The 56,522-nt window shown below is 70.3% G+C and carries 54 protein-coding genes (2 of these 54 only partly in view); 31 read left to right on the top strand and 23 right to left on the bottom strand.

Annotated features, from left to right (window positions below; all coding sequences use genetic code 11):
* The 4 genes from BLW00_RS06645 to BLW00_RS06635 form a co-directional block, all read left to right on the top strand.
* Positions 1–732, top strand: partial view of a hypothetical protein gene (locus BLW00_RS06645; RefSeq protein ID WP_092550833.1) — the 3' portion only. 240 nt of this gene lie to the left of the window's left edge; only the last 732 of its 972 coding nucleotides appear in the window; its start codon lies beyond the left edge, outside the window; its stop codon occupies positions 730–732.
* A 155-nt stretch (positions 733–887) separates the two neighbouring features.
* Complete coding sequence (tatA, locus tag BLW00_RS24315) at positions 888–1,193, top strand: twin-arginine translocase TatA/TatE family subunit (protein ID WP_322788333.1); 306 nt, start codon at positions 888–890, stop codon at positions 1,191–1,193.
* Entirely contained in the window at positions 1,159–1,293 is a 135-nt protein-coding gene (locus BLW00_RS24215) for a hypothetical protein (protein ID WP_281242395.1), read from the top strand. Before tatA ends, BLW00_RS24215 begins: the two co-directional genes overlap by 35 nt.
* A 15-nt stretch (positions 1,294–1,308) precedes the next feature.
* Entirely contained in the window at positions 1,309–2,235 is a 927-nt protein-coding gene (locus BLW00_RS06635; protein ID WP_092550830.1) for a helix-turn-helix domain-containing protein, read from the top strand.
* A gap of 45 nt (positions 2,236–2,280) precedes the next feature.
* On the opposite strand, the gene BLW00_RS06630 is transcribed toward BLW00_RS06635, so the two are convergent.
* Both BLW00_RS06630 and BLW00_RS06625 read right to left on the bottom strand, forming a co-directional pair.
* Positions 2,281–2,574, bottom strand: a complete 294-nt coding sequence (locus tag BLW00_RS06630; RefSeq protein WP_092550827.1) for a hypothetical protein — start codon at positions 2,572–2,574, stop codon at positions 2,281–2,283.
* Between the two features lie 103 nt (positions 2,575–2,677).
* Complete coding sequence (locus BLW00_RS06625) at positions 2,678–3,241, bottom strand: hypothetical protein (protein WP_092550825.1); 564 nt, start codon at positions 3,239–3,241, stop codon at positions 2,678–2,680.
* A 168-nt stretch (positions 3,242–3,409) separates the two neighbouring features.
* Here BLW00_RS06625 and BLW00_RS06620 point away from each other — a divergent pair, with 168 nt between their 5' ends.
* Positions 3,410–4,360 carry an NADP-dependent oxidoreductase gene (locus tag BLW00_RS06620; protein WP_092550822.1) on the top strand — a complete coding sequence of 317 codons (951 nt, stop codon included), beginning with the start codon at positions 3,410–3,412 and terminating at the stop codon, positions 4,358–4,360.
* Positions 4,361–4,490: 130 nt separating this feature from the next.
* On the opposite strand, the gene BLW00_RS06615 is transcribed toward BLW00_RS06620, so the two are convergent.
* The 7 genes from BLW00_RS06615 to BLW00_RS06585 all read right to left on the bottom strand — a co-directional run bounded on the left by BLW00_RS06615 (position 4,491) and on the right by BLW00_RS06585 (position 12,821).
* Positions 4,491–4,934: a hypothetical protein gene (locus BLW00_RS06615; protein ID WP_092550819.1), complete on the bottom strand. Its 444-nt coding sequence runs from the start codon at positions 4,932–4,934 to the stop codon at positions 4,491–4,493.
* Positions 4,935–5,127: 193 nt separating this feature from the next.
* The gene (locus BLW00_RS06610; protein WP_139256650.1) at positions 5,128–6,021 is read right to left on the bottom strand and encodes a PDDEXK family nuclease; all 894 of its coding nucleotides are present in this window, start codon (positions 6,019–6,021) and stop codon (positions 5,128–5,130) included.
* Between the two features lie 138 nt (positions 6,022–6,159).
* Complete coding sequence (locus BLW00_RS06605; protein ID WP_092550813.1) at positions 6,160–7,965, bottom strand: glycoside hydrolase family 35 protein; 1,806 nt, start codon at positions 7,963–7,965, stop codon at positions 6,160–6,162.
* Complete coding sequence (locus tag BLW00_RS06600; RefSeq protein WP_217634301.1) at positions 7,958–9,535, bottom strand: alpha-N-arabinofuranosidase; 1,578 nt, start codon at positions 9,533–9,535, stop codon at positions 7,958–7,960. Before BLW00_RS06600 ends, BLW00_RS06605 begins: the two co-directional genes overlap by 8 nt.
* A 65-nt stretch (positions 9,536–9,600) precedes the next feature.
* Positions 9,601–10,935 carry an ABC transporter substrate-binding protein gene (locus BLW00_RS06595; RefSeq protein WP_092550810.1) on the bottom strand — a complete coding sequence of 445 codons (1,335 nt, stop codon included), beginning with the start codon at positions 10,933–10,935 and terminating at the stop codon, positions 9,601–9,603.
* Positions 10,936–10,987: 52 nt separating this feature from the next.
* A complete protein-coding gene (locus BLW00_RS06590) occupies positions 10,988–11,797 on the bottom strand; it encodes a carbohydrate ABC transporter permease (RefSeq protein ID WP_092552114.1) in 810 nt (269 codons plus the stop codon).
* Between the two features lie 115 nt (positions 11,798–11,912).
* Positions 11,913–12,821 carry a carbohydrate ABC transporter permease gene (locus BLW00_RS06585; protein WP_092550807.1) on the bottom strand — a complete coding sequence of 303 codons (909 nt, stop codon included), beginning with the start codon at positions 12,819–12,821 and terminating at the stop codon, positions 11,913–11,915.
* Between the two features lie 187 nt (positions 12,822–13,008).
* Between BLW00_RS06585 and BLW00_RS06580 the strand changes: the two genes are divergently transcribed.
* Positions 13,009–14,007, top strand: coding sequence for a LacI family DNA-binding transcriptional regulator (locus BLW00_RS06580; protein WP_092550804.1), 999 nt, complete (start codon positions 13,009–13,011; stop codon positions 14,005–14,007).
* A 58-nt stretch (positions 14,008–14,065) separates the two neighbouring features.
* On the top strand, positions 14,066–15,082 hold the full coding sequence (locus BLW00_RS06575; RefSeq protein WP_092550801.1) for an aldo/keto reductase: 1,017 nt from the start codon (positions 14,066–14,068) through the stop codon (positions 15,080–15,082).
* A 79-nt stretch (positions 15,083–15,161) separates the two neighbouring features.
* Here BLW00_RS06575 and BLW00_RS06570 read toward each other — a convergent pair whose 3' ends face one another.
* On the bottom strand, positions 15,162–15,494 hold the full coding sequence (locus tag BLW00_RS06570; protein WP_092550798.1) for a nuclear transport factor 2-like protein: 333 nt from the start codon (positions 15,492–15,494) through the stop codon (positions 15,162–15,164).
* A 47-nt stretch (positions 15,495–15,541) separates the two neighbouring features.
* Between BLW00_RS06570 and BLW00_RS06565 the strand changes: the two genes are divergently transcribed.
* Together BLW00_RS06565 and BLW00_RS06560 are read left to right on the top strand one after the other, a co-directional pair.
* Positions 15,542–16,501 (top strand): MerR family transcriptional regulator, encoded by a 960-nt coding sequence (locus BLW00_RS06565; RefSeq protein WP_092550795.1) that lies wholly within the window; start codon positions 15,542–15,544, stop codon positions 16,499–16,501.
* Positions 16,502–17,028: 527 nt separating this feature from the next.
* Positions 17,029–18,294, top strand: a complete 1,266-nt coding sequence (locus tag BLW00_RS06560; protein WP_092552111.1) for an MGH1-like glycoside hydrolase domain-containing protein — start codon at positions 17,029–17,031, stop codon at positions 18,292–18,294.
* Positions 18,295–18,395: 101 nt separating this feature from the next.
* Here BLW00_RS06560 and BLW00_RS06555 read toward each other — a convergent pair whose 3' ends face one another.
* The gene (locus BLW00_RS06555; RefSeq protein WP_092550792.1) at positions 18,396–19,133 is read right to left on the bottom strand and encodes a FadR/GntR family transcriptional regulator; all 738 of its coding nucleotides are present in this window, start codon (positions 19,131–19,133) and stop codon (positions 18,396–18,398) included.
* An 84-nt stretch (positions 19,134–19,217) separates the two neighbouring features.
* Here BLW00_RS06555 and BLW00_RS06550 point away from each other — a divergent pair, with 84 nt between their 5' ends.
* The 6 genes from BLW00_RS06550 to BLW00_RS06525 all read left to right on the top strand — a co-directional run bounded on the left by BLW00_RS06550 (position 19,218) and on the right by BLW00_RS06525 (position 25,915).
* Complete coding sequence (locus BLW00_RS06550) at positions 19,218–20,963, top strand: dihydroxyacetone kinase family protein (RefSeq protein WP_092550789.1); 1,746 nt, start codon at positions 19,218–19,220, stop codon at positions 20,961–20,963.
* A gap of 63 nt (positions 20,964–21,026) precedes the next feature.
* On the top strand, positions 21,027–21,503 hold the full coding sequence (locus BLW00_RS06545; protein WP_092550786.1) for a ribose-5-phosphate isomerase: 477 nt from the start codon (positions 21,027–21,029) through the stop codon (positions 21,501–21,503).
* Positions 21,503–22,327, top strand: coding sequence for a triose-phosphate isomerase family protein (locus BLW00_RS06540; RefSeq protein WP_092550783.1), 825 nt, complete (start codon positions 21,503–21,505; stop codon positions 22,325–22,327). The genes BLW00_RS06545 and BLW00_RS06540 overlap by 1 nt, the downstream gene beginning before the upstream one ends.
* Positions 22,324–23,118 carry a sugar phosphate isomerase/epimerase family protein gene (locus tag BLW00_RS06535; protein WP_092550780.1) on the top strand — a complete coding sequence of 265 codons (795 nt, stop codon included), beginning with the start codon at positions 22,324–22,326 and terminating at the stop codon, positions 23,116–23,118. Before BLW00_RS06540 ends, BLW00_RS06535 begins: the two co-directional genes overlap by 4 nt.
* Positions 23,115–23,978 carry a phosphogluconate dehydrogenase C-terminal domain-containing protein gene (locus BLW00_RS06530; protein ID WP_092550777.1) on the top strand — a complete coding sequence of 288 codons (864 nt, stop codon included), beginning with the start codon at positions 23,115–23,117 and terminating at the stop codon, positions 23,976–23,978. Before BLW00_RS06535 ends, BLW00_RS06530 begins: the two co-directional genes overlap by 4 nt.
* Positions 23,979–23,998: 20 nt before the next feature.
* The gene (locus BLW00_RS06525) at positions 23,999–25,915 is read left to right on the top strand and encodes a hypothetical protein (protein WP_092550774.1); all 1,917 of its coding nucleotides are present in this window, start codon (positions 23,999–24,001) and stop codon (positions 25,913–25,915) included.
* A gap of 566 nt (positions 25,916–26,481) precedes the next feature.
* On the opposite strand, the gene BLW00_RS06520 is transcribed toward BLW00_RS06525, so the two are convergent.
* Both BLW00_RS06520 and BLW00_RS23380 read right to left on the bottom strand, forming a co-directional pair.
* Positions 26,482–27,492 (bottom strand): LacI family DNA-binding transcriptional regulator, encoded by a 1,011-nt coding sequence (locus tag BLW00_RS06520; protein WP_175494163.1) that lies wholly within the window; start codon positions 27,490–27,492, stop codon positions 26,482–26,484.
* Complete coding sequence (locus BLW00_RS23380; RefSeq protein ID WP_175494162.1) at positions 27,485–27,760, bottom strand: hypothetical protein; 276 nt, start codon at positions 27,758–27,760, stop codon at positions 27,485–27,487. The genes BLW00_RS06520 and BLW00_RS23380 overlap by 8 nt, the downstream gene beginning before the upstream one ends.
* Positions 27,761–27,921: 161 nt before the next feature.
* Here BLW00_RS23380 and BLW00_RS06515 point away from each other — a divergent pair, with 161 nt between their 5' ends.
* From BLW00_RS06515 to BLW00_RS06505, 3 genes are all read left to right on the top strand, one after another.
* Complete coding sequence (locus tag BLW00_RS06515) at positions 27,922–29,229, top strand: ABC transporter substrate-binding protein (RefSeq protein ID WP_245741333.1); 1,308 nt, start codon at positions 27,922–27,924, stop codon at positions 29,227–29,229.
* 89 nt (positions 29,230–29,318) lie between these two features.
* A complete protein-coding gene (locus tag BLW00_RS06510; protein WP_092550768.1) occupies positions 29,319–30,200 on the top strand; it encodes a carbohydrate ABC transporter permease in 882 nt (293 codons plus the stop codon).
* A gap of 11 nt (positions 30,201–30,211) precedes the next feature.
* The gene (locus BLW00_RS06505; protein WP_092550765.1) at positions 30,212–31,051 is read left to right on the top strand and encodes a carbohydrate ABC transporter permease; all 840 of its coding nucleotides are present in this window, start codon (positions 30,212–30,214) and stop codon (positions 31,049–31,051) included.
* Between the two features lie 15 nt (positions 31,052–31,066).
* On the opposite strand, the gene BLW00_RS06500 is transcribed toward BLW00_RS06505, so the two are convergent.
* Positions 31,067–31,897, bottom strand: a complete 831-nt coding sequence (locus BLW00_RS06500) for an NAD-dependent epimerase/dehydratase family protein (protein ID WP_092550762.1) — start codon at positions 31,895–31,897, stop codon at positions 31,067–31,069.
* A gap of 185 nt (positions 31,898–32,082) precedes the next feature.
* On the opposite strand from BLW00_RS06500, the gene BLW00_RS06495 reads away from it, so the two are divergent.
* The 8 genes from BLW00_RS06495 (at position 32,083) to BLW00_RS06460 (ending at position 43,694) form a co-directional block, all read left to right on the top strand.
* Positions 32,083–34,692: an alpha-L-rhamnosidase gene (locus tag BLW00_RS06495; protein WP_092550759.1), complete on the top strand. Its 2,610-nt coding sequence runs from the start codon at positions 32,083–32,085 to the stop codon at positions 34,690–34,692.
* On the top strand, positions 34,689–35,411 hold the full coding sequence (locus tag BLW00_RS06490; protein ID WP_175494161.1) for an aspartate/glutamate racemase family protein: 723 nt from the start codon (positions 34,689–34,691) through the stop codon (positions 35,409–35,411). Before BLW00_RS06495 ends, BLW00_RS06490 begins: the two co-directional genes overlap by 4 nt.
* On the top strand, positions 35,408–37,384 hold the full coding sequence (locus BLW00_RS06485) for a glycoside hydrolase family 127 protein (protein WP_092550756.1): 1,977 nt from the start codon (positions 35,408–35,410) through the stop codon (positions 37,382–37,384). Before BLW00_RS06490 ends, BLW00_RS06485 begins: the two co-directional genes overlap by 4 nt.
* Positions 37,385–37,388: 4 nt before the next feature.
* Complete coding sequence (locus BLW00_RS06480) at positions 37,389–38,645, top strand: RuBisCO large subunit C-terminal-like domain-containing protein (protein ID WP_092550753.1); 1,257 nt, start codon at positions 37,389–37,391, stop codon at positions 38,643–38,645.
* Positions 38,638–39,999, top strand: a complete 1,362-nt coding sequence (locus BLW00_RS06475; protein WP_245741331.1) for a four-carbon acid sugar kinase family protein — start codon at positions 38,638–38,640, stop codon at positions 39,997–39,999. The genes BLW00_RS06480 and BLW00_RS06475 overlap by 8 nt, the downstream gene beginning before the upstream one ends.
* 163 nt (positions 40,000–40,162) lie before the next feature.
* Entirely contained in the window at positions 40,163–40,981 is an 819-nt protein-coding gene (locus tag BLW00_RS06470) for a TetR/AcrR family transcriptional regulator (protein ID WP_092550749.1), read from the top strand.
* A complete protein-coding gene (locus BLW00_RS22870) occupies positions 40,978–41,802 on the top strand; it encodes a hypothetical protein (RefSeq protein ID WP_139256649.1) in 825 nt (274 codons plus the stop codon). The genes BLW00_RS06470 and BLW00_RS22870 overlap by 4 nt, the downstream gene beginning before the upstream one ends.
* Entirely contained in the window at positions 41,799–43,694 is a 1,896-nt protein-coding gene (locus tag BLW00_RS06460) for a YhgE/Pip domain-containing protein (RefSeq protein WP_092550746.1), read from the top strand. The genes BLW00_RS22870 and BLW00_RS06460 overlap by 4 nt, the downstream gene beginning before the upstream one ends.
* 20 nt (positions 43,695–43,714) lie before the next feature.
* Here BLW00_RS06460 and BLW00_RS06455 read toward each other — a convergent pair whose 3' ends face one another.
* Genes BLW00_RS06455 through BLW00_RS06445 form a run of 3 tightly spaced genes read right to left on the bottom strand, consistent with a single transcriptional unit; the run spans position 43,715 to position 48,429 of the window.
* Positions 43,715–46,360: a LuxR C-terminal-related transcriptional regulator gene (locus tag BLW00_RS06455; RefSeq protein ID WP_139256648.1), complete on the bottom strand. Its 2,646-nt coding sequence runs from the start codon at positions 46,358–46,360 to the stop codon at positions 43,715–43,717.
* 54 nt (positions 46,361–46,414) lie between these two features.
* Positions 46,415–47,959 carry a molybdopterin-dependent oxidoreductase gene (locus BLW00_RS06450; RefSeq protein ID WP_092550740.1) on the bottom strand — a complete coding sequence of 515 codons (1,545 nt, stop codon included), beginning with the start codon at positions 47,957–47,959 and terminating at the stop codon, positions 46,415–46,417.
* Positions 47,960–48,009: 50 nt separating this feature from the next.
* Positions 48,010–48,429 (bottom strand): DUF3054 domain-containing protein, encoded by a 420-nt coding sequence (locus tag BLW00_RS06445; RefSeq protein ID WP_245741329.1) that lies wholly within the window; start codon positions 48,427–48,429, stop codon positions 48,010–48,012.
* 93 nt (positions 48,430–48,522) lie between these two features.
* On the opposite strand from BLW00_RS06445, the gene BLW00_RS06440 reads away from it, so the two are divergent.
* The 3 genes from BLW00_RS06440 (at position 48,523) to BLW00_RS24210 (ending at position 50,273) form a co-directional block, all read left to right on the top strand.
* Positions 48,523–48,786 carry a hypothetical protein gene (locus tag BLW00_RS06440; RefSeq protein ID WP_092550738.1) on the top strand — a complete coding sequence of 88 codons (264 nt, stop codon included), beginning with the start codon at positions 48,523–48,525 and terminating at the stop codon, positions 48,784–48,786.
* A 103-nt stretch (positions 48,787–48,889) separates the two neighbouring features.
* Complete coding sequence (locus BLW00_RS06435) at positions 48,890–49,816, top strand: EamA family transporter (protein WP_092550735.1); 927 nt, start codon at positions 48,890–48,892, stop codon at positions 49,814–49,816.
* Complete coding sequence (locus BLW00_RS24210; RefSeq protein ID WP_281242384.1) at positions 49,725–50,273, top strand: tyrosine-protein phosphatase; 549 nt, start codon at positions 49,725–49,727, stop codon at positions 50,271–50,273. The genes BLW00_RS06435 and BLW00_RS24210 overlap by 92 nt, the downstream gene beginning before the upstream one ends.
* Positions 50,274–50,311: 38 nt before the next feature.
* Here the strand turns inward: BLW00_RS24210 and BLW00_RS06425 are convergent, their stop codons facing one another.
* The 5 genes from BLW00_RS06425 to BLW00_RS06405 form a co-directional block, all read right to left on the bottom strand.
* Entirely contained in the window at positions 50,312–50,809 is a 498-nt protein-coding gene (locus BLW00_RS06425; RefSeq protein WP_092550729.1) for a hypothetical protein, read from the bottom strand.
* 70 nt (positions 50,810–50,879) lie between these two features.
* Positions 50,880–51,527: a TrmH family RNA methyltransferase gene (locus tag BLW00_RS06420; RefSeq protein WP_092550726.1), complete on the bottom strand. Its 648-nt coding sequence runs from the start codon at positions 51,525–51,527 to the stop codon at positions 50,880–50,882.
* Between the two features lie 105 nt (positions 51,528–51,632).
* Positions 51,633–52,691 (bottom strand): magnesium and cobalt transport protein CorA, encoded by a 1,059-nt coding sequence (locus BLW00_RS06415; RefSeq protein WP_092550723.1) that lies wholly within the window; start codon positions 52,689–52,691, stop codon positions 51,633–51,635.
* 234 nt (positions 52,692–52,925) lie between these two features.
* The gene (locus BLW00_RS06410) at positions 52,926–53,135 is read right to left on the bottom strand and encodes a hypothetical protein (RefSeq protein WP_092550720.1); all 210 of its coding nucleotides are present in this window, start codon (positions 53,133–53,135) and stop codon (positions 52,926–52,928) included.
* A gap of 72 nt (positions 53,136–53,207) precedes the next feature.
* Complete coding sequence (locus tag BLW00_RS06405) at positions 53,208–54,548, bottom strand: Nramp family divalent metal transporter (protein ID WP_092552099.1); 1,341 nt, start codon at positions 54,546–54,548, stop codon at positions 53,208–53,210.
* 160 nt (positions 54,549–54,708) lie between these two features.
* Between BLW00_RS06405 and BLW00_RS06400 the strand changes: the two genes are divergently transcribed.
* Positions 54,709–55,122: a PPOX class F420-dependent oxidoreductase gene (locus BLW00_RS06400; RefSeq protein ID WP_092550717.1), complete on the top strand. Its 414-nt coding sequence runs from the start codon at positions 54,709–54,711 to the stop codon at positions 55,120–55,122.
* A gap of 12 nt (positions 55,123–55,134) precedes the next feature.
* A complete protein-coding gene (locus BLW00_RS06395; RefSeq protein ID WP_092550714.1) occupies positions 55,135–55,941 on the top strand; it encodes a metal-dependent transcriptional regulator in 807 nt (268 codons plus the stop codon).
* Positions 55,942–56,223: 282 nt separating this feature from the next.
* Here BLW00_RS06395 and BLW00_RS06390 read toward each other — a convergent pair whose 3' ends face one another.
* Positions 56,224–56,522: the 3' portion of a hypothetical protein gene (locus BLW00_RS06390; protein ID WP_092550711.1), read on the bottom strand. 67 nt of this gene lie beyond the right edge of the window; only the last 299 of its 366 coding nucleotides appear in the window; its start codon lies beyond the right edge, outside the window; its stop codon occupies positions 56,224–56,226.

The following is a 56,522-nucleotide window of genomic DNA, read 5'->3' as shown; positions in this document are numbered from 1 at the left end:
CGCCTCGAATCACACCGGCCACGTGGCACGGCGCTGCTGCTCATCCAGATCGAAGGCACCACGCGGATTCGCTTCACTCGAACGAATGGAGCAGACGCCGCTCTGGAAGCGGGAGACCTGGCATACCTCCCGACCGGCAGCACTTTCACGCTGTCCAGCGACATACCGTCGGCGCAGATCGAGGTGGAGACGACCGGCATCGCTCTTCCTCCACTGGTGGCATCGTCGCTGAGTGAGGGCGCCGTGTTCCATGCGCCTCCGCCCAGCGCCCGAGCCGTGCTCGTCGAAGTGGTGAACACCGTCCTCAACTCGACCATGCACCCGAACGATCATGGGTTTCCCGCATTCCGTCTCGCGCTCCGCCACCACGTCGCGTCCCTGCTCCTCGATGCCACTCCCACCGCCGCCGATCCCGCCCGGTCGGGTCGCGAGGCGGTCTTGTACCGACTCGCCCGGGATGTGATCAGCCGCCGCGCCATCGACCCGGCGTTCTCCGTCACCGCGCTCGCGCTCGAGCTCCGGATCTCGGCGCCCTATCTGCGCCGCATCTTCGCTTCCCACGGCAGCACAGCGCGGGCCGAGATCCGTGCCGCTCGCGCCGCCATGGCGCGCAGTCACTTGCAATCCGCCAGTTCCCGTCACCCGCTCACGCTGACGGACGCAGCGCGCCTGGCGGGATTCCGGGACGTCACGACTATGCGTGCCGCGCTGCGAGACCACCCCGAGGCCTGACCGGAATGCCCAGTGCCGGGCAGGGCCCAGCAACACACCATCGCAGAGTCCCGTTCGGCGGCGAATCGCCGCAGATGCGATACAGAATCCACGGCTGGCCGCTCCAATGCTCACAGCGCTCGCCATCTCGCCTCCCGGCCTGTTTACGATGACGAGTGACGGTCGCGACCCCATCCCGCTCGTCACGCGCCCCGCGGACAGAGTCCCAACTCTGCACCCAGACCCGCGGGGCGCACCCCCTTCTCACCGCCCACCTCATCGATTGGACAACCGTGCTCGGCAACCTCAATGGGTGGCATCTCGTGATCATTCTCGCCGTGATCCTGCTCTTGTTCGGCGCCACCCGACTCCCCGCTTTGAGCAGGTCGCTAGGCCAATCGATGCGGATCTTCAAGGACGAGACACGAGCCGGAAGGGAGGCCGACGATGACCCGAACCGACAGCAGCCGAATGAGTCGTGAGCCGGTGAGCAAATGGTTCGTCGTCAAGTTCTCGACCATCGCCGTGACGGGGATCGCGGCCATCATGCTGACGATCATCGCCTTCGCACGCCAGCCCTGAACGACACCCGTGCGAGTGGAGCGTGGGGTCGCGAAACGGGACGGTGCTGCGGCCCAGTGGTTCGAAGGCCGGGGGCAATGGATCGCGCCGCAGCAGTCCGTCCAGGTCTTCGCGGATACTCTGAGTGCGTCTGGTTTCGAGGTCGCGCGCGTGTGGCACACGACGGCTCATCTCACGCACCGCGCAGATCGTCATGCTTCCGGCTTCGTGGCGATCATTCAACTCGACGGCGAGACGATGCTGACGACCGGTGCGCAGGCCGAACCGATCCGGCTCGAGCCGGGCACATGCACGCTGGTGGCTCTGTCCGACCATTTCGAATTGAGGTCCAGGGCACCCGCGGCCCGGATGGAGATCTCCTCTGATCGCATGCAGGCTTCGCCGGCCCTTTCGCGCAGTATTCGGGTCGTCGACGAATCCGGATACCGCGCCGCCCTCATCGCCACCGTGAACGCGGCGCTGTCCTCCGCCGTGAGCCCCCAGGATGCCGCGTTCGCCGACTTCCGTATCGCGATCGAGCATCTTCTGGCGGCGTCATTCCAAGAGCCGCCCCCTCCGGTGCGGCCGAGCCGTCAGGAGACTCTTGTCAACGAGGCTCTGGGGATGATCCGTCGCGAGGCTCGTGACCCGCGCTTGTCCGTCGGCGTTCTGGCGCGGCGCTTGAACGTGTCCGAGCGAACACTGCGACGCGCGCTTTCTCAGCGCGGGACCTCGGTGCGGGCAGAGATCGCGCGCGAGCGCGCCCGGTCAGCGCGAGACCTGCTCGCACGCGCCGCTCCCCAGTCGTCAGAGGATTTGAGATCGATCGCGAGCAGCACGGGATACACGAGTGTGCGCTGGATGCGGGAATCACTCCGCAGGCACGCCACCACCGGCACGGAACCCGGTCACGGATCGACCAACGTGGGTGCACGCATCGGCGAAGATCCGGCCGGCCGATAGCCCCGAGACTTCTCTCGTCGCCAGGATCGCGCCGCCTGTGCCACTTCACGTGACGCTCTCGGCGGTTCCGCCTCCAGCGCCGTGGTGACAACGAGACACGATGAACCGGGGGGCCGGGTAGACCGGCAGGTCAGTTCGCTCGATCTGTCGTCTCGCCATGTGAATCGAAATCGGTTCACTCACCAGGAGCGTGTAAAGCACGTCTCCCAGTACGAGGAAATCAAGGAAGCCGCCGCCGTTCTCCGCCACCGAGGCGATCTCTCGGGAGAGCGCATCACGATCCGCGACCGGGGACAGCACCCACTCCTCGTGGCACGCGACGAGGACGGTCATCTCCATCGTTCCCCTTTCGCCGGGTACCTGACCGTACCGACGAATGCGGCATCAGCCAACACCACTAACGGGGGTCTTGACCAATGCGCGCCGACCGGTGCCGCGCGGGTCAGCCCGCCGCGGTGCAGCGCGATTCGCTGTGGATCGTCGCCTTCACAGCCGTGTCGTCGGGCGCGAGCGTGAGCTCCACCGGCACGAGGTTCTTGCCGATCACGAGCGCTTCGCGACCGCCTTCGGTGCCGAAGGGCGAGGAGCTGACCTTCCATTCGCGCTGTTCGTATGCCGCGGTGATGGTGTCGATCGCGTCGCCGGGGCTCACGGAGGCGGGCAGCGTCTCGGTGCGGGTGACGACGTACTGCTGCCCGGCACCGCCGTCGGGACACGGGATGACGTCGGTCGCGTCATCCGCCGGCCCGACCGGGTCGCCCAGGAGGCCGGTGACGGTGTCGACCTCGGTCATGACCTCGGCGGTCACGCCCTCGAGCGTGGTGGGTGCGCTCGGCCGTGCGACGGCGACGCCGATCCAGACCGCGGCGACGACCGCCCCCACGACACCGACGGTGACCAGGGTCGCCGGCCGCAGCAGTCCGCCCCACCGCTCCCCCTTGGGAGGCAGGCGCGGCGGCTTCTTCGGGGCGAAGAGCCGCCAGGTGCGGCTGTCAGAAACGCTCATCTCCTCCAGGCTACCCGGGCTCCGCTGCGAGGCGGCGGCGCGTCCGCGCGCTTCGGCGGCCGATACGCGACGGTGGATGCCGTTGCGGCGTTCCGAACGTCTGACGCGGGCGATCGGCCTCCCGGCGGGGTGATTGGATGGGGTGGGGACGGCACGAAGAGGAGCAACATGAGCGCACAGGTGCAGTACAGCGAGTTCGGCGGACCGGAGGTGCTCTCGTACGTCGAGGTGCCGATGCCCTCGGCGCCTGCGGACGGCGTGGTGGTCGAGACGCGGGCCGTCGGAGTGAATCCGATCGACTCGAAGCTGCGGTCGGGAGCACGGGCGAGTTCGCCCCTCACCGCGCCGCGCGTGCCGGGGTCGGATGCGTCGGGCGTCGTGGTCGCCGTCGGCGCCGGCGTGACCGACTGGGTCACGGGCGACCAGGTGGTGCTGCGCGGGGCGCACGGCACCTACGCGACGCACGTCATCGCATCCGCGGCTCAGCTGGTGCGGAAGCCCGCCGGAGTCGGCTGGGACGAGGCGGCGGCCATCGGCGTGCCGGCCTCGACTGCCTACCAGGCTCTACGGACGCTCGGTGTGGAGGTGGGCTCGGTCGTGCTGATCCACGCGGGATCGGGCGCGGTCGGGCAGGCCGCCATCCAGTTCGCCCGCAACTGGGGCGCAACGGTCGTCGCCACCGGCGGCGAGCGCAACCAGGCACGGATGGGCGAGCTGGGTGCGATCCCAGTGGAGTACGGCCCCGGACTGCTGCAGAACATCCGCGCTGCCGCTCCCGGCCCGATCGACATCGTGCTCGACGCCGCGGGCACCGACGAGGCGCTCGAGGCCTCCTTCGCGCTGGTGGCCGACCGCTCGAAGATCGGCACCGTCGTGGTGGGCGCGCGCGCCGCGGAGCTGGGCATCCAGGCCTGGGCGGGCGGCAATCCGCTGCCGCTCACCGCCGAAGAGCAGGCCCTGCGCGCCGAAGCCTACGGAGTGACGCTCGAACTGATGGAGCTCGGCGACTTCGAGGTCGAGATCGGCGCCCGCTACCCGCTCTCGGCCGCCGCCGAGGCGCAGCGGGCGAGCATGTCGGGCGAGCACCGCGGCAAGATCATCCTCGACCCGAGCGCCTGACGCTGCATCTGTCGGCTCGGCGTTCCGCCCGACGGAGTCTCACGCCATCGACGGGCCGAGGCTTCATCGATTCCGTCTTTCGGCGGAATCTCCGTCGTTTCGGGCGGCGGTCAGGGCGCGACGCGCGTGCTCAGGGCTGCGAGACCACGAAGGAGGCGTCGGGATGCGGCCGTCGGCAGCGGATCAGCCAGGCGCCCGGCGCAAGGAGCGCGGGGTCGAGCGGCAACGACGCCTCAGTCGCAGGCCGCGCATCGACCACGCCGTGAGCGCTCTGCCACTGCGCGAGCAATTCGGGGCCCGTCGCCACCGTGACGTCGCGAGACGAGCGGTCGCCGAGCAGCTGCGCCGCAACGTCCCGCAGGGCGGGATCCGCCGCCGCGAGAGTGAGCTCCTGCACACCGATGGCCAGAAGCGCCCGCGCGACCACGACCGCATCGTCGTCATCACCCAGCAGCACCACGCGACCGCCGAGCACCAGCCTGCCCTGGGCCCGGAGCACCGAACGGAACGCCACGAGCTCCTTCGCCACCGTCTGCACGCGCGTGTCGTCGGCTGCCTCAGCGCTCGGTGTCATCGGTGTTCCCGTTCGTCGACGACCATGATGTTCACGGCCTCTCGCTGCATTTTTGGCGAATCCCGCCTCCCCTGTCAATCCGGACACCGCGGATTCCCAGACGGCCTCGTCGCGAGCACACTCGTCGAATCGCCAAATTCTGTCGGAATGACGGTCGACGTTGCGGCGTGTCTTGGCGATTCGGTGCGGCCGCTCACCCGAGGAGGGCACGCAGGTCTCGCAGGAGCGCGGCAGACGCGACGAGGTCGGCCTGCGTCACCCGGATCACGGTCCATCCGAGCGCGTGCAGGCGCTGCACCCGGGTGATGTCCTTCCGCCACTGAGCCTTGTCGGTGCGGTGGTGGTCGCCCTCGTACTCGATCGCGACGCGGCGTTCGGGGTAGGCGAGGTCGACCCGCGCGACGAACAACCCGTGGGAGTCGAATATCTCGAGCTGCGTCTGCGGGCGTGGGAGCCCGGCCTCGATGAGGAGCACGCGAAGGAGCGACTCCCGCGGCGATTCGGCGAGGTCGTCCAGCAGTCCGAGCGCGCTGCGCAGGGATCGGATTCCCCGTCGGGACGTTCGCGTGGCAAGGGCCCGAGCCAGTTCCTCCCGACTGGCGAGCGGCAGGTCACGATGGATGATGTGGTCGCCGGTCGCGACCAGTTCAGCAGTCGTCATCTGGTCGGCGAGGTCGAGCCACGTGCGCACCACCGTTGTGACGGGAATCCCGGCGAGACGGGTGACCTCGTCGGGACCGAGCGGGCGCTCGTGCCCCACGACGCCGCGCATCCGGATCGCTCGATGCGGGGGCGGGACGAGGGTGTGGATGGCTTCGCCGCGCAGCCGCGAGGGAAGCGGCAACCGGTGAAGTTCCGCCGCGCTGGCATGGCTGATCGCCGCGCCGGGGGGAAGGCGCGGCACCAGGGCGCGGCATCGGCCCACGAAGTCGAGCGGGGCATCGCCGGCGACGACGCGGATGCCGGGGAACGGCGCACTGAGGTCCCGCGCCCGAAGCCGCCGCTCCCGCACACCGTTGGCGCGCGCCTCGGCGACGGTGAACGCCCTCTCGGGAAACACCTGCGGGCGTGGCGATCGCGGACTCATCCGCACACGATGCCGCATCCCGCGCATCCGTGCGTCGCGTTCTCCACAGGTCGACGCCGAATCGCCAATTTCTGCCGGAATGGCGGGGAACGTTGCGGCGTGTTTTGGCGAATCGACGAGGCGCGCGGGCGCGCGCGGTCAGAAGTCGGTGTGACCGAGCTCCGGGGCCGGCACGAAGGAGGCCGCGGTGGCCGCGGAGTGCAGCTCGAGGATCACGATCTCGTTGCCCGACTCGCGGAGCACCGGCGCCGGAACGTAGAGGGTGTGCTGCGGACCCCGCGACCAGTAGCGGCCGAGGCAGAACCCGTTCACCCACACCACGCCCTTGCCCCACGAGCGGGTGTCGAGGAAGAGATCGGCCGACTGACCCGCCCGCACCGGCGGGAGATCGAAGCGACCCAGAGCGAAAGCCGGACCGGAGACGACGGATGCCTCGCCCGGCGCCACGGAGGACAGTGCCGTGATCACACCGGAGAAGCCCTGCGAGGCATCCGCCCCCTCGGTCGGGTCGAGTTCGAGCGGCAGAACGAGCCAGCGCAGCAGGGGTTCGCCGTTGATGCGCGCACTGCCGATGAGCCCCTTCGGCTCCCCGATGCGCGGGCCGTAGTCGACCCGCCCCTGGTCTTCGACCAGGATCTCGAGCACACCCCGCGCATCCATCGGCAGGGCGATCGACCGGTCGTGGTGGTCGCGGGCGAACACACCGATCGGCGTGCCGTCGAGAAAGACCTGGGCGCGGTCGCGCACCTCGTCGATCTCGAGCACGGCGGGACCGACGATGTCGATCTCGGCGCGGTAGAGCGCGAACCCGGTGTAACGGCCGAGCGAGTCCATCGAGGGGAGCTCCTCACGCGGCGTCCACGAACCGAGGCGGTCGACCACCGAGGACAGGGCCACCGAGCGGGCGAGCGGCACGTCGAGCGTGCGCGCCGGGCCGGCCGCCTCGGGAGCGGGACCGGAGACCGAACCGTACTTCGCCAGCACCTCGCGGAAGGCGTGGTATTTCTCGGTCGGGTTGCCCGCCTCGTCCAGCGGAGCGTCATAGTCGTAGGAGGTGACGATCGGCTGGTACACGCCCTTGTCGTTCGCCCCGTTGGTGAACCCGAAGTTGGTGCCGCCGTGGAACATGTAGATGTTCACCGACGCGCCGGCCGCGAGCAGGTCGTCGAGGTCCTCAGCCGACTGGGCGACCGACGTGGTGTGGTGATGGGCACCCCAGTGGTCGAACCAGCCGTCCCAGAATTCGGAGCACATCAGCGGTCCGGTCGGCTGGTGCTCGCGCAGCGTCGCGAGCCGCTCCACCGAACGCGAACCGAACGAGGCCGTCTTGTGCAGGCTAGGCAGGCTGCCGTCTTCGAGCATCTGCGCCGTGGGCTGGTCGACCGTCGTGAACGGCACCGTGAGCCCGATCCGCCGGTTCATCTCCACCAGCTTCTGCAGGTACACGGGGTCGGAGCCGTAGGCCCCGTACTCGTTCTCGATCTGCACCAGGATGATCGGGCCACCCTGGTCGATCTGCCGCGGCACGAGCACCGGGGCCAGCTGCTCGAGATACTGCGACACGGCCGCGAGGTACTGGGGCTCGTCGCGACGCACGCCCACCGTGCCCGACTCGAAGAGCCAGGCCGGCAGCCCGCCGTTGTCCCACTCGGCACAGATGTAGGGGCCGGGGCGCACGATCGCGTGCATGCCCTCGGCCGCCACGTCGTCGAGGAAGCGGCCCAGGTCGAGCCCACCGCTGAGGTCGAACTCGCCCTCGCGCGGCGCGTGCGCGTTCCAGGCCACGTAGGTCTCGATCGTGTTGAGGCCCATCTGGCGGGCCTTGCGGATGCGGTCGCGCCAGAGATCCGGATGCACCCGGAAGTAGTGCAGGGCACCCGAGAGGATGCGGAACGGTTCGCCGTCGAGCAGGAAGTGCTCGTCGCCGATGCGGAAGTCAGACATGGGCGTCCTCGGTTTCGGGGGCGGAAGTGAGTTCGACGGCCGACCAGGAGAGGGCCGGCACGGTGAGGTGGAGAACGGATGCGCCGTCGGCGTCGGCAGGCACGAGACGTGCCGCCTCACCCAGGTCGGTGAAGCCGACCGGCTGCGCCTCGGCGTCGTTGATGGTGTGGCGGTCGCCGCCGGGAGGGGTGGTGAGCGTCTCCGCGCGCACGAGGCGCACGCCCGTGGCCGCGATCGAGATCTCGATCGACGCGTCCTCGGTGAGGGAGCGGTTCGTCACGAAGAGCGCGATCGTGCCGTCGTCGCCCACCGTCGACACGGCGTCGACGAGCGGAACCGAGCCGTAGCGAGCGGTGTCGTACAGCGGCACCGCGGCATCCGGATGCGCGGCCGGGTCGATCACGCGCCCCGCCGCCAGCTGCGCGGTGCGCTGGAACGGGAAGAAGGTGCTCTGCCGCCAGGCCGGCCCGTTCGGCTCGCTGCGGATGGGGGCGATGACGTTCACGAGCTGTGCGAGGTTGGCCATGGAGACGCGGTCGGCGTGGCGCAGCAGCGAGACCAGCAGAGAGCCGACCACCACCGCATCCGTCACCGAGTAGGCGTCTTCGATCAGGCGCGGGGCCTCGGGCCACTCGCCCGTCATGACGCGCGGCTTGTCGATCTCGTTCCAGCGGCGCTGGTACCAGACGTTCCATTCGTCGACCGAGATGCCGACCGGATGCTCGGACCCCGGCCCCGCACCCGCCTCGTCGATGATCGCGGCGACGGTCTCGAGGTAGCGGTCGAGACCGGTTCCGGAGGCGAGGAAGCTCCCGGCGTCGCCGTCGGACTCCTCGTAGTAGGCGTGCACCGAGATGTGGTCGACGAGCCCGGCGGTGTGGCGCAGCACGGTGCGCTCCCACTCGCCGAAGGTCGGCATCTCGGCGTTCGACGAGCCCGCGGCCACGAGCTCGACCGTGGGGTCGATGAACTTCATCAGCCGCGCGCTCTCGGCGGCGAGGCGGCCGTACTCCTCGGCCGTCTTGTGGCCGATCTGCCACGGCCCGTCGACCTCGTTGCCGAGGCACCAGAGCCGGATGCCGAAGGGTTCGTCGGCGCCGTTGCGGCGGCGGCGCTCGGAGAGCTCGGTGCCGCCCGGGTGATTGGCGTACTCCAGCACGTCGGCCGCCTCGGCGATGCCGCGCGTGCCGAGGTTCACCGCGTACATCAGCTCGAGACCGGCCTGATCGGCCCACTCGGCGAACTCGTGCAGGCCCACCTGGTTGGTCTCGACACTGTGCCAGGCGGCGTCGAGCCGCACGGGTCGCTCGTCGCGGGGGCCGACGCCGTCTTCCCAGCGGTAGCCGGAGACGAAGTTGCCGCCCGGGTACCGCACCGTGGTGGCGCCGAGCTCCTGCACCAGCGCGAGCACGTCGCTCCGGAACCCGGAGTCGTCGGCGGAGGGGTGACCGGGCTCGTAGATGCCCTCGTGGACGCTCCGGCCCATGTGCTCGACGAAGGTGCCGAAGATCCGTCGCGGAACGCGGGCGAACGCGGAGCCGGGGTCGATCACGAGTCGGGCGGAGTACATCCTGAAGCCTTTCGGAGTGGATGAGGCGCGGCGGCCAGGGAACGACCGCCGCGCCTCGGGTGGTGCTACTTGACGGTGAAGCCCTGCTGGTTGCCGTACTCGACCAGCTGGTCCTGCCAGCTCTGCAGGCCCTCGTTCAGGTCACTGCTGTTCTTGTAGGCCTGACCGACGGTGTCGCCGAAGATGCTGTTGGCGTACACCTGGTAGGGCAGGTAGTGCCATCCGCTCGGCACGTTCTTCGACGCGTCGACGAGGGTCTCGTTGATCGCCTGTCCACCGAAGTACTCGGGGGTCTGGGCGAGGAAGTCGGGAGACTCGAGGTCGGCCGTGGTGGAGGGGAATCCGCCCGACGCGAGGAAGACCTTGATCGACTCGGGGTCGTTGTTCAGCCACTTGAGGAAGCCCGCCGCGAGGGCCTGGTTCTTCGACTGCTTCAGCACGACCTGACCGCCGCCGCCGTTCTCGGCGGTCACCGGGGTGCCGTCGTAGGTGGGCATGGGGGCCACACGCCAGTCACCGGATGCCTGGGGCACCGACGACTCGAGCACGCCCGGCATCCACGCACCGGTCAGCAGGGTGGCGATGGTGCCGTCGCCGAGCGCCTTGTACCACTCGTCGCTCCAGCCGGGAACGGTGGAGACGAGCTTGCCCTCGACCAGCTGGTTCCACTCGTCGGCCCACTTCTTGGAGCCGTCGTCCTGGAGGTTGATCGAGACATCCGTGCCCGACGCGCTGAACGGCTGGCCGCCGGCCTGCCAGATCATGCTCGTGGTGAAGCCGGCGTCGCCGGTGTCGTTGGTGATGTAGGCGTTCGGGTCGGCCGCGTGCAGCTTCTGGGCGGCGGCGATGTACTCGTCGTACGTCGTCGGCACCTCGATGCCGTACTTGTCGAAGACCGTCTTGTTGTAGAACATCGCCATGGGGCCCGAGTCCTGCGGCAGTCCGTAGATCTTGCCGTCGAAGGCCACCGAGCTCCAGGGGCCGGCGCTGTAGTCCTTCTCCAGGTCGCCGAAGCCGTAGGAGCTGAGGTCGACGAGCGAGTCGGAGAGCGCGAACTGCGGGATGGCGTAGTACTCGACCTGCGCGACATCCGGAGCGCCCGAACCCGCGGTGATGGCGTTCTGCAGCTTGGTGTACTCGTCGGTGTTGGTGCCGGCGTTGACGTACTTCACGTCGACGTTCGGGTAGGCCTTCTCGAACGCGGCGACCTGGGCCTCGGCGGAGGGGGTCCAGCTCCAGTAGGTGATGGTGCCGCCCTTTTCGAGCGCGGCCTCGATGTCGTCGGCGGAGCCGCCGCCTGACGAGGAGCCGCCGCCCGAGGCGCAGGCGGCGAGGCTGAGCCCCAGCGCCAGGGTCGATGCCGTGGCGAGTGCCACGCGGCGCAGAGTCGTTTTGCGCATCTGTGTTCCTTTCGTGCTGTCTACTTCGTTGTAAGGGGAATTGCGATTGCCGTCATTGCTTGACGCTTCCCGCGCTCAGGCCGGACTGCCAGAACCGCTGGAGGAAGAGGAAGGCGATCACGATCGGCACGATCGTGAGCAGGGCGCCGGTGATCACCAGGTTGTAGATCGGCTGCGCCGCGACGCCCGTGGATTGCGCGCTCCACTGGCTGAGCCCGACGGTGAGCGGGTACCAGGTGGGCTCGGAGAGCATGATCAGGGGGAGGAAGTAGTTGTTCCAGGTGGCCACGACGGCGAACAGCAGCACCGTCACGATGCCGGGGGCGAGCAGCCGCAGCGAGATCGTGAAGAAGGTGCGGAACTCACCGGCCCCGTCCATCCGGGCCGCTTCGAGGATCTCGGTGGGCACGGCGTCGGATGCGAAGGTCCAGACCAGGTAGAGGCCGAACGGGCTGATCAGGGAGGGCAGGATGACGGCCCACGGCGTGTTCGTGATGCCGAGCTGGCTGAACATGAGGAAGGTCGGCACCGCGAGGGCGGTTCCCGGGATGGCAACGGCGCCCAGCACCACGGCGAACACCGCGCGGCGGCCGGGGAAGTTGAACTTCGCCAGGCCGTAGCCCGCCAGCGTGGCGAGGAAGGTGGCGCCACCCGCGCCCACCACGACGTAGAGGAGGGTGTTGCCGAACCACTGCACGAAGATGCCGTTGCGGTAGGTGAGGGTGTCGGCGATGTTCTGGAACAGGTTGAAGTCGGGCCCGAACCAGAGGCCGAAGGTCGAGAACAGGTCGCCCTGGTCTTTGGTGGCGTTGACGATCAGCCAGACCAGCGGCACCACGGAGTAGATGACGAAGATCGCCATCACGATGGTGAGGGTGATCGACTTGCGCGTGCGGGTGTGCTTCGTGGGCTTGCGGTTCTGCACGAAGGCGGGCCGGCGGCCGGTGCTCTTTCGGGGCGTGGTGACGGCGCTCAACTCAGCGCACCTCCTGACGGGAACCGCGCAATTGCACGATGTAGGCGATGACCGCCGTGATGATGCCCATCACGATCGCGACGGTGGCGGAGTAGTTGAACTGCTGCCCGGCGAACGAGAGGTTGTAGGCGTACATGTTCGGCGTGAAGTAGCTCGAGATGACGTTGGGGGCCAGGGCTTTCAACAGGTTCGGCTCGTTGAAGAGCTGGAAGCTGCCGATGATGGAGAAGACCGTGGCGATGACGATCGCGCCGCGCAGCGCCGGCAGCTTGATGCCCGTGACGATGCGGAACTGGCCGGCGCCGTCGAGCTCGGCGGCCTCGTAGAGTTCCGTCGGCACGACCTTCAACGCCGCGTAGAAGATGAGCATGTTGTAGCCCATGAACTCCCAGGTGACGATGTTGCCGATCGACGCGAGGATCCAGTCGGAGGAGAAGGGCTGCAGCAGGTCGAAGCCGATCAGATCGTTGATCGAGCCCGCCAGGCCGAACTGGTTGCCGTAGATGAAGCCCCAGATGAGAGCGGCCACGACGCCGGGAACGGCGTAGGGCAGGAAGATCGCGATGCGGAAGAAGCTCGATCCGTGCAGCCGCGCGCTGTCGATGGCAAGGGCCACGAAGAGCGACAGGGCCAGCATGATCGGCACCTGGATGACGAGGAAGAGGGTGACGCGGAACAGCGACTCCCAGAACTTCGGGTCTTGGAAGAGCTGCCCGTAGTTGCCGAGACCCACGAAGCCGGTGCCGCCCACCAGCTGCTGACGGAACAGGCTCAGCACGATCGCGTAGACCACGGGGGCGACCAGAACGGCCAGGAAGACCACCATGAACGGGGCTACGAAGGCCCAACCGCGCCAGTCCCGACGCGCACGGCGGAAGGGGCGGGATCGTGTGACACTCACCGACGCCATTGTCCAAATCCTGTTCTGTGGAGAATTGTGTTGTGGCCATGTTTACGTCAACATGAACGGAGCGAGCATAACATGTTCACGTAACCATGCAAGTGGTTCCGGCGATTCATCCACAATCGACACATTCAGGGGTGCACAGGTGACCGACACCGTCCGAGCGGGCTCGAAGCGGCATCGCGGGCCGTCCATGGCCGACGTGGCACGCCACGCCGGCGTCTCGACCCAGACGGTGTCGCGGGTGTCGAACGGACTCTCGAACGTCGAGCCGGCGACGCGCGACCGCGTGCTGGCCTCGATGCGCGAGCTGGGCTACCGCCCCAATCGGGCAGCGCGAGCGCTGCGTTCGGGCCAGTACCGCACGATCGGCGTGATCATGTTCACCCTGTCGTCGTTCGGCAACATGCGAACACTCGAATCCATTTCCATCGCGGCCGCCCGGGCCGGGTATTCGATCACCCTCATCCCGGTCGAGGAACCCACCCAGGAGCACGTCACCAAGGCCTTCGCGCGGCTCGCCGAACAGGCCGTCGACGGGATCGTGATCGTGATCGAGGCGCACTTCGTGAGCCAGGCCGACGTCGAGTTGCCCGAAGGGCTGCCCGTGGTGGTCATCGACTCCAGCGAGCGCGACGACTACCCCGTGGTCGACACCGACCAGGCGATGGGCGCGCAGCTCGCCACCCAGCACCTGCTCGACCTCGGGCATGACACGGTGTGGCACGTGGCGGGGCCGTCCGACTCCTATTCGGCCACCCGACGCGAGGCATCCTGGCGCGCGACGCTGGAGCGGGCGGGGCGCGCGGTGCCCCCCGTGGTGCGCGGCGACTGGACCACCGCATCCGGCTATCGGGCGGGCATCGACCTGCTGCAGCGCGAGGGCGTGACCGCGGTGTTCGCCGGCAACGACCAGATGGCGCTCGGCATCCTGCGCGCCTTCCACGAAGCCGGGCGGCGGGTGCCCGACGAGGTGAGCGTGATCGGTTTCGACGACATGGCCGAGTCGGATTCGTTCTGGCCGCCACTCACCACGATCCACCAGCGCTTCGACGTGGTGGGGCAGACCGGGATCGAGGTGCTGGTGGCCGAGATCGAAGGGCAGCAGGCGCTGCCGGAGACGTTCATGGTGGAGACCCGGCTCGTGGTGCGCGAGAGCACCGGGCCCGCGCCGTCCGTTCGCCTGGCATGATCGAAGGGGCTTGACGGCCCGAACCCGCCACACCCGGCACACCTCGGAAGGACCACCGATGCCTGACGGCACCTACCCCGCCGCCCCCGCCCGCTACGACCGGATGCCGTACAACCGTTCCGGCCGAAGCGGCCTGCTCCTGCCCGCGCTCTCCCTCGGTCTCTGGCACAACTTCGGCGACTCGCGCAGCACCGAGACGCAGCGCGCCATCCTGCGCCGCGCCTTCGACCTCGGCATCACGCATTTCGACCTCGCGAACAACTACGGCCCGCCGCCCGGATCGGCCGAGACCAACTTCGGGCGCATCTTCGCCGAGGACTTCCGGGCCTACCGCGACGAGATCGTGGTGTCGTCGAAGGCCGGTTACCTGATGTGGCCCGGCCCCTACGGGGAGTGGGGCTCGCGCAAGAGCATGCTCGCCTCGCTCGACCAGTCGCTCGGACGGCTCGGCCTCGACTACGTCGACATCTTCTACTCGCACCGCTTCGACCCGTCGACGCCGCTCGAGGAGACGATGGGCGCGCTCGCGACCGCGGTGACCTCGGGCAAAGCGCTCTACGTCGGCGTCTCGAACTACTCGCCCGACGACACACGGCGGGCGGCCGCTCTGCTGGCGTCGCACGGCATCCCGCTCACCATCCACCAGCCTTCCTACTCGATGTTCAACCGCCACATCGAGGGCGGGCTGCTGCCCGTGCTCGACGAGGTCGGGGCCGGCAGCATCGTGTTCTCGCCCTTGCAGCAGGGCCTGCTCACCGACCGCTACCTCGACGGCACGGTGCCGGAGGGCTCGCGGGCCGCGACCTCGCACTTCCTGCCCTCGTCGCGGATCGACGAGACCTATCTCACGCGGGTCCGGGCGCTGAACGAGATCGCGGCCGGCCGCGGCCAGACGCTCGCGCAGCTCGCCCTCACCTGGGTGCTGCGGCACCCGCAGGTGACGTCGGCGCTGATCGGCGCGTCGAGCGTCGCCCAGCTCGAGCAGAACGTGGCGGCGCTGGATGCGGCGCCGCTGACGTCGTCGGAGATCGCGGCGATCGAGCCCTACGCGGTGGACGGCACGGCGCGCGGCTAGCTCGGCCGACTTCTCCAGGCGTCGCGGCCGCCCCGCCCGTATGGGGCGGAGTTCGGCGTCTCGTTTGGAGAAGTCCGGGCTAAGGCGCGATTTCCAGCCGGGCGATGCGGCCGTCGGGGGCCAGCTCGAAACGGTAGCGCAGGTCGACGACGCCGCCGGGGAAGTCGCCCTCGAGGTGGTGCAGGGCCACGAAGTGCGTCTCGTCCTGGCCCTCCAGAGTGCGGAAGTCGGTCGTGTACGTGTACTCGGAGGCGGTCGTCTGCCGCCACTCACGGATCTCGGGGCCGCGACGGCTCCGGCCCTCGTCGATGACGACGGCGTCGGGGGTGAACGTGGCCAGTGAAGCCTCGAGGTCGTCGCGCGCGACGGCGTCGAGATACACGGCCACCTGGAACGGGAATCGGATGCTCATGCCTTCACACTGGACGTTCCCCCACGGGGAAGGTCAAGAATAGGCACATGAATTCTCCGGCCCTGTCCATCGGCGAATTCTCGCGGATGACGCATCTGAGCGCCAAGGCCCTGCGGTTCTACCACCGCGAGGGCCTGCTCGAACCGTCGGGCATCGATCCGGCGAACGGGTATCGCGAGTACTCCCTCGAGCAGTTGCCGACCGCACAGGTGATCCGCCGGTTCCGGGCGCTCGACATGCCGGTCGACATCATCCGCGCGGTGCTCGCCGCCTCCGATCCGCGTGAGCGCAATGCGCTGATCGTCGCGCACCTCGGGCGGATGGAGGAGCAGTTGGCTTCGACGCGGGCGGCGGTGGAGTCGCTGCGCAGCCTGCTCGAACATCCGTCGACCGGCGGCGGCGTGGAGGTCGCCGGGGGCGCCGGCATCGCGGTCGAACGCCGCTCACTGCCGGCCACCGAGGTGCTGCGGATCGACGACGTGATCGACCTCGCCGACCTCGGCCGCTGGTACACGGATGCGTTCCACGAGCTCGATGCGGCCGTCGCGCGCTCGGGCCTCCCGGCCACCGGCCCGCGGGGCGGCCTCTGGTCGACCGAGCTCTTCCGCGACGAACGTGGCGCGGCGACGGTCTTCCGCCCGGTCGCGCTGCCGGGCACCGTCGCGTCCGACCGCACTCGCGCGGGCGGAGCGGGTCAGGGCGGTGCGGGTCAGGGCGGTGCGGGTCAGGGCGGTGCGGGCCGTGGGGGCGCGGCGGCAACTGCCGCGTGGGGCGGCGACGGGAGGGTGCGCGCCGGCACCCTGGCCGGGGGCGACTTCGCGGTGACGGTGCACTCCGGCGGCGACGCCGAGATCGACCGCAGTTACGGCGCGCTCGGCGCCTACGTCGCCCGCCACGAGCTCAGCATCGAGGCTCCGGTGCGCGAGAGCTATCTGGTCTCGGAGCTCGACGGCCCCGCCGATCCCGTCACGGAGATCGCCTGGCCCATCTTCCGCACCGCCGAGTAGCCCGCCCCGTTCGGCCCGAACCATCCATTCGCCAAAACACGCCGCTATCCCCGCGGGCAATACGGCGTGTCTTGGCGAATCACCGCCCGTCGGCAGCACGGGCACGAGCCGGAACGCCTCCTCACCCACCCGTCGTACCGGAACGGCACTGAAAGCCGCAGGCCGCGCTCGACGACCCAGGGTGAGCGCGAGGCCGCCCCGTCAGCGACCTCAACCGGAACGGCACCGAAAGCCGCAGGCCTTTCTCGACGACCCAAGGTGAGCGCGAGGCCGCCCCGTCAGCGACCTCAACCGGAACGGCACTGAAAGCCGCAGGCCTTTCTCGACGACCCAGGGTGAGCGCGAGGCCGCGTCAGCGACCTCACGCGAACATGTCGCCTCGCGCCGCAGCAGCGGCGGCGCGAGCAATGAGGGCCCGCCCAGCCGAAGGCCGGGCGAGCCCGGGAAGAACCCGAGACACCCAGCTCGCCACTTGAAACGTTTCGACGCTAAGATCGTCAGCGCCTGACACCAACCTGGGAGCGATGATGCTGGAACGCTGGAGCCGACTGCTGACGGAGTACATCCATCGGAGTGCGGAGGAGATGACGCGCGAGAGCGAGGGCATCCTCACACACCCGTACACGGTGCCCTCGAGCCCCGACTCCCCCTATTACTCGTCGTCGCTCTGGGATTGGGATTCCTGGACGATTAGCATCGCGCTCGGCCAGGTCGAGGCCGACACCGCGCAGCCCGGGCGTTTCGGCGCCTACGAAATGGGCAGCATCCTGAACTTCCTCGACCACACCGACGCCGACGGCGTCATGCCCATCCGGCTGAACCCCACCGACTCGCTCGAGCACGGCGACCCCGGCCGCGCGGGCGGGTTCTCGCAGAACATGCACAAGCCCGTGCTCGCGCAGCACGCCGCACTTCTCTCCCGCCGTCGCCGCGACGCCGAGTGGATGCGTCCGCACATGGCGACGGTCGACGCGTTCCTGAACCGCTACCTCGAGAGCCACGTGCATCCGGAGCTCGGGCTCGCCTACTGGCAGACCGACTTCGCGGTCGGCGTCGACAACGACCCGTCGGTCTTCTACCGCCCCGACCGCTCCACGGCCTCGATCTACCTCAACAGCCTGCTCTACCGCGAACTGCTCGCCGCCGGCTACCTCTGGGAGGAGCTCGGCGACCTCCCCACCGCGAACGTCTGGCGCGGCCGGGCCCAGGATCTCGCCGACGCCCTGCACACCCACGCCTGGGACGAGCGCGACGGCACCTTCTACAGCGTCGACATCGACCTCCGCCCGATCGATCCCGACGACTGGCTGCACCGCGGCGCTCCGCGGCACTGGTCGGGTCAACTCCTGCGCATCGACAACTGGTCGAGCTTCCTGCCGCTCTGGGCCGGCTTCGCCACGCAGCAGCAGGCCGAGCGGATGCGCGAGCGCTACCTCGACCCCCGCACCTTCAACGCCACCTACGGCGTGCGCACGCTCTCCCGCCTCGAGAAGCAGTACGACCTGCGCGCGTCGAACAACCCCTCGAACTGGCTGGGACCGGTCTGGGGCATCAGCAACTACCTCGTGTTCCGGGGCCTGGCGAAGTACGGCTTCGCCGACGACGCCCGCGAACTGGCCGAGAAGACGATCGCGCTGTTCGGCGCCGACCTCGAGACGAACGGATCGCTGCACGAGTACTACAACCCCGACAACGGCGAGCCGATCGTCACGCACAACTTCCAGAACTGGAACTTCTTGGCGCTGAACATGATCGCCCACCTCGAGGGCCGCCCCGCGATCAGCGAGTTCTGAGGTGCGCGACTCGTCCCGAATCGGGCCAAGACGGCAGATTCTGCCCGATTTGGGACGAGTCGGAGGGGAAGCTTGGGACGAGTGGGAGGCGGAGCGCGGGGTCAGGCGCGCGCTTCGCCGCTGAGGCGAGCGGATGCGGTGGCCATGTGCGCCGCCATGGCCGACGCCGCCGCATCCCCGTCGCCGGATTCGACGGCTCGCAGCACCTCCGCATGCTCGGCGATCGCCGCGGCCACCTGGTCGGCGTCATGCACGGCGCGGTCGTCGTAGACCTGCAGCAGTGTGCGCACGACGTGCAGCAGGTCGACCAGGATCAGGTTGGCCGCCGCGGTCGAGAGGGCGAGGTGGAAATCGCGGTCGGCGCGGGCGAACGCCTGGAGGTTCGCGGCCGAACCGCGCATGTGCTCGAGCGATGACGACAGGGCGGCGATGGCCGCGGCATCCGCTCGTCCGGCCGCGAGCCGGGCGACGTAGATCTCCAGCCCGGAGCGCAGGTCGAGCAGCTCGGCGGTGTTGCGCTCGCCGATCAGCAGCCCCCAGCGCAGCGTCTGCGGCAGCAGCTCGCTCGCCGCCCCGCGCAGATAGGTGCCCGATCCGGGCCGCACGTCGACGATGCCGAGGATCTCGAGCGCGGCGAGCGCCTCGCGCACCGCCGACCGGCCCACGCCCAGGGTCGCGGCCAGCTGGCGCTCCGGTGGCAGCCGGGTGCCGGGCTCGATGGAGCCGCTCGTGAACAGGTCGAGCAGGCGCCGGGCGACTTCTGACACCGGAGTGCTCGCCGGGAGCGCGCCGAGCGCGGCGGCGATGTCGGTGCTGCGATCGCCGGGATAGGAGGGCATGCGAACAACTTACCTTCCGCGGCATCCGATTCCACTTGCAATTGGTCAACCGGTTTGCCAAACTACTCGGCGGAAGGGCGAACGATGACCAGACTCTGGAACGAACCGGCGGATTTCGCCGACGAGATGATCGACGGTTTCGTGGCGGCCAACGGCCGGTACGTGCGCCGGGTCACGGGCGGCGTGGTGCGATCGACGGTCGTGCCCGAGGGTCAGGTGGCGGTCGTGGTGGGCGGCGGCTCGGGCCACTACCCCGCGTTCGGCGGACTGGTGGGCCAGGGACTCGCGCACGGCGCAGCGATGGGCAATCTGTTCGCCTCACCCTCGACTCAGCAGGTGCACTCGGTGGCCAGGGCGGCGGAGGCCGGGGGCGGCGTGTTCTTCAGCTACGGCAACTACGCCGGCGACGTGCTCAACTTCGATGCCGCACAGGATCGCCTGCTCGCCGAGGGCATCGCGGCCGCAACAGTGACGGTGACCGACGACGTGAAGTCGGCGCCGATCGGCGAGAAGCATCGCCGTCGCGGCATCGCCGGCGACCTCACCGTGTTCCGTGCCGCCGCGGCCGCCGCCGAGCGCGGCGCCGACCTCGAAGGAGTCACGGCGATCGCCCGCAAGGCCAACGAGCGCACCCGCTCCTTCGGCGTCGCGTTCACCGGGTGCACGCTCCCCGGCGCGGAGAAGCCGCTGTTCACCGTGCCGGAGGGACGGATGGCGGTGGGGCTCGGCATCCACGGCGAACCCGGCATCGACGAGGTCGCCATCCCGACCGCCGATGAACTGGCCGGGCTCCTCGTGTCGACGCTGCTCGATCCCGCCGAACTCCCCGAGGGCGTCGACTCGGCGCGCGGGGCCCGGGTGATCCCGATCCTCAACGGGCTGGGCTCGCTGAAGTACGAGGAGATGTTCGTCGTCTACCGCCGCGTCGCACAGCTGCTCGAGACAGCGGGCGTCGTGGTCGTCGACCCGCACGTGGGCGAGTTCTGCACCTCCTTCGACATGGCCGGCACCTCGCTGACGCTCTACTGGATCGACGACGAGCTCGAGGCACTGTGGGAGACCCCGGTCGACACCCCGGCCTACCGCCGCGGATCGGTCGTGGCCGCGGAACGCGTGACCGACGCGGTCAGCGCTGCCGATGCCACTGCCGACGCGGAGGCCGAGATCCCGGCCTCCGACGACGCTTCACGCACCGCCGCGGCCACGGTGCTCGCGGCGGTCGCCGCGATCGCAGCGGTGGTCGACGAGCACGTCGACGAGCTGGGCCGGATCGACGCGGTCGCCGGCGACGGCGATCACGGCATCGGCATGCAGCGCGGATCGCACGCGGCCCTCGCCGCCGCGACCGCCGCGCTCGAGGCGGGTGCCGGCGCCGGCACGACACTGACCCGGGCGGCCGACGCGTGGGCCGACAAGGCCGGCGGCACCTCCGGCGCGCTCTGGGGCGTCATCCTGCGCGCCGTCGCACGCGAACTCGGCGACACCGGAAGCCCGGCCGGCGCAGATGTCGCGGCCGGGGTCGCGGCGGGATCCGCGGGCGTCATGGCCTACGGCAAAGCCGAACCGGGCGACAAGACCCTGGTCGACGCGCTCGTGCCCTTCAGCGCCGCACTGACGCGAGGCATCGACTCCGGCTCCTCCCTCAGGAGCGCCTGGGCCGAGGCCGCGGAGGCCGCGACCGTCGCGGCGCGCGACACCGCCGACCTCCTGCCGCGCATGGGCCGCGCCCGCACCCACGGCGAGCACTCGATCGGCACTCCCGACCCGGGCGCGGTCTCGCTCGCCCTCATCGCCACCGTGCTCGGGAGCGTCCTAGCTGACCGCCCGTGAGCTCCCCGACCCGTCGGCGCTGCCGACGCCCCTGACTTCCGCCTCCCCGAAAGGACACCGACCATGACCGACCTCACCCCCCTGCGCCTGGTGATCGGCGCCGACGACGCCGGATTCGACTACAAGGAGATCCTGAAGAAGGATCTCCTGGCGAACCCCGGCGTCGCATCCGTCGTCGACGTGGGCGTGGATGCCGACGGCCACACCGCCTATCCGAAGGTCGCGATCGCCGCCGCCGAACTCGTCGCGAACGGCGAAGCCGACCGTGCGCTGCTGATCTGCGGCACCGGCCTCGGGGTCGCGATCTCGGCGAACAAGGTCGCAGGCATCCGTGCTGTCACGGCGCACGACTCCTTCTCGGTGGAGCGCGCCGTGCTCTCCAACGACGCCCAGGTGCTCACCATGGGCCAGCGGGTGGTGGGCATCGAGCTCGCCCGCCGCCTCGTGCGCGAATGGCTCGGCTACCGTTTCGACCCGACGTCGGCCTCGGCCGAGAAGGTCGCGGTGATCGGCCGGTACGAGACCACCGGCTCCTGCTGATGATCGCACCGGTCACCGTCGGCATCAGCCTCAAGACGTATTTCGGCAACGCCCGCGCCGCGGCCTGGTTCGCCGACGTCGCCGCGCGCCTGCCGGATGCGCCGGCTGCCGCCGACGGCACGGTGCGGCTCTTCGTCATCCCGACCTACCTGCAGGTGGCCGCCGCGGTGAAGGCCTTCCGGGGCACTCCCGTGCTGATCGGCGCCCAGGATGTCTCAGCTCATGCCCCCGGCGCGTTCACCGGCGAGGTGACGGCGGCCGAACTCGCCGAGATCGGCGTGCGAGTGGCCGAGATCGGGCACGCCGAACGCCGGCGCCTGTTCGGAGAGACGGATGCCGACACCGCTGCGAAGGCTTCCGCCGCGCTCACCCACGGCCTCGAGCCCGTGCTCTGCCTCGGGGAGAGCGAGCGACTGGCCCCGGCTGAGGCGGCCGCCACGGTGGTCGCGCAGCTGCACGCCGATCTCGCGGGCGCGCCCGCGGGACCTGTGATCGTGGCCTACGAGCCCGTCTGGGCCATCGGCGCCCCTGAACCGGCGCCCGCCGAGCACATCGTGGCCGTCAGCACCGCTCTGCGTGCAGCGCTCGACGCTCTCGACGAGCGCGCCGGCAGCGCGGTCATCTACGGCGGTTCCGCCGGGCCGGGCCTGCTCACCCGCCTCGGCGGCGCGGTCGACGGCCTGTTCCTCGGCCGCTTCGGCCACGACCCGGCGAACCTGATCGCCGTTCTCGACGAGGCGGCGGCCCTGGCGGCGGCACGGGCGGCCGACGTATCCACGGCACCCGGCGCATCCGGCCCATCCGCAAGGGGGCACAGCGCATGATCGGTCTCGGCACCTACGCCTTCTTCTGGCAGCACTCCGACCGGGTCGACGACCCGCTGACCCTGCGCGGCGCTCTCGAGGCCACGCGCGCCCTCGACGTCGAGCTGTTCCAGATCTGCGACTACGCGCCGCTCGACGCGATGTCCGACGCCGAAGTGTCCGAGGCGGCGGCGGCCGCCCGCGACTTCGGTGTGGGCATCCAGCTCGGCACCAAGGGCATCCCGCCCGCGCACCTCGCCCGCTATCTCGAGCTGGCCGAGGCGTTCGACGCCCGGCTGGTGCGCAGCATGCTCTACGGGCCCGGCTCGCGGCCGACCCTCGCCGAGGCCGAGGCCCAGCTGCGCGCCGCTCTGCCCGCATACGAGGCATCCGGAGTCACCTTGGCCCTGGAGACCTACGAGCAGGTGGCGACGACCGATCTCGTCGATCTCGTCGAGTCGATCGGCAGCGACCACCTCACCATCTGCCTCGACCCCGCGAACGTCGTGGCGCGCCTCGAGCTGCCCCGCGACTGCGTCGAGCGCACCGCCGCGCTCACCGGCAACGTGCACGCGAAGGACTTCGCATTCGCGCGCCAGCCGGGCTGGGTGGGCTTCACCTACAGCGGCGCCGCGATGGGCGAGGGCCTGCACGACTACGAGCACCTGCTCGAGACCGTCCGCCCGCGCGAGCGCGGCATCGATGAGATCGTCGAGCACTGGCTGCCCTGGCAGGGCGACCCCGAGACCACCATCCGCACCGAGCGCGCCTGGACCCAACAGAGCATCGACTATTTGAGGAGCATGTCATGAGCACGACCACCGAGACCTACAAGATCGCCGTCATCGGCGCCGGGGGAAAGATGGGCATGCGCGTGTCCAACAACCTCGTGAAGACCGACCACACCGTCTGGTACGTCGAGAACTCGCCGGCCGGTCAGGAGCGAACCCGCGAGGCCGGCCGCGAACTGACGGACGCCGCCACCGCGGTCGCCGACGCCGACATCGTGGTGCTCGCCGTGCCCGACCTCGCCCTCGGCCCGGTGACCGCCGACCTGGTGCCGCAGCTCAAGTCGGGCGCGATCGTGCTGACGCTCGACCCGGCCGCCGCGTACGCGGGCCTGCTCACCACGCGCGACGACGTCATCCAGGCCGTCGCGCACCCCTGCCACCCCTCGATCTTCCTGCAGCGGCAGAGCCCCGAGGAGTGGGCCGACACCTTCGGCGGCATCGCGGCGCCGCAGGATGCCATCGCCGCGGTCGAATCGGATGCTCCCGAGCACCAGGCGATCGTCGAAGCCACCGTGCGGGCGATCTACGCCCCCGTGATCGACGTGCACTGGGTCACCATCAAGCAACTCGCCCAGCTCGAGCCCACGCTCGTGGAGACCGTCGCGTGCATGATCGGCGCGCTGCTCAACGAGGCGCTGGAGGAGACCGTCAACACCATGGGCGTGCCCGCGGCCGCCGCCCGCAGCATCCTCTACGGCCACACCCAGGTGGCGCTGGCCAACGGGCTGCGCGGCGACAACCCGTTCAGCGACGCCTGCCTGATCGCCATGGACTACGGCCGCGAGAGCATCATCAAGGACGACTGGAAGAAGATCTTCCGCGACGACGAGCTCGACAAGAACCTCGCACGCATGCTGCACCTGCCCGCGATCACGCGCTGATCGCGGCTAGCCTCGCTCTGATGGAACAGACGGAGTGGGACGATCACGGCGTCGTGTGGCGCTCGGGGCCGTGGGCCCTCGAGGTGCGCGGCGACGAGGTCGCCGACCTCACGCACGGCGGGCGGCGGGTGCTGCGCAGCATCCGCGCCGTCGTGCGCGATCGCGACTGGAACACGGCCTCGTGGATCACCGGCCAGCCGGTGGCGGGCGAGCGGATGCTGCGCATCCCGTTGCGATCGACCGGCTACGGCAGCGACCTGCGCGGTGAGGTCGTGGTGGCGGCGACGCCCGACGGCCTCTCGGTGACCTTCGACGCTGTCTCACACGGCGCCTTCGCGACGAACCGCACCGGACTCGTGGTGCTGCACCCGCCGCAGACGAGTGGCGCGGCGTTGCGGGTGCGGCATCCGGACGGCACGCGGTCGTCGACGACCTTCCCGGTCGCGCTCAGCGCGCACCAGCCGGTGTTCGACATCGCCGGACTCCGCTGGAGCGACGACGGATCGGAGATCAGCGTCGACTTCAGCGGTGACGTCTTCGAGATGGAGGACCAGCGGAACTGGACGGATGCGTCGTTCAAGACGTACAGCCGGCCGCTCTCGCTGCCGTTCCCGTACGATCTCGCCGCCGGCGAGCGCGTGCGGCAGCGCATCGACGTGGAGGTGCGGCCAGTCGACGACGGCGCCGCCCCCGAACCCGCAGCGGACGCCCGCTCGACCCCCGCATCCGCCTCGGTCGCGCGCACCGACTCGACGGCCGGCTCGGGTGCCGAGTCCGATCACCGCCACGGCTCGCGCTCCGATTCCGACTTCGCGTCTGGGCCCGCACCCGATGCCGGTGCCGCGACGGCGCGCATCCGACTCGAACCGGCCGGGCCGTTCCCCGCCGTCGGCGTCTCGGCGTCGACGGCGCCCGATCCGGAGCCACCCGACCTGCCGACGGTGGGTGCGGAGCTGCTCGTCGAACTCGATCTCGACACCCCGAACTGGCCGGCGGCCCTCCGCCGCGCGGCCGACCGCGGCCTGCCCCTCGACGTGCGGGTGGTGCTCGGCGAACCCGACCGCGCGAAGCTGGACGCCCTCGCGCAGGCACTGAGGGGCGTCCGGGTCGCCCGCGTGGCCGTGTTCCACCCGTATTTCCACGTCTCGGTGACCGAGTGGGTGGCCCCGTTGCGCGACGCCCTCGACGCTGCCGGCGTCACCGCGCCCGTCGTCGGCGGCAGCCGCTCGCACTTCACCGAACTCAACCGGGAGCGCGACCGGATGCCCGGCGACCTGGCCGGCCTGGTCACGACCGTGACCCCGCTGTTCCACGCGCACTCCTCGGCCCAGCTGCGCGAATCGGTCGCCATGCAGCGCCTGGTCGCCCGCCAGACGGTGGACTCTGCGGCCGGCCTGCCGGTGCGGATCGGTCCGATCGCGCTGCGGCCGCGCTTCAACGACGTGGCCACCGGGCCCCAGCCCGGCCCCACGCGCAGCGACCTCGCCGAGGGCTACGGTGCGCAGTTCACCGGTGGCGTCGACCCCCGCCAGGGCACGCCCGAGCTCGCCGCCTGGACCATCGCGAGCGCCGCGGCCCTCGCAATACCGGGAGTCGCCGCGCTGACGTACTTCGAGGAATGGGGCCCCCGCGGCATCCGCTCGGCCGACGGCGCACCCCTGCCGGTCGCCGCAGCGCTCGAGGCCCTCGCGCCCCTCGCCGGCGCGGAGCTCCTCGCGGGCGACTCCCCCGACGGCCTCCTCTGGGCCCTCGGCGCCCGCACCGCCGGCGGTACCGTGCTGCTGGCCGCGAACCTCGACCGCGTCGAACGCACCCTCGAGCTCACGGTGCCGTCGACGGATGCGGCGTGGCGCACCACCCACGTCGACGTGCCGCCGCTCGGTTGGGCGCGTCTGGGAGGGAACATCTCTGGACGAGGCGTGTCTAGAATTAGGTGATGATTGCTCATGCATGCACTGGGGTGGACTTGGGTGCCGAGTGACCCAGATTCTTGCGTTCGTCGACGAGTCCGAATCCCGTCAGTCGGCGGACCCGGGAACATACATCCTCGCCGCAGCTCTGTGCTCGACTCACCGTCTGGAGGAGCTCCGCGAAGCCCTCCGTGAGATGAAGCCGCTCGGCGCATCCAAGCTGCACTGGCGGGACACACGCAACGCCGACCGTCCCGGCCTGGTGAATGCGGTCAGCGCACTCGACGTGGAGCATCTGGTGGTCATCCGGCTCGGCGGCATCGAGGCGTCCGGCGAGCGGCGCCGCCGCGTCTGCCTGATGCGCATGTTCTACGAACTCGAGCAACTCGACGGGAAGTGCCCTGGTGAACGGTCTGGGCGACCGTCTGCACCTTGTCGAGACCCACGGCGGTTAAAACGCGAAACCCCGGGCCCTACAACTGCAGGATCTCCCAGGGTTCACTTCCAGCCCCACCGCGATGGGGTGACGACGACGAGTCTACTACGTATCCACTTTTCCCGACCCGAGTCCTCCACGGTGCGGGAGGCAGGCCTCAGCCGCGGCCGACCGTGCTCTCGCGCACCACCAGCTCGGGCGTGAAGACGCGGTGCGCCTCGGCGATCGGATGCCCGGCCATCACCTCGGTCAGCATGTCGACGACCGCGAAGCCGTAGCCCGCGTGCCGGCCCTGCACCGAGGTGAGGGAGATCAGCGAGGAGGCGGCGAACTCGATGTCGTCGTAGCCCGCCACCGCGATGTCCTGCGGAATCCGCAGGCCGGCGGCCACGAACTCGTGCATGATGCCGAGCGCGAGCAGGTCGTTGGCGGCGAACACCGCTTCGGGACGCACATCGGCCGGCCGGGCCGCCAGGATGCGGCCGACGTCGCGGCCGCCCGCGATCGTGCGATCCGCCTGGGCGATGACCTCGAGACTCGCCGTTCCCCAACTCTCGATCGCGGCACTGGCACCGGCGAGCCGGTCGGCGACCTGCGGAATGGCCAGGGGCCCGCCGATGAAGGCGATACGACGATGGCCGAGGTCGAGCAGGTGCTGCACCACCTGGCGGCCGCCGTCGACGTCGTCGAGCGACACCGATACCTGCTCGGGCGACCGCGCGGCCTGGCCCACGAGCACCGACGGGGTGCCGCGCTGGCGCACCCCGGCGAGGCGCTCCTCGATCGCCTGGTGCGACGAGACGATGAGTCCGCGCACGCGATACTCCTCGAACATCTGCAGGTAGTGGTCTTCGCGCTCGCGATCGCGATGCGAATTCGCGAGCAGCACGCTCATGCCGAGTTCGGATGCGCGGCGCTCGATGCTCTCGGCGATCTCGGCGAAGTACGGGTTGCTCACATCGGGAGCCAGGTAGCCCACGACGGTGCTGATGCCCAGCCGCAACTGACGGCCGGCGCTCGAGGGCACGAAGCCGAGAGTGTCGATGGCCGAGCGGATGCGCAGGGCCTTCTCGTGCGAGACGCGGTCGGGATGGTTGAGGTAGTGCGACACCGTTCCGACGGCCACGCCGGCGAGCGCGGCGACGTCGCGAATGCCGACCCTAGCCATCGTCGCCCCCTCGTTCGCCCGGTTCCGGGCTCCAGGTGACTGTACCGGATCTGGTCCAGACCGGCGCCTCGGCGAGCCTCGGCACGTCGCGCATCGGATCGGAGAGCTCGACCGAGACGCGGTGGTCCGCATTCGCCGCATCGGCCGCGAGGATCAGCTGCACCGCTCCGGGCTCGACGAGGCGAGATCCGGAGCGTCCGGCCACGAGTCGAGCACGCCGCTGCGTGGCCGAGAACCGCCTCGCCCATCCTTGTGACGTTTCAACCATAGTCGGCCCTCTCGGCACCCCGCACTGTCGAATCCGAGCTGTTCGGATCTCTCATTCTGCGACAACTGTTGCGAATCCGTCGCTTGACATGACGCCCAGCCCACCATAACATCCCAAATTGAAACGTCTCAAAGAGATTGAGCACCGTTCAAGGAGGAATCGTGTCCACAGCAACATCGCGCCGCAGCCGCAAGGCGCTGATCGGCGTCGCCCTCGTCGGCGCCAGCGCTCTCGCGCTCGTCGGCTGCTCCGGCGGCAGCGGCGGAGGATCCGCACCGTCGTCGTTCGAGTTCTTGAAGAACTCGGAGAACACCACCACCGAGCCCGTGCTGAACGTGCTGGCCGACGGCGAGTGCAAGGCCGAGAACGAGAAGCTGCCGCTCGAGATCAGCTCGCAGCCGCAGGCCGACCTCGACTCGCAGGTTCAGCTGCTCGCCAGCCAGGGCGGTCTGCCCCCCATGTTCTCGGCCGGCGGCAACCCCGCAGAAGGCGCGAAACTCGCCGACGCCGACGTGCTCGTCGACTTCGACAAGGCGCTCACCGACCTGGGCGTGCGCGACAAGATCGCCCCCGGTGCGGTCTCCACCATCGAGAAGCTCTACGGCGGCGGCTTCGACTTCCTGCCGTTCCAGTACAACATCGAGGGCATCTGGTACAACACCAAGATCTTCTCCGACAACGGCTGGGAGGTGCCCACCACGTGGGACGAGCTCCTCGACGTCGCCGCCAAGGCGAAGGCCGCCGGCTACACCCCGTTCTCGGCCTCGGGCGAGCAGGGCTGGCCGATCACCCGCCTCATCTCCACCTACCTGTTCCGTGAACTCGGCCCCGACGCGATGCAGAAGATCGCCGACGGCGACGCCAAGCTCACCGACCCCGAGTACGTCAAGGCCGCCGCTGCCATCGCCGACCTGGGCGCCAAGGGCTACTTCGGCGACAACGTCGCCTCGCTCGACATCGACGGCTCCTACAACCTGTTCCTCACCGGCAAGTCGCCGATGATCTACATGGGCAGCTGGATCCTCGGCAACATCAACGGCGCCGACAACCAGGTGGGAGCCGAGAACATGAGCTTCTTCCCCTTCCCCGCCGTCGAGGGCGGTGCCGGCTCGATCGACCAGTACCCGGCGAACGTCGGCCTCCCGGCCACCTTCAGCAAGGCCGCCTACTCGGATGACGTCGCCAGCTGGCTCGGCTGCATCGCCACCAACTACGGCACGGAGGCCCTGAAGCAGGGTCAGATCACCGGATTCGTGGCCGACCCCTCCGCATCCGCCGACCTGCCGGAGATCTCGCAGAAGGTGCAGGAGACGATCGCCGATTCGACCGACAGCGTACTGTGGTTCGAGGCGCTCTTCCCCGCCAAGGCGAGCCAGATCTCGTCGACCAGCGCGGCGCTGCTCGTGACCGGCCAGATGTCGCCCGAGGAGTTCATGTCGACCGTGCAGGACGCGATCGACAACCCGTGAGACCCCGGCGCCTCCGGTGCGACGAACACCGCACCGGAGGCGCCTTCTTTCTGCGTGCCCCTGCCCGAATCCGACTCGAAAGGCCATCGATGAAGTCCGTCCTCGGTGACCGCAAGGCGATCGTCCTCCTGTTGACGCCCGCCCTGCTCGTCTACACCCTCATCATGCTCGTCCCGGTGCTGTGGTCACTCGGCCTGACCTTCTTCGAGGGCAGCCCGCTGGGCGGCTTCGAGTTCGCGGGATTCGACAACTTCATCCGGCTCTTCTCCGACTCCGCGGTCTGGGAGGCGCTCTGGTTCACCATCCGTTACGCCATCCTCGTGACGCTGTTCCAGGTCGTGCTCGGCTACGGTCTCGCCCTGCTCTACAACTTCGTGCTGCGCAAGTCGTCGGTGCTCGTGCGCACGCTCGTGTTCTTCCCGGTCGTGCTCCCCACGGTGGCCGTCTCACTGCTCTACCAGAAGATCTTCCAGTCGGCCCCGACCGACGGCCTGGTCAACGAGCTGCTCGTGAACGTCGGGCTCGGCTCGGTCGACTGGCTGGGCGCCGGCACCACCGCCTTCGTCGTGATCGTGATCATGGACGTCTGGCGCTCGATCGGCTTCTACGGCATCCTCATCTTCTCGGGGCTGCTCGACATCCCCGACGAGATCATCGAATCTTCGCGCCTGGACGGCGCCAGCGGCTTCCGCCTCTTCCGGCACATCGTGCTGCCGATGTCGCTGCCGATCGTGTTCGCGTCGTTCATCTTCAGCATCAACGGCACCATCAAGGTCTTCGATTCGGTGTTCGCCCTCACCGGAGGCGGACCCGGCGACTCCACCACACCGCTCACGCTCTACATGTACCGCACGGCCTTCCAGTACAGCGATTACGGCTACGGCTCCACCATCGCCCTGCTGCTGACGATGATCTGCCTCGTCGTGACCCTGTTCATCTTCCGCTCGTCGCGCCGCGACATCACCTCCTGAAAGGCGCCGACATGTCAACGATCACTCGGGGCCTGCGCCGGATCCCGGCGCTCCTCACCATCGCCTTCCTCATCCTGATCACCGCGTATCCGCTCTTCTGGATGTTCATCAACTCCCTGAAGTCGAACAGCGACTTCCTCAACAACCCGTCGTACGCCCTGCCGGAGGTGTGGACGTGGGAGAACTACGTCACCGGCTGGGAGACCGCGAATCTCTCCACGACCATCGTCAACTCGATCATCGTGACCTTCCCGGCACTCATCCTGCTCGTGCTCTTCGGCACGGCGGCGGGCTACGCCCTCGAGGTGCTGGTGTTCAAGGGCCGCGGCACGATCCTGCTGCTGTTCCTGGCCGGCATCATGATCCCCGGCCAGATGATCGTGCTGCCGCTGTTCACGGCGTCGTTCAACATCGGCATCACGGGATCGCTGCTGCCGCTGATCCTCATCTACACCGCCACCGGGCTGCCGCTCACCGTCTTCATGATGGCCACCTACTTCCGCGCCATCCCGCGCGAGATCTTCGAGGCTTCGACCATCGACGGCGCCTCGATGACCCGTGCCTTCTTCTCGATCGGCATGCCGATGATGCGCAACGCCATCCTCACGGTGGCGATCGTGCAGTTCTTCCAGATCTGGAACGATCTGCTCTTCGCGCTCATCTTCGCCGGCCAGCGCAAGCTCAACACCATCCAGGTGGGTCTGCTGAACTTCTCGGGCGAGTACGGCTCGATCAACTACGGTCCGCTGTTCGCGGCGATCTGCATCACCGTCGGCGGCATCCTGGTGCTCTACCTGGTTCTCAACCAGCAGATCATCAAGGGCCTCGCCGCGGGAGCGGTCAAGGGCTGACCGATGCTGCTGCGCTCAGCGCCAGTCGTGCTGCGTCGTGAAGCCGAGCCGCTCGCGGATCTTGCGGGTCGACATCAGCGACTCGAACTCGCCCAGGTCGTCGGCGACGGGAACCCCCGGGAACCAGCGCTCGGCCGTCTCCCGGCTCGGTGCGGCGGTGCCCGACTCCGGGGCGGCGACGTTGTAGACCTCGAAGCCCGGTCGGGCGGCGGCGAGAGCAAGGCTCACGGCCGCCGCTCCGTCGCGGGCATCGATCCACGATCCGAGCAGGTCGCGGCGGTAGTCGGGCTCGGCTGCCCGGGCGAAGGTGTCGTATTCGCCTTCGTCCACCACGTTGGTGAAGCGCAGCGCGGTGATGGAGAGGTCGTCGTGCCAGCCCACCAGCTGCGCGGCCAGCTGCTCCTCGAGCACCTTGCCGAGGCCGTAGGTGTTGAAGGCCGCCGTGTACTGCTCGTCGACGGGCAGTCGCGGCGGGGCGACCTCGTAGGGGAAGCCCATGGCCGTGATGCTCGACGCCGACACGATGGTGCGGATGCCGGCGCGCACCGCTCCGAAGAGCGCGTGGAACGAGACCGACATGTTGTTGTCGAAGGTCGCCGCATCGGGCACGAGCCCGTTCACCGGGATGGCCGCGAGGTGCACCAGGGCATCGAGCCCGCCGTGCCGCGCGGTGACGCCGAGCATCGCGTCGAGCGCCTGACCGTAGTCGGTGAGGTCGACGCGCGTGAAGCCCACACCGGCCGGGCCGGCCAGGTCGAAGCCGATGACGTCGTGCCCGTCGGCTCGCAGTCGGTCGGCCGTGGCCCGGCCGAGTTTTCCTTCGCTTCCCGTGACGCCGATGATCATGCGGTCGCTCTCCGATCGAATCGCGGCCGGACGGTGCCGGGCCGCAGCCAGTCTGACACCGCCGCCGGATCGGCCGGGGGCGCATCCGTGCGGTATCGTTTGAAACGTAACAATCTTATCCCTGTCCACCAGAGCAGATATAGCGAACTCTACTCTGAAACGTTTCGACCTCACAGGAGTGCCCGATGACGGCCACCGTCTCCGCCGCCCGTTTCGAGCATCACCGCGACGCGCTCGGCGTCGGTGAGAGCCGCCCCCGCCTGTCGTGGGTGGTCGAGAGCGCTCCGGCCGGCTGGGTGCAGCGCGCCTACCGGGTCGAGATCGAGCGCGGCGGCTCCGTTCGCGCCTTCGAGGTCGCCTCGGCAGAGCAGGTGCTGGTGGCCTGGCCCGACGAGTCACTGGTCTCCCGCGAGAGCAGCCGGGTGCGCGTGAGCGTCGCCGGCGCCGACGGCTCCTGGAGCGCGCCCGGCGACTGGGCGCGGGTGGAAGCCGGGCTGCTCGAGCCCGGCGATTGGGTCGCAGGCCCGATCGGCGCGATCCGCAACGAGAACCCGCTGAGAGACGACCGCCGGCCCTCGCTCGTGCGCCGGGAATTCCCGGTGCGCCCGGGACTCGTGCGCGCGCGCCTCTACGCCACGGCGCACGGCCTCTACCAGGCCGAGCTCAACGGCAGCCGCGTCGGCGACGACCTGCTCTCCCCCGGCTGGACCGTCTACGGCAAGCGGCTGCGCTATTACACCTACGACGTCACCGCCCAGCTCTCCGAGGGCCCGAACGCGATCGGCGCCTGGCTCGGCGACGGCTGGTACCGCGGACGCCTCGGCTGGCGCGGCGGCTTCCGCAACGTCTACGGCGACGACCTCTCCTTCCTCGGCCAGCTCGAACTGAGCTACGCCGACGGCTCGCGCGAGGTGGTGGCGACCGACACCTCGTGGCGCTCGGCGCCGAGCCCCATCATCGCCTCCGGCATCTACGACGGCGAGGACTACGACGCCCGCGCCGAACTGCCCGGATGGTCGCGGGCCGGCTACGACGACACGGACTGGGACCGCGTGCAGCTGCGCCACCGCGATCCGGCCACCCTGGTCGCTCCCACCGCCGCCCCCGTGCGCGTGACCGAGGAGCGCGCCCCGCTCGCCGTGCTCACCACGCCGAGCGGACGGCGCATCCTGGACTTCGGGCAGAACCTCGTGGGTGTGGTGCGCCTGCGTGCCACCGCTCCCGCCGGCACGACGGTGACGCTGCGCACCGCCGAGGTGCTCCAGGACGGCGAGCTCTACACCCGCCCACTGCGCAACGCGCGCTCCACCGACCACTACACCTTCGCCGGCCGCCCCGAGGGCGAGGAGTGGGAGCCGCGCTTCACGTTCCACGGCTTCCGCTACGTGGAGGTCGAGGGTTGGGCCGGCGATCTCGACGCCGATGTGACCGAGGGCGCGCTGATCGCGCGCATCCTGCACTCCGACCTCGAGCGCACCGGCTGGTTCTCCTCGTCGGAGCCCGATCTCGACCGCCTGCACGAGAACGTGGTGTGGGGCATGCGCGGCAACTTCGTCGACCTGCCCACCGACTGCCCGCAGCGCGACGAGCGCCTCGGCTGGACAGGCGACATCCAGGTGTTCGCGCCCACCGCATCCTTCCTCTTCGACGTGTCGGGCATGCTCACCGGCTGGCTCCGCGACCTCTCCGCCGAGCAGCTGCCCGACGGCACGGTGCCCTGGTACGTGCCGGTCATCCCGGCCGACACGATGTGGACCCCGCAGCGCCCGGGGGCCGCCTGGGGCGACGCCGCGACGGTGGTGCCCTGGACGCTGTACCAGCGCTTCGGCGACACCGGAGTGCTGCGCGCCCAGTTCGACAGCGCACGCCGTTGGGTCGATCTGCAGGCCGACATCGCCGGACCCTCGCGCCTGTGGGACACCGGGTTCCAGCTGGGCGACTGGCTCGACCCCGCCGCACCACCGCAGGATCCCGCCGATGCACAGACCGACCGCTACCTCGTCGCGAGCGCGTACTTCGCCCATTCGGCCCGGCTCGTGGCGCGGATGGCCGGAGTGCTCGGCGACACGGAGGCCGAAGCCTCCTACACGACGCTCGCCGATGAGGCACGCGACGCCTTCGTGGGCCGCTACGTGGGAGACGACGGGCGGATGGCGTCGGATGCGCAGACCGCCTACGCACTCGCCCTGCGGTTCGAGCTGCTGCCGGCCGGCCTCCGCGCCCGAGCCGCCGACCGGCTCGCCGAGCTCGTGCGCGCATCCGGCAGCCGCATCGCGACCGGATTCGTGGGCACGCCGCTGGTGACCGACGCGCTGAGCTCCGAGGGTCGCCTCGACGCCGCCTACGACCTGCTGCTGGAGCGCGAATGCCCCTCCTGGCTCTACCAGGTGTCGATGGGCGCGACCACGATCTGGGAGCGCTGGGACTCGATGCTGCCCGACGGCACGGTGAACCCGGGCTCGATGACCTCGTTCAACCACTACGCGCTCGGCGCCGTGGCCGATTGGCTGCACCGCGTGGTGGCCGGCCTCGCGCCGGAGGAGGCGGGCTACCGCGTCATCCGGTTCGCCCCGCGGCCCGGTGGAGGCCTGACCTCGGCATCCGCCCGCCATCGCACGCCCTATGGCGAAGCCTCCGTCTCGTGGCACATCGTCGACGGCACGCTGCGCGTGCGCGTCGAGGTGCCGGTGGGCGCGACGGGCATCATCGATCTCGACGGCGGCGAGCCCGAGCACGTCGGCCACGGCGTGCACGAACGCGAACTCGCCCTGGCCGAGGCGGTGAGCGCAGCGTGACCCGGGTCGCCCTGCTGCACACCGGCGCTGTGGTGATCGGGCCGATCGCCGACCGCGCACGTGCGACGATCCCGGATGCCACGATCGTGAACTACCTCGACGACCGCATCGTCGCCGATCTCGGCGATCCGGAACGCGCCGCCTCCGTGCCCGAGCGGCTCATCGATCTGGCCTCGGCTGCCCTAGCCGGCGGCGCCGACGCGGTGATGTTCACCTGCTCCTCCATCTCGCACCTGGCGGCGGCCACCGCGCAGGCCGCCGGCATCCCGGTGCTGCGCATCGACGAGGCCATGGCCGACGACGCGGTGCGCACCGGCACCCGGATCGCGGTGCTGGCGACGCTGCCGACGACGCTGGTGCCGACGGTGGTGCTGCTGCGCGAGCGCGCGGCCCTGGCCGGCGCGTCGGTGCAGATCGCCGAGGAGGTGATCGAGGGCGCGTTCGCCGCCGTCTCCTCGGGCGACCGCGACAGCCACGACCGGCTGGTGGCCGCCGCGATCGAACGGCACGCCCCGGCGGCCGACGTGATCGTGCTCGCCCAGGCCTCGATGGCCTCCGCGGCCGACGCGGCCCACACCGACGTGCCGGTACTGACCAGCGTCGCTCCGGGGATCGACCGGCTGCGGAGCATCCTCGACGCCGGATTCGACGCGCCCTTCGACGCCGGATTCGACGCGCCCTTCGACGCCGGAACGCGACCGGGAACGGAGCTCCGATGACGACCACGACCACCATCGCGCCCCTGCGCCCGCTCACCGCGGCCGACGCACGCTGGGCGACCGGCTTCTGGGGCGACGTGCTGCGCCGCACCCACGAGCACACCGTGCCCGACATGTGGCAGGCACTGAGCGACCCCGCCGTGAGCCCCGGGCTCCGCAACTTCCGCGTGGCGGCCGGCCTCGAAGAGGGCGAGCACCTCGGCCCGCCGTTCATGGACGGCGACTTCTACAAGTGGCTCGAAGCCGCGGTCTCGCAGCTCGAGACCACCGGTGAGCCCTGGCTCGCCGAGCTCGTCGACGAGCTCGCCCGGCTCATCGCCTCGGTGCAGCGGGAAGACGGCTACCTGCACACCCCCACGCTCATCGCCACCCGCAACGAGGTCGACGTCGCCGCGCTGGCCGACCGGTTCCACTTCGAGACCTACAACCTCGGCCACCTCATCACGGCCGCGGTGCGCCACTACGAGGTCACGGGCAGCACGACGCTGCTCGACGTGGCCCGCAAGGCCGCGGGCTTTCTCGAAGACCTCGCCACGAACAAGCCGCTCGAGCTCGCCAAGAGCGCCATCTGCCCGTCGCACTACATGGCGGTGATCGAGCTCTACCGCGCCACCGGCGAGGAGCGCTGGCTGCGGCTGGCCGAGGCGTTCGTGCGCGTGCGCGACGACTTCGAAGGGGGCGACGACAACCAGGACCGCGTGCCCGTGCGCGAACAGACCACGGTCGCCGGCCACGCCGTGCGCGCCAACTACCTCTACGCCGGTCTCGCCGACCTGGTGGCCGAGACGGGCGACGACCAGCTGCACGGCGTGCTCGACACCCTGTGGACCGACGTGGTCGGAACGAAGCTGGCGATCACCGGCGGCTGCGGCGCACTCTACGACGGGGCGTCGCCGGATGCCTCGCCCTGGCAGGAGCAGATCAGCCGCGTGCACCAGGCCTACGGTCGCGCCTACCAGCTGCCGCACACCACAGCGCACAACGAGTCGTGCGCGAACATCGGCCTGATCCTCTGGAGCGAGCGGATGCTGGCCCTCCGGCCCGACGCGCGCTACGCCGACGTGATCGAGCAGGTCGCCCTGAACAGCCTGCTCGCCGGCATCAGCCTGACCGGCACGGAGTACCTCTACACCAACCCGCTGCGCCAGGTGCGGGATCTGCCCTACGCGCTGCGACGGGCCGGCGACACCGGGCTGAACCCGGTGCCCGCGCCGCCGCCCTCCGACGAACGCCTGCGCGAACGCTACCTCAGCTGCTTCTGCTGCCCGCCCAACACGGCGCGCACCCTGGCCCGCTTCGGCGAGCGCGCGGCGTCGGTCTCGGCGGACGGACTGTACGTGCACCACTACGGCGGCAGCGAGTTCGGCGTCGACGACGGCAACCGCGCGCTGCGCCTGCGCGAGGAGAGCGACTACCCGTGGCACGGCACGATCCGCTTCGTGGTGACCGAGGCCCGCGGCGGCGGGATGCCGCTGCACCTGCGGGTGCCCGGCTGGTCGAAGGATGCCACGATCGCCGTGAACGACGAGGCCGGCCGGCCCGCGGCATCCGGTTCCTACCTGCGACTGGACCGCGACTGGACGGTGGGCGACGTGGTGACGCTCGAGCTGCCGATGGCGGTGCGCGTGCTGCGGGGACACCGCCTGGCCGAGGAGCTCGCGAACCAGGTGGCCGTGCAACGCGGGCCGCTCGTCTACTGCGTGGAGACCGCCGACCTGCCGACGGGCGTCGGCGTGGAGCGCGTGGCCCTGCGCCGCAACGCCGATCTGCGCCCGGTGGAGACCGAGATCGCGGGGCAGCGGATGCTCGCCCTCGACACCGAGCTGGCCCTGCTCCCCGAGACCGGAGAGGCCCTCTACGACGACCTCGGGGCCGGCGAGCTCGGCACCGTGCCGGCCCGGCTCGTGCCCTACTTCGCCTGGGGCAATCGCGGGGCCGGCGAGATGTCGGTCTGGCTGCCGGTGGTGTGGTGACACGATGAGCACTGACGACGTCGTCGCGACTTACCACATCGAGACCTCTCTGCCCCTCGAACGGGCCGCCGAGGTGCTCGCCGGGGAGCAGTCCACCGGCACCTTCGTGCGCGTCGCCCGCGAGTCCGCCGACCTGAGAGCGCGGTTCGCCGCACAGATCGTCTCGCTCGAGGAAGTGCCGCTCACGGGGTCGTCCGCGCTGCCCGGCACCGTCGGCGATCCGGCCGAGCGACTCCGGGCCGTGCTGCGCCTGCGGTTCCCGCTCGACAACTTCGGGCCGTCGCTGCCGAACCTGCTGGCCGCCGTTGCGGGCAACCTGTTCGAGATCAAAGAGCTGGCCGCGATCAAACTGCTCGATCTCGAGCTGCCACCGGCCTTCGCTTCGCGCTACCCCGGGCCGGCGTTCGGGGTGGCCGGTACCCGCCGCTTGATGGGCCGCGAGACCGGCGCGATGATCGGCACCATCGTGAAGCCCAGCATCGGGCTCTCTCCCTCGGAGCTCGCGGAGGTCGTGACCGAGCTCGTCGGCGCCGGAGTCGACTTCATCAAAGACGACGAGCTGCAGGGCAACGGGCCGACGGCGCCGCTGGCCGAGCGAGTACGCGCGGTGATGCCCGTGCTCGAGCGCCATGCCGACCGCACGGGTGTGAAGCCGATGTACGCCTTCAACATCACCGACGACATCGGGCGGCTGGAGGCCAACCACGACCTGGTGGCCGCCGCCGGCGGCACCTGCGTGATGGCGTGCATCAACCTCGTCGGCCTCGCGGGGCTGGAGTACCTCCGGTCGCGTTCGTCGCTGCCCATCCATGGACACCGCACGATGTTCGGCGCGATCAGCCGCTCGGATCAGGTGGGCATCGCCTTCGGCGCCTGGCAGAAGATCGCTCGGCTCTCCGGCGCCGACCACCTGCACACCAACGGCATCAGCAACAAGTTCTACGAGTCGGATGCCGAGGTGCTCGCCGCGATCGCCGCCGTGCGCGAGCCGCTGCTCGGGCTCAGCCCCACTGTTCCCGTGCTGTCGTCGGGCCAGTGGGGCGGACTCGCCCACGCGACCTACGCCGCGGTCGGCACCACCGATCTGCTCGTGCTCGCCGGCGGCGGCATCCACGGGCATCCCGATGGCGCGGCCGCGGGCGTGGCCAGCATGCGCGAAGCCTGGGCGTCGGCCGAATCGGGCGAGAGCGCCGCCCTCGCCCTGGAGCGCTCGCCGGCGCTGCGCCGCGCCACCGAGGTGTTCGGGCCGGTTCGTGTCTGACCCTGCCGCGACGGGGGCCTTCGTGGGGCCCGACGCCACAGCCGCACCGGCCTTGCGGCCCGGAGCCGCGCCTGAATCGCCGGCCACGCGGCCCACGGCCGCGTTCTACGGCGACGACTTCACCGGCAGCGTCGACGCACTGCTGCAGTTCGCCCGGGGTGGCTGGAGAGGTCGGCTGCTGGTCGGCGTGCCGACGCCGGCCGCGCTCGCGCGCGCTGCCCGCGACGCTGACGTCATCGGCATCGCGGGCATCGCGCGGTCGCTGCCCACCGCCGAGATCGAGGCCGAGGTGCGACCCGCGCTCACGGCTCTCGTGGGCACGGGTGCAGCGGTCATCCAATACAAGGCCTGCTCCACGGCCGACTCCTCGCCCTCGATCGGCAGCCTCGGCCGCGTGATCGAGATCGGGCGGGAGGTCGTGGGCACCCGCACCGTGCCGCTGCTGTTCGCGCAGCCCGACTTCGGGCGCTACACGGTGTTCGGCCACCACTTCGCGGCCGAGGGCGGCACGGTGCACCGGCTCGATCGACAGCCGACGATGTCGGCGCATCCGTCGACCCCGATGACGGAGTCGGATCTGGCGCGCCACCTCTCGGCGCAGACCGCACTGCCGATCGGCTCGGTGCCCTACACCGCGTATCGCGACGCGGCGGCCCTCGGGGCGGAGATCGCCGGCTCACCGGCGGCTGCGGTCGTGCTCGACGCCGTGGACGAGGGGCACGTCGACCTCGTCGGCTCAGCGGTGGCCGGCCTGCAGCGGCCGGTGTTCGCGATCGGTTCGGGGGGTCTCAGCCTCGGCATCGCCCGGGCTGCGCACCGCACGGGGCACCCGCTGCCCCGCGCGACTCCTTCACGAGGGGCGGTGCTCGCGGTGTCGGGAAGCCGCTCGGCGCGCACGCGGGGCCAGGCGGATGCGGCGGCCGCGGCGGGCTGGACCGTGCAGCCATTGCCGCTCAGACCCGACGCCGAGTTCATCGCATCGGTGGTCTCCTCCCTGCGTGGCGGAACGAGCGTCGCGCTCACCTCCGACGACGCCGACCTGACGACTCTGGGCGCGCGCCCGGTGCTCGTCGCCCTCGCAGAGGCCGCGGCGGCCGTCGTCGACGGCGCCGCCCGAGCCGGAGCGGCAGGGCGCGTGATCGTCTGCGGCGGCGACACGTCGAGTCGCGTGACCCGCCTGCTGGGCGTCGAGTCGCTGTCGATCGCGGCGAACCCCGAGGGCAACATCGTGCTCTGCACCGCGCACACGCCCGATGCGGCGATCGACGGGCTCGAGCTGCTGCTGAAGGGCGGCCAGGTGGGTGATGTGGACCTGTTCGAGCGCATCCGCCGTCTCGACACCGTGGGGCTTTAGCGCCTTGGCCCTGTTCCGGTTCGAAAGCGCAAACGTCGCGTCAACCGCCCTCCATACAGGCGCGATCGCCACCACGTTTGCGTTTTCAGCAGACAGTGGCCCCCGCGGCGAAGGATGCGTCGGCTAACTTGCACAATGGTGTGCAAGTTAGTACAGTAAGGGCGTGTCCACCCTTCCCAGCTCACCACGCGTCGCAGTGCGTGCGCCACGAAAAGACGCCGCGGAGAACCGCGAGGCGATCGTCGCTGCGGCCGCCATCGTCTTCCGGCTCGATCCCGAGGCGTCGCTCGATGCCGTGGCTTCCGAGGCCGGCCTCTCGCGCCGCGCCCTCTACGGTCACTTCGCCTCCCGCGACGAGCTGCTCGCCGAGCTGCTCACGCGCGGCGGCGCCCGCATCTCGGCGGCGCTGGCCGGCGTGCACGACGCCGATCCGCGCATCCATCTCGCCCTGATCGGCTCCGCCATGTGGGGCGAAGTGCAGCAGGTGCGCGTGCTCGCTCAGCTCGCGCTGCACGGGCCGCTCGAGAAGACGGTGGCCGAGGCGCTGGCGCCGGTGCGGGCATCCGTTCGCCGCGCGGCTCGCGACGGGGTCGAGGCGGGCTGGTTCCGCTCTGACGTGCCGGTCGAGTCGCTTGCGCGGCTCGTCGAAGACGCCGCGATCGCGGTGCTCGACGAGGCGGTGCGCACCGACCTGTCAGAGGCGGCCGGGCGCCGTCTGGTGATGACGATGGGCCTGTCTGTCGCGGGACTGTCGTGGCGCGAGGCGAACGCCCTGCTCGACGCGACGCCGCAGCTCGCGTCCCCGTCGGCTCCGGCCACCGCGACGGCGCCCGCCACACGCGCTCCCGCTCCCCCCGTCGGCCGCACCGCGGCGACCTCCGCGCCCGTCGCACGCAGACGCGACGCCGCAGCTCACACCGCCGCCACCACCGCGGCCACCCGCACCGCATCCGCCTCGTCATCGAAGGGCCGCACCGCATGAGGATCGTCGCCGACACCGTCAGCAAGGGCACCGACGGCATCCCGCTGCCTGAGACCTCGCTCGTCTTCGAGACCGGCCGGGTCACCGTCGCGGTGGCCGAGACCGGCGACCACCCGACGGTGCTCTCGCTCGTCGCCAGCGGACGCATGGTGCCCGACGCGGGAGCCGTGACTCTCGACGGCGTCGCGGATGCCGCGCTCGTGCGCGAGCGGATCGCCCTCGTCGACGCCCCTGAGGTGAGCGAGCCGGCCGCCGACCTGCTGCTGCGCTGGGTGGTGCGCGAGGAGCTGATGTACGCCGGACGCTCCACCTCACGCCAGACGGTGACCGAGGTGATCGACCAGGCGGGCGGCAGCCGCTACGCCGGTGTGCGGATGGGCGACGTGCCCGCCGGCGTGCGCGTGCGGGTGCTGACCGAACTGGCCGCGTTCCGGCGCGGCGTGCAGGGTCTGGTGATCACGAGCCCTGACCGGCACGGCGGCGATCCCCGCGAATGGCTGGCTGTCGCCACCGACCTCGCGGCGCGCGACTTCGCGGTGCTCGTCGTCTGCGGCGAGGCCTCCGCCGAGATCGTCGGCCCGCTGCTGCCCGAGCCGGCGCGCTTGCCCGAGCCGGAACCCCTCGCCGAAGCGGAACCCGCCGCGTCGACCTCCGCCCCCGCCACACCGCAGGCATCCGTCGCGTCATCGGCTCCGACCGCATCCACCCCCGCGCACGCCGCAGCCCCGGCGCCCGCCACCGCTGAATCCGCGCCCGCCGCAGCCCCGGCGTCCACGCCCACCGCACCCACCACGCACCCCGAATCGGAGCCCACCGCGTGAAGATCGTCCACCTCGTCGCCTCGGAGCTCAAGCGCCTCACCGCCTCCTCCATGGCGCGGCTCGCCCTCGTGGCGCTGATGCTCGTGCCCGTGCTCTACGCGGGCCTCTACCTCTGGGCCAACAACGACCCCTACGGAAACCTCAAAGACGTGCCGGTCGCACTCGTGGTCGAAGACACCGGCGCCACCCTTGACGGCAAGGCCGTGAACTACGGCGACGAGGTGCGCGACCAACTGCTGAAAGACGCCTCGGTGGGCTGGCACGTGACATCCGCCGCCGACGCGGAACAGGGTGTGCGCGACGGGAAGTTCGACTTCATCCTCACCCTCGGCCCCGACTTCTCGAGCGCGCTCACCTCGGCCAGCGGCAACGCGCCCGAGCAGGCCGTCGTGAAACTCACCACCAACGACACCAACAGCTTCCTCGCCACCACCATCGCGGGCCAGGTGGCCGAGAAGGTGCGGGCGAGCATCACCGAACGCGTGGGCAAGGAGGCTGCGCTCACCCTGCTCAACGGCTTCGCGACCGTGCGCACCAACCTGGGGGAGGCCGTCGACGGCGCCACGAAACTCGCCGACGGCAGCACCACTGCCGCCCACGGGGCGTTGACGCTCGCCCAGGGCTCCGGATCGGCCAACATCGGCGCGCTGCAGCTGAACGACGGCCTGCAGCAACTGCAGGCGGGCTCCGCCGACCTGCCCGCCCAGGCAGCCGCCCTCAACGACGGCGCCCAGCAGGTGGCCGCGGGCAACGCCGAACTGTCGACGAAGGCGACCCAGGTCGCATCCGCGGTTCAGGATGCGGTGAACCAGGTTCCCCAGGCACGCGCCGACATCGTCGCACTGCTCGATCAGACCGATCTCACGCCCGAGCAGAAGGCCGCCATCCTGGCGCAGCTCGACCAGGTCGGCACCAAGATCGACGACGGCAATGCCCAGGTGCAGGATGCGAACGCGAAGATCGGCGAGCTGGCTGCCGGTAGTGCCGCGGTCGCAGCGGGCACCCAGCAGCTGGCCGACAGTGCACCCACGCTCTCGAACGGCATCGCGAGCGCGGCATCCGGGGCATCTGAACTCTCCGCCGGCATCACGCAGATCGCTCAGGGCTCACTCGACCTCTCCAACGGCCTGAACGAATTGAACGGCGGAGCGGACACCCTCCGCGACGGTCTCGAATCCGGTCTCGCCGACGTGCCCGACCAGACCGCCGACCAGCGTGAGGCCGCCGCGCAGACCATCTCCGACCCGGTCTCCCTCGACACCAGCGCGGTCACCAAGGCGAGCAACTACGGCGCCGGAATGGCTCCGTTCTTCATCAGCCTCGCCGCGTGGATCGGCATCTACGCCCTCTTCCTCATCGTGAAGCCGCTCTCCCGCCGCGCCCTCACGGCGCTGAAGAAGCCCCTCGCCGTCACCACCGCCGGCTGGCTGACCCCCGCCATCCTCGGCGCGCTGCAGATGACCGCCGTGTTCGGCATCATCACGCTCGCCCTCGGCTACCAGGTGGAGCACGGCTGGGGCATGTTCGGCTTCATGGTGCTCACCTCGGCGACCTTCGCCACGATCATCCTCGCGCTGAACATCTTGCTCGGCAGCGTGGGGCAGTTCCTCGGATTGGTGCTGATGGTGCTGCAACTCGTGACCGCGGGCGGCACCTTCCCGTGGCAGACGCTGCCCGGGCCGCTGCAGGTGCTGCACAACATCCTGCCGATGAGTCACGCGGTCGACGGCATCCGGCAGCTGATGTACGGCGGCAACCTCGACCTCGCCGCGGCCGACGCCACCGCCCTGCTGTGCTGGCTGCTCGGCGCCCTGCTGATCTCGTTCCTCGGGGCTCGCCGGATGACGCGTCACCGCACCCTCCGGGACCTCCGCCCCTCCCTCATCGGCTGACCTCCTCGAGGGCTGAGGCCTCAGCCCTCGAGGAGCCCTCGCTCGGCAGCAGCGACGAGAGCCTCATCGCGAGAGGCGACGCCGAGCTTGCGGTAGAGACTCCGCAACTGACTCTTCACGGTGTTGGTCGACACGAACAGCGCCGCCGCGATCTCGGCGGTGCTGCCGGTCTCGACGAGCTGGTGCAGCACCGTGGCCTCCCGGTCGGTCAGCCGCGTGCGCGCGAGCACCGAGGGCAGGAACGAGCGCTGGCCGGCGACCGAGTCGAAGAAGGTGACGCTCGAGGTCAGCCCGTGCGCCGAGGCGTTCCGGGCCAGCGCCTCGCGGTCGACGTCGGGGATGAACACGATCTCGAAGCGCAGGTCGCGGTCGAGCATCAGCGCGACGGTCTCGTCGGTGATGTCGGCGGCGAGATCATGGTTGCCGAGCCGGAGCAGCGCCGCGGCTCGCACGAGACCGTGCGCCACCTCGATGTGCCGACTCATCCAGCCGCGCTGCCGCACCCCGTTCAGCAGGCGCAGGGCCTCGGCCGGATCGTCCCCGAGTAACGCCGTCAGAGCGCGCACGAGGATGACGGCGGGAGCGTCGGCGGGCTGGTGCGCGAGCACCGCATCCGCTCGCGCCGGCCGGCCGGAGGCCACGTACTCGACGGCGAGCAGCGCCGAGAGCCACTCTCCGATCACCCGCGGGATCTCGTTGCCCGTTCCGCGCTCGAGCGCCACCTGCAGCTCGACACTGCCCGCCCGGTGCCGATGCGTCGCGATGTCGATGAGCGCTTGCAGCAGGAGGAAGGCGCCGCGGTGCTCGCTTGCCGGCAGGTAGCGCTCGAGGGCGTCGACGTGCGCCTGCGCCCCGACCGGGTGGAACCGCTCGAGGGCCCCGAAGCCCTGCGCCAGGCGATAGAGGGCGCCCGGATTGCCCTCGCTCCATCCTTCCGGCCAGGTCATCCGGTTGAGTCGCGCGATCGGTTCGCGCGCCTCCACCATCTCGCCGCTCAGGGCGAGCGTGCCTGCGATCAGCGACAACGGCTGCAACCGGGCACGCAGCTCCGGCACCTGCGTGCTCGCACTGTAGGCGGCGCGGAAAGCCTCGAGTGCGCGATCCGGTCGCCCGGCGTAGAGCAGGGAGATGCCGGCGTGCGCGAGCAGATGATGGGCGTTGCGCTCGAGGTCGTCGCGATCGGCGGGCGCGAGCTCTTCGAAGATCTGCAGCGCGTTCTCGCCCGACTTGCCCGCCTGCTCGAACCGCCCGCTCAGGCGATAGGCGGCGCTTTCACCGGCCACCAGCACGAAGCGCTCCGCGCGATCGGTCTTGCCCGCGCGCACCCGCGACGCCGCGATCGCGAGGGTGAAGAGCTCGATGGCACGCATGCGGTTGTCGCCGAGCGCGTCGTAGCCGAGCCCGAGCACCATGGCGAGCAGGGGATAGTGCCGGATGGTGCGCAACGGAATGACCTGAAGCACCCCGACGACCTCGACGAGGTGCATCTCGAGCAGCTGAGCCCACGACTCCAGGGTGATCCGCGACGCGAACTCGAGGTCGCCCGCCTCGACCGCGTTCGACAGAGCCACGAAGGCGAGCCCGTGCGAGCGCGCCCAGGCCGCGTAGCGGCGGCGCAGCACCGGCACCTGCTCGGGCAGGTGCGCCACGAGTTCTCCGTAGAGCGCCGAGCGCACGACGCCCGAGAACCGGAAGACCAGCCCCTCGCCTTGGCCCGACCAGAGTCCGAGACCGTTGGACTCCGCCTGGTTCAAGAAGTCCTCGGCGTGCTCCTCGCCGGTCAGGTCTCGGGCGAGGGCGACACTCACGCCCTCGGGAACCGAGATCCTCAGCAGAAAGGTGCGCACCCGTTCGTCGGGCGCGAAGTACGTCACGGTGTCGGCGATGTAGGAGACCACGGCATCCGGAACGCGGATGTCGTGCGGCTCGAGCATGCGGCCCTCGCTCACGAACGTGCTGGCCGCCGCGCGCACCGGGAGCGCGAGTCCGTCGGTGGCGCCCTGCACCGCCGCCACCACCTCGGGCGAGGCGACGGCTCCGGCCCGCCGGAACAGCTCCGCGACCTCCTGATCGTCGAAGCGCAGGGCTTCGGGCCCCACGATCTCGGTGTCGACCCGCAGCGACAGCAACGCGGCATCCAGCCCCGCCATCGACCGGGTGGCAAGGGTCACGCGCACCTCGTGGCAGTGCTCGAGCACATCGAGCAGGTCGAGGTGCACGTCCTCGTCGTCGACGCGCTCGTAGTTGTCGATGATCAGGTGGATGCCCTCGGGCAGTCGCGCGAAGGCCCGTACGAGAGTGGCGCGGGGGTCGTCGGACCTCCCGAGGGAGGCCACGAGGTTCGCGAGCGGCGAGTCGCCGGTCTCGATGCCCGAGTCGATGGTGGCATCGACCACGTCGCGCCAGAAGGAGAGCCGGGTGGAGGGCTGGCGACGCAGCGACACCCATTGGCCCGGACGATCGGCAGCGGATCGCGTGCGCGCCCACTCGGCCATCAGAACGGTCTTGCCCGCTCCGCCGACCCCGCGCACGATCGTGAGCGGTGCGTCGGTGTCGAGTCTCCGCACCAGTCGCGGCCGGTCGACCAGCTGCCGGGGCAGCCGCGGGGCGCCGGCGAAACCGGGTCGACGGCGACTCGCCACCGCACCCTGATCGACTTCCCTCACAACCCCACCTCGTTGACTACTCTAGGGAATCCCTCCCCGATCGGGGGGTTAAGCTCAGCTCACGCTCACACTCACGCTGTCCCAACCGGTCGCCCCGTCGGGTGCCGGAGGCGCCTCGTCGGAGGTCTGGGTGTATCCGGACCGGTCGGTGGCCCGCACCGCGACGGTGTGCGAGCCGGGCTGCGCCTGCCACTCGTAGACCCACTGCACCCAGGTGTCGATTCCGGCGGTGTCGGCGAGCCGGGCCTCGGCCCAGTCGCCGTCGTCGATCCGCACCTCGACCTTCTCGATGCCGGTGTGCTGGGCCCAGGCGACCCCGGCCACGGGCACCGTGCCGGCGGAGACGGATGCGCCGCCTCGCGGAACGTCGATCCGCGACTCGGTCTTGATCGGGCCGAGAGCCGACCAGCCGCGCGGGGTCCAGTAGCCCTCCGCGTCGGCGAAGCGCGTGACGTTCAACTCGACCACCCATTTGGTGGCCGACACGTAGCCGTAGAGGCCGGCCACCACCATCCGAACCGGGTAGCCGTGCTCCACGGGGAGCGGCTCGCCGTTCATGCCGACGGCGAGGATGCCGACCCGGTCGGCGTCTTGCAGCGCTTCGAGCGGGGTGCCGGCCGTGAACCCGTCGGTGCTCCGGGAGAGCACCATGTCGGCGCCGGCGGTGGGCTTGGCCCGGGCGAGCAGCTCGCGGATCGGGTAGCCCAGCCACACGGCGTTGCCGATCAACTCGCCGCCCACCTCGTTCGAGACGCAGGCGAGGGTGACGGCGTGCTCTTCGAGCGGGAGGGCGAGCAGTTCGTCCCAGCTGAGCTCGATCTCCTGCTCCACCATTCCGGTGACCTTGACGCTCCAGCTCGCCGCCTCGACCTGCGGCACCTGCAGCGCGGTGTCGATGCGGTAGAAGCTGTCGTTGGGCGTCAGGTAGGGGGCGAGGCCGTCGAGGCCGAGTTCGGCGCCGGCCGGGATGGCGGGCGCGGGAGTCGTCGGGGGCGGCAGCAGGATGGCCTCGCGCGCCGTGCTCACGGCGGTGGCGGCCGCGTTCATGGTGCGCGCCACGCTGCCCACCACGAGAGCGGCGACGGCGGAGATGCCCCCGCGCACGAGGAAGGCGCGCCGATCGACGCCGGCCTGTGCGCGGAGCGGGGTGTCGGCCTGCTCGGAGGTCTGCCAGCGCCGCAACCGGCCGACGAGCATCCGCAGCACCAGCACGCCCACGATCATGCCGATGACGGTCGGCACGGCCGAGAACGCGCCGGCGCCCGACCGGGTGGAGACCGCGAGAACGGCCACGCCCGACACCACCACGAGCAGCGCGGTGCCGAAGGGCGGCCGACGGAGCTCGAGAATGCCCACGAGGCCGGCGAGCACCAGCACCACGACACCGAGCAGGATGAGCAGCACGGCCTTGTCGCCGGTGCCGAAGAGTTGGATGACGGTGTCTTTCACGCCGGGCGGCGCGAGGTCGATCACGAGCGAACCGACGGCGAACAGGGGGCTCGACTCCGAGCCCGCGAACAGCGCGATCAGCTCGGCGGTGGCGAGCACGGTTCCCGCGGCCACCACTCCCGAGGCCGCGGCCCAGAGTCTTGGTCGCATGCCTCATCATAGGAACGCGCGGCTGTGCGCCGACCGTGTGCGCGCCGGAGCTACCGCCGACGGAGGCGACGCACCAACAGGGCGATGGCCCGCCAGCCGACGAGGAAGACGCCGAGCACCACGGCCGTGACGATCACGAAGCTCCACTGCACGCCCTGGCCCGAGAGGATGCGCAGGAGCATCCCTCCCACCACGGCGGCCGCCCAGACCACGACGCCGGTGGGCGCGAGACGCAACGGAGCCCGCCACGCGAGCGACGCCACCCACCCGATGGCTGCGCCGGCGAGGAACGGCCAGAGCGTGGTGAGGAAGCCGATGAGCGCCGAGTCCTCGTCGTGGCTCCGCCGACCGATCAGCACGAAGACCGCGATGAGGGCGACATCGAGCACGACCGCCAGCACGAGCGTCCTCCTGCTCGCGCGGCGTGCCGAGACGCGGGCGGGCGGGGGCGACACCGATGCAGAACTCACCCGAGGAGTCTAGGCGGCGCATCTGGGTGCGGTGAGTCGATGGCGACGCGCCGACCGCTATCCCACCTGAGACATCTGGGCGAAGATGGAGGGGTGACCCACACTGAAATCACCATCCTGAACTACACCGTCAATGCAGATGTCTACGCCCGCTACGGCGCCGACTTCGACGCGGAGGCGGTGAACGACGAGATCCTGCGCATCCTGAACGACGCGGCCCCGGCCGGCGTGACCATCGAGCGCAACGGCAAGGTGCTCGCCGAAGACGCCGCGATCGCCACGGCGCGCAGCTTCGACTGGGCCGGCACGCTCAAGCGCATCGACCTCGACACCATCCTCGCCAAGCACGGGCGGTAGCCGCGTCGCGCGATCGGGGCGCGGGCCGGGCTGAAGAGCAGCCACATCGTGGATGAAGCAAGCGTTGCTTGTGGGGTGGGGGCGTGCGCGCGAGGCTGAGGGCATGCCCCTCCGCGATCGACTACTGGCCGGACTCGTCGCGCTGCTCTGGGGCGTGAACTTCGTCGCCATCCACTTCTCGCTCGAGCACTATCCGCCGTTCTTCCTGGTCGGGCTGCGCTTTCTCGTGCTGGCCATCCCGACCGCGTTGTTCGTGAAATGGCCCGGTGTGAAGGTGCGCTGGCTGCTCGGCTACGGGCTGGGCTTCGGCATCCTGCAGTTCGCGTTCCTCTACGCGGGAATGGCCACGGGGATGCCGCCGGGGCTCGCGTCGCTCGTGCTGCAGGCATCCGCACCGTTCACCGTGGTGATCGCGGCCGTGTGGCTGCGGGAGCGGCTGACGCTCGTGCAGGGTGTGGGCATCCTCGTCGCCGTCGCAGGGCTCGGCATCATCGCGGCGGAGCGCGCCGGGGTGTCGGCGTTGCTGCCCGTGATCCTCACCCTCTGCGGCGCGCTCGGCTGGGCCTTCGGCAACGTGTGCAGCCGGCAGGCGAACCCGGTGAGTCCGCTGGGACTGACGCTGTGGATGTCGGTGGTGCCGCCCATCCCGATGATCGGGCTCTCGCTGCTGATCGAGGGGCCGGAACGCATCTGGTCGTCGGTGTCGACCACTTTCACGCTCGAGGCGCTGCCCGCCGTGCTCGGCCTGCTCTACACGGTGGTGCTCGGCACGATCGTCGGATCGGGCATCTGGGTGACGCTGATGAAGCGCAACCCGTCGAGTCGGGTGGCTCCGTTCTCGATGCTGGTGCCGGTGGCCGGGTTCATCAGCGCGTGGCTGATCCTCGGCGAGGTGCCGACCGCGGGCGATCTCCTGGGCGGCGCGGTGGTGGTGGCGGGTGTGCTGGTGGCGACGCTCGCCTGGCGACCGCGGGCGCGCATCCCGGCCGACCTGGAGCCGGAGGAGTCGCCGACCGCCACCGCGGGTTAGGACCGTCGAGGACGCAGCGCGTCGACGACGAGATCGAGGAGATGGTCGGTTCGCGCGTCGGTCTGCGGATCGACGTGCCAGAGGAAGCGCCGCCGACACCGACCGGCCGGGCGTGCTCTTCCACTGCACGGCCGGAAAGGACCGCACCGGTCTCGCCGCCGCGTTGCTGCTCGACGTCGCGGGCGCCGACCGCGAGGCGATCGTGGCCGACTACGTGCTCACCGAAGCCAACCTCGCTGACGGCCTCGGACGGGAGCTGGCGAAGCTGATCACCAGCCTGGGCATTCCCCTCGTGCCACGCCTCGAGACCCTCGCCACGAAATCGCCGGCAGGCGCGATCGAGGCGGCGCTCGACTGGATCGCCGCCCAGCACGGCGATGCCGCGGGCTACCTGCGCGCGGGCGGCCTGGCGGAGGCCGAGACCGATCGTCTCCGCGCGCTGCTCCGGGTCGAGTAGGCCGGTGACCCGCCCTGGCACGGCGCCTCGGCAGGGAACTAGCGGAGGATCTCGACCATCAAGACCCAGGCGTTCAGGATCGACACGATGAAGATCGCGATGAAGCCCGCGGCCACGTGGAAGAGCCCGTCGGGGTTGCCGGAGATCAGCAGCACGCCTCCCACCAGCACACCCGCGAGCTGGCCGATGTGGAGAACGATGGTGGGGATGGTGCGGCTCAGGCTGGGGCCGTCGTGGCTGCGCAGCATCCGGACCGCCGCGTCCACCTGAAAGCCGAGGGCCACGACGGCGAAGGCCAGCACCTCGACGCCCAGCTTGTCGAGGGTCTGCCCCGGGATCAGCATGGCGAACGACGACACCAGTACGACGGCGATGGCGGCGATGGTGGAGCCGGCGCGGGCCGGCAGTGCCGAACCCGCGAGAATCTGTTTCACGTTGACCGACACCGCCACGATGATCAAGCCCGCGAGTGCGCCCGCAGAACCGGCGGTGGCTGACGCGAACGCCTGCCAGCCCCCGAGGTCGGTCGCATCCATAGCGGAATCGTAGCGGGACACGACCGCCGATCGTCGAACGCCCGTCCGCCGCGCGCCCCGTCGGTTCGGTCTAGAAGGCGACGTGCTGGGTGACCCAGGCGTGCATCGCGACCGCTGCCGCCGCCGACGCGTTGATCGAGCGGGTGGAGCCGAACTGCGAGATCTCGACCACCGCATCCGCCGCCGCGAGGGCCTCGCGTGACAGGCCAGGGCCCTCCTGCCCGAAGAGCAGCACGCAGCGCGACGGGAACGCGAACGTCTCGATGATGACGCTGCCGGGCACGTTGTCGATCGCGATGATGGGCAGACCCTCCGCCTGCGCGAACGCGACGAACGACGCGACATCCGGATGGTTCGACACGTGCTGGTAGCGGTCGGTCACCATCGCGCCGCGCTTGTTCCAGCGCTTCCGGCCGATGATGTGCACCGTGTCGGCCGCGAAGGCGTTGGCGCTGCGCACGATCGAGCCGATGTTGAGGTCGTGCTGCCAGTTCTCGATGGCCACGTGGAACGGATGCCGGTGCTCGTCGAGATCGGCGACGATCGCGTCCATGCGCCAGTAGCGGTAGCGGTCGATCACGTTGCGGGTGTCGCCGCGCGCGAGCAGCTCGGGGTCGTAACGAGGCTCGTCGGGCAGCTCGCCGATCCACGGACCGACCCCGCCGGCGCTCAGCTCGGCGCTCGGGTTGGCTGGCGCGTCGCCGCTCGGATCCGTCACGCCCCCAGGCTATCTCCCACGAGGTCGCTCGAAGTCGGTGCCGAGTGCTCGCAAGGAGTGACTTCGCGCGACCCGGTGAGGGGGTGCTCCCGGAGGTCGGCGAGCCTACAGCCAGCGGTTGCGCTTGAAGACCTTGTAGAGCACCACGGCCATCACCACCATCGCGGCGAGCGCCGCCGGGTAACCCCACACCCAGTGCAGCTCCGGCATGTGGTCGAAGTTCATGCCGTAGATGGCGGCGATGAGACTCGGGGCGAAGAGGATCGCGGCCCACGCCGAGATCTTCTTCACCTCGTCGCCCTGCTGGATGCTGGCCTCGGAGAGCTTGCGGGTGTCTTCCGCGAGGGTCAGGTTCGCCTCGGAGATGCGCCGCATCTCGTCGTTCTGCCGCTGCGTGGTGAGAGTGGAGTGCACGGTCAGGGCGTTCTGCAGGGTCGCGCGGAAGGCATCCGCCTGCCCCACCACGGCCAGCACGTGATCGAGCACGTCGCGCAGGCCCCGCTGCACCTCGAGGTCGACCTGGTACTTCTCGGCCCCGCGCAGCAGCGCCTCGAGCATGCCGGCGAGCGGATGCGCGGCCCGCTGGAACTCCATCACCTCGCCGAGCAGGTCGTAGATGCGGCGCGACACATCGGGGTCGCCGCCGAAGAGCTGCTTCTCGATCTCGTCGATGTCGTTCTGCAGCCCGGCCACCACGGGTCCGTACTCGTCGACCACCTCGTCGACGATCGCGTAGAGCACGGCTTCGGGTCCGAGCGCGAGGAGCTCGGGGTTCGCTTCGAGACGGTGCCGCACGGCGCCGAGGTTCGGTGACTCGGCGTGCCGCACGGTCACCACGAATCCGGGCCCGATGAACACGTGCACCTCGCCGAACTCCACCTCCTCGGCTGCATCGAGGTAGCGGGCGGGTCGCAGCACCACGAAGAGCGTGTCGCCGTAGCGCTCGAGCTTCGCGCGCTGGTGACCGGTGAGGGCGTCTTCGACGGCGAGGTGATGCAGGCCGAACTCGGTCTCGATCGAATGGATCTCGTCGGCGTCGGGGCGGTAGAGCCCGATCCAGGCCATGCCGTGCAGGCGATCCATGAGCTCGTAGGTCTCGTCGAGGCTCTTCGGGTCGTCGATGCGGTGTCCGGTCACGTAGACCGCGTTGTCGATGAGGGGCATGGATGCAGACGATACGTCCGGACGGTGAACGGATGGTGTCGGGCGCGCGGGACGGTGGGGGATCCTCACGGAACCCTGACGAGGGCTCGGGCGGGCGGGCCGGGCGCCGGCCCGCCCCCGCCCACCGACACCGCGATGCGTTTCGGGAGGAGGAGAAGCGAACCGGGGCCGAATACGGGGTCGCTCGCGCTCTCCTCCTCCCGAAATCGCGTTCGCGCGCCTCGAGAGCCACGGCTAGGGCTGGTCGAGCGCACCCGCCCCACCCGCGGAGCCGGCGGGCGGGACGCGGCGCCTCTCCTCCAGCCAGAGCTCGTGGCGGCGCAAGGCGCTGCCCACGGCGGAGCGGATGACCCAGTACAGCGCGAACAGGATGATCGCGGCCGGGACGGCATAGACGAGGATGACGACGAGAATGCCGAACCAGCTGAAGCCGGTGGAGACCATGACGTGCCCTTCGGTCGGAACGACTGACCTTCCTACGCTACGGCTGTCGAGCGGAGTGCGGAACCACTCCGGTCACGCCGCGACGCCCGCACCCGTCACCGTGAGGAAGATCAGCACCACATTGAGGCAGACGATGAGGGCCACGACGGTCCAGGCGACGACGCGCACGGGCATCCGGTCGGCGAACTCGCCCATCAGCGCACGGTCACCGGTGAGGCGGATGAGGGGGATCAGGGCGAACGGGATGCCGATGCTCAGGAGCACCTGGCTGAGCACCAGCGCCCACGTGGGGTCGATGCCGACGCCGAGCACGATCAGCGCGGGAATCAGCGTCACCACGCGACGCACCACGATGGGGATGCGGATGCGGAGCAGCCCCTTCATGATCACCGAGCCCGCGTAGGCGCCGACAGAGGTCGACGCGAGACCGGATGCGAGGAGCCCGACCGCGAAGATCGTCGCGATCGCGGGGCCCAGCGCGCCCTGGATGGCGGCATAGGCACCGGGGATCGTGTCGGTGCCGTCGACCCCGCGGAGGCTCGAGGCGGCCAGGAGCAGCATGGCGATGTTGACCGCCCCCGCGAGCACGAGGGCCACCACGACGTCGCCTCGGGTGACGCGGAGCAGGCGGCGGAGACGTTCGCGGGAGGCGCCGTGCGTGGGAGCCGGGTCGGCGACCACGCGCGTGGTCTCGCGGGCGCCCGCTTGCGCATCCGCTCGCGCCGCCGCATCCGCTCGCGGGGGCCGCACCGACTCGCCCGTGAAGTCGCTCTTCTCGGCCAGGGCCGCGAACTCGACGTGGTGGCGGTCGCGGGCGAGTGCGGAGTGCAGGTAGATCGCGTGCGGCATGACGGTGGCGCCGAGCATGCTCGCGGCGAGCAGCACGGTGGGCGCTCCCTCGAAGCGCGGCACCAGGCCGTCGGCCGCCGCGAACCAGTCGACGTTCGACACGAACACACCGGCGAGGAAGCCGAAGGCGATCACGGCGAGGAGGCCGATGATCATGTACTCGAAGGTGCGCTGCCGCCGGGCGTTCTGCACGAGCAGCAACGCCATCGAGACGACCCCGACGATCAGCCCGCCCATCACGAGCGGCACGCCGAAGAGCAGGTTGAGCGCGATGGCACCGCCCAGCACCTCGGCGATGTCGGTGGCGGCGGCCACGATCTCGGCCTGCAGCCAATAGGCGCGACGGCCCCACGGGCGTGTACGGGCGCCGACGTGCTCGGGCAGCGTCTTGCCGGTGACGATGCCGAGCTTGGCCGACTGGAACTGGATCAGCACGGCCATCGCGTTGGCCAGCACGAGCACCCAGACCAGCAGATAGCCGTATTGCGCACCCGAGGTGAGGTTGGCGGCGACGTTGCCGGGGTCGACGTAGGCGATGGAGGCCACGAACGCGGGCCCGAACATCGCGATGCTGTGCCACCAGCGCGGACGGGCGCCGGGCAGGTCGAGCGGCTTCGGCCCGGGGGTCGTGTGGCCGACCCGGTGCTCCGTCGCATTTTTAGGCATGCCTAAAAATTAGCACAGGCCGCCACGACCCGCATCCGCGGGCTGCGATAATTCGGGCATGAGTCTCCTGAGCGCCGAGGGCGCGGAGTTCGTGCGCGACCGCCATCTCGCGACCTTGTCGACGCTGCTCGCCGACGGCTCGCCGCACGTCGTGCCGGTGGGCTTCACCTTCGACGGCACGACCGTGCGCATCATCACGAACGGGCCGAGCCAGAAGGTGCGCAACGTGCAACGCGACGGCCGCGCGAGCGTGAGCCAGCTCGACGGGGCACGCTGGCTGACCCTGAGCGGCACCGCGCGCATCCTCGACGACCCGTCGTCGGTGGCGGATGCGGTGGCTCGCTACGCCGTGCGCTACCGGCAGCCGCGTGAGAATCCGGAGCGCGTGGTGATCGCGATCGAGGTCACCCGCGCGATGGGATCGAGCGGGATGCTGCTTCCGCGCGAGGAGCGGTCCACCCCCACGTCCTAGGCTGGAGCGATCATGACGACCTCCGCATCCGATTCCCCCGGGCCGGCCTCGCGCTTCGTGGCCGGGCAGGACGTCGCTGCCGAGAACTACCTCAAGACCATCTACGCGCACACCGAGTGGCAGCCCGATCCGATCAGTCCGTCGGTGCTGGCCGGGCGGCTGGGCGTGGCGCCGTCGTCGGTGACCGAGATGGTGAAGAAGCTCGCGGCGGGCGGGCTCATCACGCACGTTCCGTACGGCCCGCTCACGCTCACCGCGGAGGGGCGGATGCGCGCCATGGGTGTGGTGCGCCGGCACCGCTTGATCGAGAGCTGGCTCGTGCGCGAGATGGGCTACGAGTGGGACGAGGTGCACGACGAGGCCGAGGTGCTCGAGCACTCGATCAGCGAGCGGCTGCTGGATGCGATCGACGAGCGGCTGGGGCGGCCGCGGCAGGATCCACACGGCGACCCGATCCCGTCGGCCGCCGGCGTGGTGCCGGTGTTCGAGGCCGTGCTGCTGGCGGATGCCTCGGTCGGGCACGAGGGACGGATCGTGCGCATCAACGACCGTGACCCGTCGTTGCTGCGGCGCCTCGCCGAGGGCGGGGTGTTTCCGGGGACGCGGGTGCGGGTGCGGGACGCTGCCGACGGCGGGGCGGGTGGCGCGGGCACAGCTGGTGGTGGGGCCGTGGGCGGAGGCGCGGGCGCGGGCGCGGCGGGTGGCCGAGCGGCCGGCACAGGCGGCGCGGCACGGCGGCTCGAGTTGCTCGACGCGGGCGCCGCGGCGGCCCCCGTGGTCGAGGTCGACGCCCCCGAGGCGGTCTGGCTCACCGCCTGACGGGCGCCCGGGGCCGACGGCCTGGTGCGGATGCGGAGCGCAACGAGGGTCGCGGCCCCGTCTCGGGATGCGGCCGCGGCGGCGGCGGCCGTCTTCACCCAGCGCACGAGGCGGGAGCGGAACTCAACGAGGGTCGCCGCCACGTGCCGGGATGTGGCCGCGGCCGCCCGCGGAGCTCGACTTGACCCAGCGCATGGCGGAGATCGCCAATCCTGGCGGCGCCCCCATGAGCGCGCGGTGAGCACCAGGGTTGGACTTGTCTGCCCCGTGGGGCCGGAGACGTCAGCGCGACGGGCCGTGATCGGCCCGGGTGAGGGCTGCGAGTGCTTTCACCAGTCCGGTGAGCTGAGCCGTGCGCACCTGATCCTCGGCGCGGAAGACGGCGAGCGCCTGCTCGGCCCGCTTCGCCTCCCGGGGCGAATCGGCGCGAGCGAAGGCCGCGCGCTCCAGGTTCTCCCTGCGGAGACGATCGGCCTCGCGTCCGGCGGGATCCTCCACCCGCGCGAGGAACTGCCGCAGCACGCCCACGGCCTCCCCCGGCCCGTCGTACGCGGCGACGAAGGATGCGCGGGCCACGACCG

It is taken from the genome of Herbiconiux ginsengi (assembly GCF_900107435.1).
GTDB lineage: Bacteria > Actinomycetota > Actinomycetes > Actinomycetales > Microbacteriaceae > Herbiconiux > Herbiconiux ginsengi.
Note: the sequence above shows the minus strand (reverse complement) of the source record. Positions and strands in the feature narration are given on the sequence as shown.

Bases quoted from the DNA above. Each gene is read 5' to 3' on its own strand.
- BLW00_RS06560 (WP_092552111.1), top strand. From the start codon at position 17,029: ATGCTGGAACGCTGGAGCCGACTGCTGACGGAGTACATCCATCGGAGT.
- BLW00_RS06585 (WP_092550807.1), bottom strand. From the start codon at position 12,821: ATGGCGTCGGTGAGTGTCACACGATCCCGCCCCTTCCGCCGTGCGCGT.
- BLW00_RS06405 (WP_092552099.1), bottom strand. From the start codon at position 54,548: ATGTTCGGGCCCGCGTTCGTGGCCTCCATCGCCTACGTCGACCCCGGC.
- BLW00_RS06550 (WP_092550789.1), top strand. From the start codon at position 19,218: ATGACCAGACTCTGGAACGAACCGGCGGATTTCGCCGACGAGATGATC.
- BLW00_RS06395 (WP_092550714.1), top strand. From the start codon at position 55,135: ATGACGACCTCCGCATCCGATTCCCCCGGGCCGGCCTCGCGCTTCGTG.
- BLW00_RS06630 (WP_092550827.1), bottom strand. From the start codon at position 2,574: ATGGAGATGACCGTCCTCGTCGCGTGCCACGAGGAGTGGGTGCTGTCC.
- BLW00_RS06450 (WP_092550740.1), bottom strand. From the start codon at position 47,959: ATGCGACCAAGACTCTGGGCCGCGGCCTCGGGAGTGGTGGCCGCGGGA.
- BLW00_RS22870 (WP_139256649.1), top strand. From the start codon at position 40,978: ATGAGGATCGTCGCCGACACCGTCAGCAAGGGCACCGACGGCATCCCG.
- BLW00_RS06540 (WP_092550783.1), top strand. From the start codon at position 21,503: ATGATCGCACCGGTCACCGTCGGCATCAGCCTCAAGACGTATTTCGGC.
- BLW00_RS06400 (WP_092550717.1), top strand. From the start codon at position 54,709: ATGAGTCTCCTGAGCGCCGAGGGCGCGGAGTTCGTGCGCGACCGCCAT.
- BLW00_RS06545 (WP_092550786.1), top strand. From the start codon at position 21,027: ATGACCGACCTCACCCCCCTGCGCCTGGTGATCGGCGCCGACGACGCC.
- BLW00_RS06575 (WP_092550801.1), top strand. From the start codon at position 14,066: ATGCCTGACGGCACCTACCCCGCCGCCCCCGCCCGCTACGACCGGATG.
- BLW00_RS06500 (WP_092550762.1), bottom strand. From the start codon at position 31,897: ATGATCATCGGCGTCACGGGAAGCGAAGGAAAACTCGGCCGGGCCACG.
- BLW00_RS24215 (WP_281242395.1), top strand. From the start codon at position 1,159: ATGACCCGAACCGACAGCAGCCGAATGAGTCGTGAGCCGGTGAGCAAA.
- BLW00_RS06525 (WP_092550774.1), top strand. From the start codon at position 23,999: ATGGAACAGACGGAGTGGGACGATCACGGCGTCGTGTGGCGCTCGGGG.
- BLW00_RS06505 (WP_092550765.1), top strand. From the start codon at position 30,212: ATGTCAACGATCACTCGGGGCCTGCGCCGGATCCCGGCGCTCCTCACC.
- BLW00_RS06485 (WP_092550756.1), top strand. From the start codon at position 35,408: ATGACGACCACGACCACCATCGCGCCCCTGCGCCCGCTCACCGCGGCC.
- BLW00_RS06570 (WP_092550798.1), bottom strand. From the start codon at position 15,494: ATGAGCATCCGATTCCCGTTCCAGGTGGCCGTGTATCTCGACGCCGTC.
- BLW00_RS06425 (WP_092550729.1), bottom strand. From the start codon at position 50,809: ATGGATGCGACCGACCTCGGGGGCTGGCAGGCGTTCGCGTCAGCCACC.
- BLW00_RS06520 (WP_175494163.1), bottom strand. From the start codon at position 27,492: ATGGCTAGGGTCGGCATTCGCGACGTCGCCGCGCTCGCCGGCGTGGCC.
- BLW00_RS06535 (WP_092550780.1), top strand. From the start codon at position 22,324: ATGATCGGTCTCGGCACCTACGCCTTCTTCTGGCAGCACTCCGACCGG.
- BLW00_RS06600 (WP_217634301.1), bottom strand. From the start codon at position 9,535: ATGTACTCCGCCCGACTCGTGATCGACCCCGGCTCCGCGTTCGCCCGC.
- BLW00_RS06605 (WP_092550813.1), bottom strand. From the start codon at position 7,965: ATGTCTGACTTCCGCATCGGCGACGAGCACTTCCTGCTCGACGGCGAA.
- BLW00_RS06530 (WP_092550777.1), top strand. From the start codon at position 23,115: ATGAGCACGACCACCGAGACCTACAAGATCGCCGTCATCGGCGCCGGG.
- BLW00_RS06610 (WP_139256650.1), bottom strand. From the start codon at position 6,021: ATGAGTCCGCGATCGCCACGCCCGCAGGTGTTTCCCGAGAGGGCGTTC.
- BLW00_RS06435 (WP_092550735.1), top strand. From the start codon at position 48,890: ATGCCCCTCCGCGATCGACTACTGGCCGGACTCGTCGCGCTGCTCTGG.
- BLW00_RS06510 (WP_092550768.1), top strand. From the start codon at position 29,319: ATGAAGTCCGTCCTCGGTGACCGCAAGGCGATCGTCCTCCTGTTGACG.
- BLW00_RS06620 (WP_092550822.1), top strand. From the start codon at position 3,410: ATGAGCGCACAGGTGCAGTACAGCGAGTTCGGCGGACCGGAGGTGCTC.
- BLW00_RS06415 (WP_092550723.1), bottom strand. From the start codon at position 52,691: ATGCCCCTCATCGACAACGCGGTCTACGTGACCGGACACCGCATCGAC.
- BLW00_RS06625 (WP_092550825.1), bottom strand. From the start codon at position 3,241: ATGAGCGTTTCTGACAGCCGCACCTGGCGGCTCTTCGCCCCGAAGAAG.
- BLW00_RS06595 (WP_092550810.1), bottom strand. From the start codon at position 10,935: ATGCGCAAAACGACTCTGCGCCGCGTGGCACTCGCCACGGCATCGACC.
- BLW00_RS06590 (WP_092552114.1), bottom strand. From the start codon at position 11,797: ATGGCGATCTTCGTCATCTACTCCGTGGTGCCGCTGGTCTGGCTGATC.
- BLW00_RS06480 (WP_092550753.1), top strand. From the start codon at position 37,389: ATGAGCACTGACGACGTCGTCGCGACTTACCACATCGAGACCTCTCTG.
- BLW00_RS06495 (WP_092550759.1), top strand. From the start codon at position 32,083: ATGACGGCCACCGTCTCCGCCGCCCGTTTCGAGCATCACCGCGACGCG.
- BLW00_RS06555 (WP_092550792.1), bottom strand. From the start codon at position 19,133: ATGCCCTCCTATCCCGGCGATCGCAGCACCGACATCGCCGCCGCGCTC.
- BLW00_RS06580 (WP_092550804.1), top strand. From the start codon at position 13,009: ATGGCCGACGTGGCACGCCACGCCGGCGTCTCGACCCAGACGGTGTCG.
- BLW00_RS06615 (WP_092550819.1), bottom strand. From the start codon at position 4,934: ATGACACCGAGCGCTGAGGCAGCCGACGACACGCGCGTGCAGACGGTG.
- BLW00_RS06410 (WP_092550720.1), bottom strand. From the start codon at position 53,135: ATGGTCTCCACCGGCTTCAGCTGGTTCGGCATTCTCGTCGTCATCCTC.
- BLW00_RS23380 (WP_175494162.1), bottom strand. From the start codon at position 27,760: ATGGTTGAAACGTCACAAGGATGGGCGAGGCGGTTCTCGGCCACGCAG.
- BLW00_RS06565 (WP_092550795.1), top strand. From the start codon at position 15,542: ATGAATTCTCCGGCCCTGTCCATCGGCGAATTCTCGCGGATGACGCAT.